Origin of the sequence: Luteibacter pinisoli, from assembly GCF_006385595.1 — a bacterium.
In the GTDB taxonomy this organism is placed as follows: Bacteria; Pseudomonadota; Gammaproteobacteria; order Xanthomonadales; family Rhodanobacteraceae; genus Luteibacter; species Luteibacter pinisoli.
Genome location: NZ_CP041046.1, coordinates 1,711,160 through 1,768,830, shown reverse-complemented (window position 1 = coordinate 1,768,830; position 57,671 = coordinate 1,711,160). Strand labels below are relative to the sequence as shown.

Genomic DNA, 57,671 nt, shown 5'->3' with positions numbered 1-57,671 from the left:
CCAGGCCGATGATCAGCGAACCGATGACGGTGGCCTTGATGATGTTCCAAAGGTCCGGGAGGCTGGCGAAGCGCCATACGCCCTTGTACAGCCCGGTCCAGTTGAACACCGCGCCCTGCACCAGCAGGACGAGCGGGAATTCCATCGGGAGGTAGGTGACCGGCGCGGACTCCGGCATCAGCGCGTAGCGCAGCGATTTCGCAATCCACCATGCAAAGGCCGCCATCGCCAGGTCGTGCGCAACGACCGCGGTGCGGGGGTGGATGATGCCAATGAACTTACGCAGAAACATGTCGCTCCCTTCGACGCAAGCACGAACGCTTGCCAATACGCCAGACCGCCGCCCCCAGCAGGTAGACCACCCCAAGACAGATCGGAGCAGCCGCCGGATAGCGGAGCGCGATCCATGCGCCAGGTACACAGACGAAGAGGTTCCACACCAGGTAGCCACTGGCCACACGGGTATGGGTCTGCCCCCGCCTTACGAGCCACTGGTAGAGGTGCTCGCGATGTGGAGTGTACCAGCGAGCACCGCGCAGCATTCGCACGAGCAACGTCAAAGTCGCGTCGATGACGAAGGCCGAGGACAGGATCAGTTCAGGCCACAGGAGGTCGCTGCGCCAGGCCCAGAGCATCGCCGTCAGGGCGAACACGATGAAGCCGAGGGTGGCACTGCCCACGTCGCCCATGAAGATGCGGGCCGGGGAGCGGTTGAACCACCAGAACCCGACGGCCGCCGCGCCTAGGGCGCAGGCGGCGATACTGATGCCGGTGGCCCCGGCCGTATCGGCGACGAGGGCCGAAGCCACGCCGAAGAACCCTGCCTGCAAGGCGGCGATGCCGTCGATCCCGTCCATGAAGTTGTGCAGGTTGATGCACCACACCCCGGCCACCAGCAGGGGTGCCGCCCACCACAGGCTGGCGGTCTGGCTGGCCACGGCGACGCAGAACAGCAGCGTGGCGCCCAGCTGGATCAACAGGCGCGGCCGGATCGGCAGCGACCCGTGGTCATCCAGCCAGCCGATGGCGGCGATGGCGACCACCCCCACGGTAAAGGCCGCGACCACCCCCGCCCCGGGCGATGGGGTCATCAGCAGCAGGGCCGCGGGCATGCTGACAAGCACGCCAGCCACGATGCCGATGCCACCTCCGCGCGGGGTGGGCATGCTGTGTGAGCGGCGGTGACCCGGCGCGTCGAGCATACCCTTGCGCTGCGCGTAGGCGATGGCAATCCGCACGCAGGCGAAGGAAACAAGAAGGGCCAGGACGATGCAACCGGCGGCAAAGGATCCGGCGCTGGCGGGCGTAAAGGTCATTCGTTGGCGACGCCATGGATGGGCCGCACGGTGCCCCAGTTCTTGCAGCTCGGGCACTGCCAGTGATGCGCCTTGGCGCCGAAGCCGCATCGGCTGCAGCGATACATGGCCTGCCCTTCGAGCAGCTTGCGGGTCAGGTCGCGCAGGATCAGGTAGTTCTCGCGCGCCTCGCCCGAGACCTTGTCCATCGTGGCGTCGATCAGGGCCATCAGGCCGCGCACGGACGGCCGCTTGCGCAGCTGCCCGGTGAGGAAGTCGATGGCTGTGCGCTCGCCGTCGCGCCCTTCGTACAGCCGGGTGAGCGCGAGCACGGGCGAGATGCCGTGGTAGCGCACCATGATCTCGCGGAGGAACTCCTCGGCCCGGTCCATCTGCTGCGAGCGTGCATAGCAGTGCAGCAGCGGCGGCAGGATCTCGGGAACGAAGGCGATGTCCGCGGCGATGGCGGCCTCGTACGAGGCGATGGCCCCCGGCATGTCATCGTCTTCCGAAGACAGGCGGCCGGCGATCATGTGGGCACGCACGCAGTCCTTCTGGCAGGCGAAGGCCTCGCGGATGTAGTCCCGGGCTTCGGTCCGCGCGCCATGCTGGCGGGACTGCTCGGCGAGCTCGCAGTAGAACTGCGCGATCATCCCCGCCTCGTCCTCGCTGGTCATGGCTTCCAGGCGACGGGCATGGTCGATGGCTTTGTGCCACTCGCGCTCGTGCTGGTAGATGGCGATGAGGTGGCGCAGCGCCGAAGGCGCCAGCGCATCCATCGCCACGAGGTCGGAGAACAGCGTTTCCGCGCGATCGAGCAGGCCGGCGCGCATGTAGTCCTCGCCAAGCTCCAGCAAGGCGACCGTCTTCATTTCATCGGACAGGCCCTGGCGCGAGACCAGGTGCTGGTGCAGGCGGATGGCGCGGTCCACTTCGCCGCGCTTGCGGAACAGGTTGCCCAGGGCCAGGTGGGTCTCCACCGTGTCCCGGTTGTATTCGGCCAGGCGCAGGAACACCTCGAGCGCCTTGTCCTGCTCTTCGTTGAGCAGGTAGTTCAGGCCGCGGAAGTAGTCCGAAGAAAGCTCGTTGACCCGGGCACCCGAGCGCTTGGCATCGGTACGGCGGGCCAGCCACCAGCCACAGGCAAACGCGATGGGCGGGACGAGGGCCAGCAACCAGATCGGGTTCATGCGGTCTTCGCGCTGGCTACCTTGCGATCGCCCAGGGCCCGGCGACGCTTGCGCTGGTGGGCAAACGAGGTGCCCACCCAGGCGGTGAGTCCACCCAGCACCCAGCCGATGAGGAGGAACGCCAGCATGGTGCCGCCCTTGGGCAGGGAACCACGGGCGAACCCGAAATCGAAGGGCACGAGGTCGGCATTGAGCGCGCCGAAGACGATGCCGGCGGCGGCGAATAAGAGCAGGAAAAGTATGGCGATCAGACGCATCCGGCGACTGTACCCGAATCATGAATGGCTGGGGATGGATCGGTTTGGAATTCGTACAGGTAGTGCGGCTTCAAGGGGATCCGGTTGCGGAAAAAAAAAACGCCGCATCAGGATGCGGCGTCTTCCAGGGCGAGGTTTACGCGTTCGCGTAGTTCCTTGCCAGGTTTGAAATGTGGCACGTGCTTGCCCGGCAGTGCTACCGCATCGCCGGTCTTGGGGTTGCGCCCCATGCGCGGCGGGCGGAAGTGCAGCGCGAAGCTGCCGAAGCCGCGAATCTCGATGCGCTCACCCGTAGACAGGGCATGGCTCATCTGTTCGAGCACGCTCTTGACGGCAAGTTCCACATCGCTGAAGGCAAGGTGGGTCTGGCGCCGCGCCAGCGCCTCGATCAGTTCCGACTTGGTCATGGGTCCCCTGGTTCTCGATAAAGCTGACGCAAACAACAGGTTACAACAGCGAGGGGCGGATTTCCCGCCCCTCGCCCGACTAAGTTAGTCGGCCTTGTTCATCTGCTCCTTGAGGAGCGCGCCGAGCTTGGTCGTGCCACCGGCGGCGGAGGCGTAGTCAGCCATGGCGTCAGCCACGTCTTCCTCGTCCTTCGCACGGATCGACAGCTGGAGCTGACGGCCCTTGCGGTCCATGCCGGTGAACTTCGCTTCGATCGCATCGCCCACCTTGAGGTGCAGCGTGGCGTCTTCGACGCGTTCCTTGGCGATGTCGTTGGCACGGATGTAGCCTTCGACGCCTTCGCCCAGGTCAACCACGGCGCCCTTGGCGTCCACTTCCTTGACCGTACCGGTCAGGATCGTGCCGCGCGGGTTCGTGGCCATGAACTGGCCGAACGGGTCCTGCTCCATCTGCTTGATGCCCAGCGAGATGCGCTCACGCTCCGGATCCACGGCGAGCACCACGGCCTCAACTTCGTCACCCTTCTTGAAGTTGCGGACGAGGTCTTCACCCGAGGCCTGCCACGAGATGTCGGACAGGTGGACGAGACCATCGATACCGCCGTCCAGGCCGATAAAGATGCCGAAGTCGGTGATCGACTTGATCTGGCCGGAAACCTTGTCGCCCTTCTTGTGCATGGCGGCGAAAGCTTCCCACGGGTTCGAGCGGGTCTGCTTGATACCCAGCGAGATGCGGCGACGCTCCTCGTCCACGTCCAGGACCATGACTTCCGTCTCGTCGCCGACCTGAACCACCTTGGCCGGGTTGACGTTCTTGTTGGTCCAGTCCATTTCGGAGACGTGCACCAGGCCTTCGACGCCCGGCTCGATCTCAACGAAGCAACCGTAATCGGTCACGTTCGAGACCTTGCCGAACAGACGGCTGCCGACCGGGTAACGGCGGGCAATGGCGACCCACGGGTCGTCGCCGAGCTGCTTCAGGCCGAGCGAAACGCGGTTGCGCTCGCGGTCGTACTTGAGCACGCGGACGTCCAGCTCGTCGCCGACGTTGACGACTTCCGACGGGTGGCGAACACGCTTCCACGCCATGTCGGTGATATGCAGCAGGCCATCGATGCCGCCGAGGTCCACGAATGCGCCGTAATCGGTGAGGTTCTTGACCACACCCTTGACGACCGCACCCTCGGTGAGGCGCTCGAGCAGCTTCTCGCGCTCTTCGGAGAACTCGGTCTCAACGACGGCGCGGCGGCTGACGACCACGTTGTTACGCTTGCGGTCGAGCTTGATGATCTTGAACTCGAGGTCCTTGCCCTCGAGGTAAACCGGGTCACGGACCGGACGCACGTCGACCAGCGAGCCCGGCAGGAATGCGCGGACGTCCTTGATGTCGACGGTGAAGCCGCCCTTGACCTTGCCGGAGATCTTGCCGGTGATGGTCTCTTCCTTGTCGAACGCCTGCTCGAGGTCGTCCCACACCATCGAACGCTTGGCCTTCTCGCGGGAGAGCTTGGTCTCGCCGAAGCCGTCTTCGAGCGCGTCGAGCGCGACCTTGACTTCGTCGCCCACTTCCACTTCGAGAGCGCCGTTCTCGTCCTTGAACTGCTCGATCGGAACAATGCCTTCGCTCTTCAGGCCAGCGTTGATCACCACGACGTCATTGCGGATTTCCACAACGATACCGGTGACGATCGAGCCGGGCTTCAGCTTCGAAATAGCCTGCTGGCTTTGTTCAAACAGTTCGGCAAAACTTTCAGTCATGTTGATTCCAGGGTTATGAAAGGCCGTACCCGACGCAGGCGTTCATCAGTGACGCGAGCGGACGGGGGACCCACCGGTTATGGGTGCTCGGAAGCACCGTTGCCAAAGAACCCACGCACACTGCGTGGATGCTGTGCCGAATGCGCCCTTACGGACGCACCACGGCGAAAACTTTTGCGACCACCACCTCAATGGGCATGCCAGTCGTATCGATGACGACGGCGCCCTCGGCGGGCTTCAACGGAGCTACCGGCCGCGACGCATCACGCGCGTCACGAGCCTCGATTTCCCGTTGCAGGCCTACAAGTGTAACGCTCAGTCCCTTATCCTTCAACTGCTTATAGCGCCTTTTCGCGCGCTCGCCCGCGCTGGCGGTCAGGAAGACCTTGAAGGCGGCGTCCGGGAAAATCACCGTCCCCATGTCCCGGCCATCCGCCACCAGGCCCGGGGCCTTGCGAAAAGCCAGCTGGAGGTCGACCAGGGCCTGGCGCACGGCCGGGATCACGGCGATGGCCGAGGCCGCGGCGCCTGCCGTTTCCGTGCGTAGTTCGTCCGTGGCGTCATGGCCGTTGACCAGGACGTGGGTCTCACCGCCGTCGGGACTGGCCTGGAAGCGGATCTTCACGTGCTGGGCGCAGCGGGTGACCGCCCCCTCGTCCGAGAGGTCGATGCCCTCGGCGCCGGCCGCGTAGCCCACGGCGCGGTACAGGGCGCCGGAGTCGAGCATGCGCCAGCCCAGCTTCTCGGCGACGAGGCGGCTGATGGTGCCCTTGCCGGAGCCCGAGGGGCCGTCGATGGTGAGGACGGGAGCGGGCGCGTGGGCCATGGGATACCTCGGTCGCGAAACCGGCATGATACCGGAGCGGACGCCCGAAGTTTCCCCCATGGACAGCCTTGGGTACGCATGTTACAAGCCCCAAACCTTCCAGCCCCACGCCAGCACGGGACCATGCCAGACGATCTCCTGAGCCAGTTCGAACAGGCGTCGCTGGATATCACCCGGCTCGGCCATCGGCCGGACAACGACACCCTGCTGCGGATCTACGCCCTCTACAAGCAGGGCTCGGAGGGTGACGTCCATGGCGCCCGCCCAGGCTTCTTCGATTTCGTCGGCACGGCCAAGTACGAGGCCTGGTCGAAGCTGCGCGGCACCGGGCGGGACCAGGCCATGCGCGACTACATCAAGCTGGTCCGCGACCTCGGCGGCTAACGGGCGGACAGCCACGCCGCGACGGTGAGGTCGCCGAAGAGCCCGGCGGCCGGCAACTCACCCCCATCGCGCTTGCCGATATCCAGCAGGCTGGTCCACTTCCCCGGCGGCAAGGCCAGCGAAGTGCCCTCCCAGTGCTCGGCGGGGATCGCCGGCGCGGACATCCCGCCGAGCCACGGCGCCAGGTGCCGGCCCACGGCCACCACCAGCTTCTGCCCCCGGTGCTCGCGGACGAACGCAAGGATCTTGTCCGCCGCCGGGCCCGTCGCCTCGAGCGGCCGGTAGGTGCCGCGGGCGAACAGCTCGGGGTGGGTCTTCCGGGCGCAGAGCAGCCGCTGCAGCACGGCCTGCTTCAGCGCGCCGTCCCGCCAGGTGCACAGCAGGTCCACGGGCGAGACATCGCGCTCGAGCGAGGCCGAGCGGGCCAGGAAGTCCACCGGCCGCCGGTTGTCCGGGTCGACCAGGCTGAAATCCCAGTACTCGGTGCCCTGGTACAGGTCCGGCACGCCCGGGGTGGTCAGCCGCAGTACCGACTGTGCCAGGCCGTTCGCCGCGCCCGGCGTGGCGATGTATTCCGCGAAGGCGTGGAACTCGGCGGCGGCATCACCGGACAGCACGGCGCGGAGGAAATCCTCGCAGGCGTCTTCATAGGGTTCATTCGGCGAGGTCCAGCGCGTCCAGCGCTTCGCTTCACGCAGGGCCTTGCGCTGCCACGCGGCAATGCGGGTGGCGAAGCGTTCGATGCCGTCCTCGTCGTCCGGCGCCAGGCCAATCGGCCAGGCACCCACCAGCATCTGGTAGAGCATCACTTCATCGGCCGCCGAGGGCGCCATGCGGCCTTCGGCACGCTGGCGCAGATCCGCGTGGCGGACACGCCAGCGCTCGACGGTGATCACCCAGCGCTCGGCCACTTCGGACAACACCGCCAGTCGCGCGCGCAGGTCTTCGCCACGCTTGTGATCGTGCGTGGCCGTGGCCAGCAGGGTATGGGGGAAGGTGGCAAGGCGTTCGGCGCAGCGGTCGTGGAAGGCCGCCATCGGAATCGCCATGCGCGCGGCATCCACGCCCACCTCGTTGCGCGAGAGCAGACGTCCGTAGCGGTAGCCCGCCGTGTCTTCCACGGCCTTGGCCGCCACCGGCGACGTCGCCTGCTGGAACACCGCCATGGCGCGCTCGCGGGCGCGACGGACGGAACCCGGCGGCAAGGCACGCGGGGCTTCGCCGCCGAGCCAGCGCGAGACCAGGTACAGCAGGTCCGCATCTTCCCCGCGCAGCGTACGCAGGGCGCCTTCGACGGCGCGCGCGAACACGGATTCGTCGAAGGCGTCGCGCCCTGCTCCACCGGCGTACGTGCGGTACACGGGAAAATGCACGAGCAACTCGATCAGCACGCGGCGAATGGCGGCCAGCGAGACGTCACGCGTCGCGACGTCCGCCCGGGCCGCGGCAAACAGCGCGCGTGCCGTGCGGGCGAGTTCGGCTTCGAAGCTGTCCACGAGGATCTGCCGGCGCGCCTTCACCGCCTGGGTGGCGAAGTCCGCGCCGTCGCCGGTCAGGCGTCGCCAGAGTTCGGTCAGCGGGGCCTCGCCCCGTTCGTCGTGCAGCACGGCCGAGACCTGGTCCATGAACTCGTAGCCGGTCGTGCCGTCCGTGCGCCAGTCTAGGCGCAGGCTTTCGTCTTCCGCCAGGATCTTTTCCACGACCAGATACGCCGCATCGCGCGCGGCACCCTCGGGGCGCTGCATGCGAAGACGCTCGAGGCGGTGGCGCAGCTGGCGGCAGTAGCGGCGCGGGTCGGCAAGGCCGTCGACGTGGTCGCAGCGGACGCCATCGATCAGGCCCTCCGCGTAGAGGCGGAAGATGGTGCGGTGGGTGTCTTCAAAGACGGCCGTGCGCTCGATGCGCAGTCCGGCCAGCTCGTTGATGTCGAAGAAGCGACGGTAGTTGACCATGTCGCTGGCCAGCTTCCAGAACGCCAGGCGGTAGTGCTGCTTTTCGATCAGGGCGTGCAGGCGCGCCCTGCCCCGGTCCGTCTTCGGGTCGTGGCTGCGCTCGGCATCGTCGGCGAGCGTGGCCACGCTGGCGGGCGATAGTGGCAGGTAGTCGTCATACAGGCGAAGGACCCACTCGCCGCGCCGCTTGCCGAGGCGCAGGTGTCCCTCGCGCAGCACGCTGTCGTAGCCTGCGCCAAGCACCGGAAGCAGGACACGGCCCTTGACCAGCGGGTCCGGCGCGAGCCAGTCGATGTCGAAATAGCCGGCGTAACGGCTCTCGCGTCCATGCCGCAGCACGTCCATCCACCACGCGTTCTCGCTGCCCACGCCCATGTGGTTGGGCACGATGTCGATGATCAGACCCATGCCATGCGCACGCAGCGCGGCCACCAGGCGGCGCAAGGCGTCTTCGCCACCGATCTCGGGATTGACCTCATGGCAATCGACGACGTCATAGCCGTGGGTGGAGCCCGCCCGTGCGCGCAGGATCGGCGAGGCGTAGAGATGGCTCACGCCCATGCGTGCGTAGTAACCGACCACGCCGACGGCGTCATCCAGGGTGAAACCCGCATGGAACTGCAGGCGCCCCAGGGCGCGCGGTGGGCTCACGTACGGTTCCGGGTCTGGTCAATCGCGGCGCAGACGGCATGCGCAATCGGGCCATCGAACAGCCGGGCCGACGAATCCGGCATGCGCCGCCGCCAGTTTGGGTGAACGGCGTCCGTGGGACCCGGCAGGTTGGGTTGTTCGTGCAGGCCGAGCACATCTTCCGCCGGGAAGATCGCCAGTGGCGCCGGGGCCAGTGACACGTGGCGCGCGGCGGCGACCACCACCGGCGAGATATCGTCCGGCGCGGGCGGTGAGTCTTCGTTCCACGCCGACCCCGAGGCGAACATGGCACGCCACAGGCGGTGGCGGTCGATCTCGCGCTGCGCCACTTCATCGACATCCGGATCATCGAGGCCGGTCTTCTTGCGCCATTCGATGTCGCGCCCGCGCCACCAGCCGGCGACCGTCGGGATGTCATGCGTGCTTGTCGTGGCCATCGCGTTCGCCGACCAGTCCTGCGGCGCGACGAAACCACCGTCCGCTGCCCGCTCGAACCACAGTACGCGGATGCCGAGCACGCCCTTCTCACCGATGGCCTGGCGGAAGTCCGCCGGCACGGTGCCCAGATCCTCGCCAATGATGATGGCGCGGTGCAGGTGGCTCTCCAGCGCGATCAGGCGCAGCAGGTCCTGCATGGGGTAGCGCACGTAGGCGCCTTCGGTAGCGCCCGCACCGTGCGGCACCATCCACAGGCGCTTCAGGCCAAGGATGTGGTCGATGCGCACGCCGCCGGCGTAAGCCAGCGCGGCGCGCAACATGCCGATGAAGCCGCGGAAGCCGGTATCGCGCAGGCCCCGCGGCGAGAAGGTGGTAAGCCCCCAGTCCTGGCCGAGGCGATTGAGCGCGTCCGGCGGTGCGCCCACCGAGAGGCCTTTCAGCATTTCCGCCTGGTGCGCCCAGGCATGGCTGCCGCCGGAATCGGCACCTACCGCGAGGTCGGCGACGAGGCCAATCTTCATGCCCGCATCGCGCGCGGCTTTCTGCGCGCCGGAAAGCCCCCGCGCCGCGAGCCACTGCAGCCACGCATGGAAGCCGACCTCGCGCGAATGCTCGCGCGCGAAGGCGGCCACCTCCGCGCTGGCGGGATCGTGGAAACCCTCGGGCCAGCCCTGCCAGCCGCCGGGCCGGCCATGCGCGGTGAAGTCCGCATGCAAGGCCTCGAAGCGCGCGTGGCGTTCGAGCGGCTCACCCTGGGTCCGGCGGAACTCGGCGAACCGATCGGCGTGGGCAAGATCCACCGAGGCCCATTCGTACACCGAGCGCAGGATGGTCATGCGGGCGCGCGCCGCCCGTGGCCAGTCGATCAGTTCCAGCCATTCCAGTTCGGCCAGTTCCTGGCGCAGGTTGTGCGTGTCGATCACTGCACGCACGGTGGGTTCGCCGCTGGTCTGCGCCGGGTCGACGTACAGGCCGTTGAGGAACAGCCGGCTCGAGGGCGCGTAGGGGCTGTAGCGCTCGGGTGCGGCGGCAAACAACGCATGGACCGGGCTGATGGCGAGCGCGTCCGCGCCCTTCTCCGCCGCCGCACGGGCGCACAGCGACAGCGCCGTAAAGTCACCGATGCCGCCATCACCCGGACGGCGCAGGCCCGACACCTGCACGGCCATGCCCCACGGCCGGTGCAGGCCACTCACGTCACGCACGCCAAACGCGCGCGGGGGTGCCACCGCGACCAGCACTTCGGCATCGTCCAGAAACAGCGTGTAGTAACCCGGCTCAGAGGGCACGGGCAGCTGGCTTTCGCCCGACGGCAGTTCGCCTTCCGACACCAGCGCATCACCCTCCGCGAGCAGCTTCCATACCCTGCCCCGCGGCGCCGGCGGCACCGTGATGGGCGAGCCAGCATCCGTGGTGAGCATGCGCGGGAGGTGCGCGCCGGCACGCTCCTGCGCCAGCCGTTCCAGGCTGTCGTCCACGTCCTGTGCGTTATCCGCGGGCAAGCCGAGCGCGCGGAGCACCGCGCGCAAGGTATCCGCGGGCACGACCTGGGGACGATCCAGCGCGTCGCGCCAGTGCACATCCACACCGGCTTGTTCGGCAAGTTGCGCAAGACGATCGTCGAGGGGGGCGTTCACTGTCAGGACTCCAGGCAGGCAAGAGCGCGACGTGCTGGCAGCAGGCCGCGCGAAAGGGAGGCGATGTCGGCGGCGTCGCCATGGAGCCACGCCGCGGCAGGAGAAGGAGGTTGGGCGACCAGGGCGTCCGCATCGCCCAGGTTGACGAACAGCGTCAGCGTGCCGCCACCGAGGGCCCACGATGCGGTGAAGGCTTTATCGCCCACCGCCCCGGCACCCTTGCTGGCCGCGGTGTCGATGTGCGGCGCCACGTGCTTCGCGCGAAGCGCGATGAGACGGCGGACCAGCGCGATGCGTGCATCGCCCAGGGCGATATCGCGCTCGGGAATCGAATGCAGGAAGGTTTCTTCGGCGCCCGGATCGGGAATGTCGTCACCGCCGAAATGTGTGAACGCGGCGAACTCCCGACGGCGCCCGTCGCGCACCGCCGTGCGCAGCGCTTCATCCGGGAAATCGGTGAAGAACAGGAACGGCGTGCGGCTGCCCCACTCCTCGCCCATGAACAGCATCGGCACGAATGGGGCGAGAAGCAGCAGGACGAGCGCCGCCTCTACCACCTCTGGCGCCACCAACGTGGTCAGGCGGTCGCCATGGGCGCGGTTGCCGACCTGGTCGTGGTTCTGCAGGAAGTTGACGAAGCGCGCGGGCGGCAGGTGCGTGCTCGGCTCGCCACGACGGCGGCCGTCGAAGGTCTCGCCCTGGAAGGCGAAGCCTTCGCGCAGGCTGCGCAGCAGGTGCTCCATCGGCGCCTTGTAGTGCGCGTAGTAGCCCTCGTGCTCGCCGGTGAGCAGTACGTGCAACGCATTGTGGAAATCGTCATTCCACTGCGCGGTGAAGCGGCCATGGCCAAGCAGGTTGGCCTGGTTGGCTTCGTTCTCCAGCACTAGGTGCACCTGCCGCTCCGGCCCCACCGCGGCGTGCACGCGCGCCGCCAGCGCGGAGAGCCAGCCCGGGTTGCCGATGGCATGCACGGCGTCGAAGCGCAGGCCATCCAGCTGGTACTCCTCGATCCAGTACAGGGCGTTGTGGACGAAGAAATCGCCGACCTGCGGCGTCGATACACCGATGGCCGAACCCCAGGGCGTGTCCGCGCCGGCGTCGAAGAAACCGGACGCATAGGCGTGCAGGTAGTTACCCTCGGGGCCGAAGTGGTTGTAGACCACGTCGAGGAACACCATGAGGCCGAGGCCGTGGGCGCTGTCGACCAGCGCCTTGAGTTCCTCGGGCGTGCCGTAGGCCGCGGCCGGCGCAAAGGGAAGCACGCCGTCGTAGCCCCAGTTGCGCGCGCCGGCGAACTCGGCGATGGGCATCAGTTCGATGGCTGTCACCCCGAGCGCCGCGAGGTGCGGCAGGATCTCGGCGACACCGGCGAAGCCGCCCAGCGTGCCGACGTGCAATTCGTACAGGACGGTGTCGTGCCACGGACGCCCTTTCCACTCCGCGTGCTTCCACTCGTAGGCCGCAGCATCGACCACGACGCTGAAGCCATGGACGTCGCCGTCGCGCTGGCGGCGCGAGGCCGGGTCCGGCACGGCCACGTCATCGCTCAGCCGAAAACGGTAGGCGCAGTTTCCGCCACGCGGGCAGATGCATTCGAACCAGCCATCGTCCAGCGCGCGCATCGCCGCCGTGTGGCCGTCCTCGCACTCCAGCGTCACCGCCTCCAGGTCAGGCGCCCACAAGCGGAAGCGCGTGTTGCCATCGGCAAGCAGCCGGGCACCGTAGGGCATGGCGTGGATGAAGCGGCCGTTCACGCCGGGTCCGTCCTTACGGTGGCGGCCAGCAAGACCACGCTGCGCCCCTGCACTTCGATGGTCGGCTCGGTCCACGCCACCTCGGGCGCCGTGGGTTCGGCGCTGTTGCTGCGCCGCCGCCACGCCACCGCCGGCTGCGGAATATGGAACACGTGCATCTCGGGCGTCGCATTGAGCAGGACGAGGGTGACATCCGCGCGCTTCTCGCCATAGGCCTGCGCACGGCGCAGGGCGAGCAGCCGTCCCTCGGTATAGCCCCAGGTATCCAGGGTCATCTCCGAGCCGCTTTCATCGAACCACGCGACTTCGCGGATACCCGGCAGCACGTCGGTGTCACCACGCAGGAAGTGCGCGGCGCGCAGCGTGGGGTGCTGCTCGCGCAGGCGCACGAGGCGGCCGACGAAATCCGTGAGTTCGCGGCCGCGATCCGAGGTCGCCAGCTTCCAGTCGTACCAGGAGATCTCGTTGTCCTGGCAGTAGGCATTATTGTTGCCGTCCTGCGTCCGGCCGAATTCATCGCCGCCCAGCAGCATCGGCGTGCCGTGGGAAAAGAACAGCGTCGAAAGCATGGCCCGCTTTACGCGGTCGCGCGCCAGGCGGATCGCGGGATCGTCGGTCGGCCCTTCCACGCCGTAGTTGTAGCTCTCGTTGTCGTTGCCGCCGTCGTGGTTGTCCTCGCCATTGGCGAGGTTGTGCTTGTCGTTGTAGCTGACCAGGTCTTCCAGCGAGAAGCCGTCATGGGCCGTGAGGAAGTTGACCGAGGCCCAGGGCTTGCGCCGCTGATGGTCGAACAGTTCGCCCGAGCCCTGCAGGCGCCCGGCCAGGATGCCGCGCATGTTCGAGTCGCCCTTCCAGAACTTGCGCAGGTCGTCGCGGTATTTGCCGTTCCATTCGGCAAAGCCGGGCGGATGGTTGCCCAGCTGGTAACCGCCCGGGCCGATGTCCCAGGGCTCGGAAATCAGCTTCACGTTGGCGAGCACCGGATCCTGGCGCATCGCGTCGAACAGGCCACAGTTCGGGTCGAATCCGTTCTCCTCGCGCCCCAGGCTCACGCCCAGGTCGAAGCGGAAGCCATCCACGTGGAAGGTGTTGACCCAGTAGCGCAGCGAATCCATCACCAGCTGGAGCACCCGCGGGTGCGCGGTGTTCACCGTGTTGCCGGTGCCGGTGTCGTTGATGCAATAGCGCGGGTTATCCGCCATGAGGCGGTAGTAGCTCTTGTTGTCGAAGCCGCGGAAGGACATGGTGGTGCCCATCTCGCTGCCCTCGCACGTGTGGTTGTACACCACGTCGAGGATCACCTCGATGCCCGCCGCGTGCAGGGCCTGCACCGCGGCGCGGATTTCGTTGAGCGCGCCCTCCGAGAGGTAGGAGGGCTCCGGGGCGAAGAAGGCCAGCGTGTTGTAGCCCCAGTAGTTGCGCAGCTTCATCTCCGTGAGGCGGCGATCCTGGAGGAACGCGTGCACCGGCAGCAGCTCCACCGCGGTGATCCCCAGCTTCACCAGGTAATCGATGACGTACGGGTCGGCCAGGGCGATGAAGGTGCCCCGCTCGTGCTGGCGGATGCGCTTGAGGTTGCGGGTGAATCCCTTCAGGTGGGTCTCGTACACCACCGTTTCCTTCCACGGCGTGTGCGGCCGGTTGCCCTGCGTCCAGTGCATGGGCTCGTCGACGACGACAGCCTTGGGCATGGCCGCGGCGCTGTCGCGGCGGTCGAACGACAGGTCCGCGCGCGGCGACGAGACACGGTAACCGTGCAACGCATCCGACCAGCGCACCTGGCCGTGGAGGAACCGGGCGTACGGATCCAGCAGGAGCTTGTTCGGATTGAACCGGTGCCCCTCCTCCGGGGCATAGGGGCCATAGGCACGGTAGCCATACAGGGTGCCGCCACGGACGCGCGGCAGGTAGCCGTGCCAGATCTCGTCGGTGCACTCGGGCAGGTCGTAGCGGGCGATCTCGCGTTTGCCGGAGGGATCGAACAGGCACAGCTCGATGCGTTCCGCGTGCGCAGAAAACACCGCGAAGTTCGTGCCCATGCCATCACAGGTGGCGCCTAGCGGATACGGCGATCCGGACTGCATGCGTTCGGGTAATGCGGGCATCGCTTTCCTCGTCAGTCAGCCACGAACATCAGCGTGGCAAGGGGCGGCAGGCTCAGGACCAGGGAGCGATCAAAGCCATGCGCGGGCACATCCTGGGCGTGGCGTTCACCCTCGTTACCCACGCCCGAGCCGCCGTATTCCGTGGCATCCGTGTTCACTGCTTCACGCCAGCGGCCGCCTTCCGGCACGCCGATGCGGAAGCTATGCCGCGGCGTCGGCTGCATGTTGCTGATCACCAGCACGGGGCGGCCGTGCTCGGCGAAGCGCAACCACGCGAACACACTCTGTTCCGCGTCGTCGCCGATCACCCAGCGGAAGCCGCGCGGATCGGTATCCCAGGCATGCATGGCCGGCGTCGCGCCGAAGAAGCGGTTGAGGTCGCGCACCAGCTTCTGCACGCCCAGGTGCAGGGGCGCATCCAGCAGGTCCCAGGCGATCTGCGCGTCATGGTTCCACTCATGCGGCTGGGCAATCTCGCCACCGGTAAACAGCAGCTTCTTGCCGGGATGCCCCCACATGAAGCCGTAATAGGCACGCAGGTTGGCGAAGCGCTGCCATTCGTCGCCAGGCATGCGGCCCAGCAGCGAGCGTTTGCCGTGGACCACTTCGTCATGCGACAGCGGCAACACGTACTTCTCGGAGTACGCATAGATCATGCTGAAGGTCATCTCGCCGTGGTGCCAGCGGCGATAGATCGGGTCGCGCGACACGTACTCCAGCGAGTCGTGCATCCAGCCCATGTTCCACTTGAAGGTGAAACCGAGGCCGCCCTCGCCCACCGGCCGGGTGACGCCGGGCCAGGCCGTCGATTCTTCGGCGATGGTCATGCAATCGGGATGGCGCTCCGCCACCAGCTGGTTCACCCGGCGCAGGAAGGCGATCGACTCCAGGTTTTCGCGGCCGCCATGGATGTTCGGCACCCATTCGCCGTGCTTGCGCGAATAGTCCCGGTACAGCATCGAAGCCACGGCATCCACGCGAAGGCCGTCCACGTGGAAGCGTTCCAGCCAGGCGAGCGCGCTTGCGACCAGGAAGCCCGACACCTCGTTGCGGCCGAGGTTGAAGATCAGCGTGTTCCAGTCCTGGTGGTAGCCCTCGTGCGGGTCGGCATGCTCGTACAGCGGCGTGCCGTCGAAATGCGCCAGGCCATGGATATCCGTTGGGAAATGCGCCGGCACCCAGTCGACGATGACGCCGACGCCGGCCTCGTGGCAGCGATCCACGAAGCGCGCGAAGGCCTCGGGCGTGCCGAAACGCGAGGTGGGCGCGAACTGGCCCAGCGGCTGGTAGCCCCACGAACCACCGAACGGATGTTCCGAGATCGGCAGCAGCTCAATGTGCGAGAAGCCCATGCCGGCCACATAGGGAATCAGGCGTTCGCCGATATCGTCCCAGTGCAGCTCTTCGCCGTCCTTGCCGCGCAGCCACGAGCCCGGATGCAGCTCGTAGATCGACACCGGTGAACCCGCGTGATGCAGGGCGCCGCGCTTGCGCAGCCACTCGCCGTCCGTCCAGCGGAAGGCTTCCGGGTCGGCCACGATGGACGCCGTGGCCGGCGGCAGTTCCGCGGCGAGGGCCACCGGATCGGCGCGCTGGGTGAGCGAGCCATCGGCACCCCAGATTTCGTACTTGTAGCGGGCACCGGCCAGCAGGCCGGGCACGAACAGTTCCCACACGCCCGCCGGCACGCGCTTGCGCATGGGGTGGCGGCGGCCGTCCCAGCTGTTGAAATCACCGACCACGCTGACACGCTTGGCATTCGGCGCCCATACGGCGAAACGCACGCCATGCACGCCGTCCACGGTGACCGGATGGGCACCCAGGCAACGGAACAGTTCGATATGGGTACCGTCGGAGAGACGACCGAGGTCGTCGTCGCCGAGCAGCATCCCGAACGCGTACGGATCGTGCGTGTCGTGCGCCGCCGATGGCCAGCGCACCCGCAGGCGATACGCGGCGTTCCCTTCGACGAAGCCGGCGAACAGGCCGCCGTCATGCACCCTGGTGAGGGTGGCGAGCACACGGCCTTCCGGATCAATCGCATCGACACCCAGGGCTCCCGGCTGCAACGTGCGTACGCTGCGCCGGCCGTCGACCTGGTGGGGCCCCAACAGTGCAAAGGGGTCGCCATGCCGGCCGTCGACAAGGGCGTCGATGGCGGCGTGGTCGGTCAGGCCATGGGGTCGCGGATCAGTCACGTGTCCTCCTCAAGTTCCGTGGCGGTGTCGCCCTGGGCAGCGTGCAGGAGGCCGCGCAGCGGCACGTCCAGCCAACCCGGGCGGTTGGCCGCCTCGTAAGTCACTTCGTAAGCCGCCTTCTCGATCACGAACAGTTCGAGCAGCGGCGCCAGTGCATCGGCACTGACCCAGCGCACCGGCGCGGCGTCGAGCACGGCACGGTAGGCCTGCAGGAACACCAGCGTGGCGCGTTCGCGGAAGCGCGCCAGGTAATCGGCGAAGCCCGGATCCTCGATCGGGGCCAGGCCGTCTTCACCGCGGCGGGCCATGGCCGCCGCGTAATCCAGCGAGCGCAGGAAGCCGGCGACATCGCGCAATGGCGTGCCCTTGGCCCGGCGCTCATCCAGCGTGCGCGCAGGCTCGCCTTCGAAGTCGATGATGTACGCATCGTCCTGCACTACCAGGATCTGGCCCAGGTGGAAATCGCCGTGCATGCGGGTAAGCACCGCCCCCTGGGCGGCCTTGGCCACGCGACCGATGCGATCGTCCAGCGCACCGGCGAGGCCGCGCAGCGCTTCCACATCGGACCGCAGCTCGTCACCCAGCTCACCGACGTTGTCGACGGCGAGCAGCGCCCGGCCTACCTGGGCACGTACGCTGTCGCGCCACGCCTCCGAGCTGGCCGCCTTGGCGGTCTCCGGCTCGAAGGCCGGGAGGCCCGACGGCTTCGCCAGCAGGGCATGCAGCTCGCCAAGGCGCGTGCCGACGGCGGCGGCGAAGGCGTCGTAACCGCCCTCGATTTCCGCCCGGCGGTCTTCGTCCGCGGAGTGGCTGTACTCGTCGTAGCTGCGGCGCAGGAAATCCAGCGTCCAGCGCCAGGCATCGCCCTGGTTGCGCAGGAAGCCCTGCAACACCGCGATGGTGGTGCGCTCGCCGTGCTCGCCCACGCGGACCACTTCACCCAGCAACGGCGAGGTGTTGGCGTAGCCGTGCTCGGTGAGGAAGCGGCCCATTTCCACTTCGGGGTTGATGCCCGCCGAGGTACGGCGGAACAGCTTCAGCACACCGGCATCGTGCAGGATCATCGAGCTGTTCGACTGCTCGCCCGCGAGCCAGCGGCTCTCGATGCTCGAATCAAAGGTGATGGTGTCGAACACCTCGGTTTTCTCGAAGCGCACCGTGCCGTCGCGCACCGGGATCTCGGTGCCGTTGCGCAGGCCGATCAGCAGGCCTGAGGCGAATTCCGGCAACGCGAAGCCGTCGGTGAGCAGGCCAATCCGGCGGCCACGGCGGACGCGGGCCAGCGCCAGCTGCTGCACGCGCGAATGCGGCGCATCGTCTTCCCACGCGATGCCCACGGGCAGGCTGTAACGCTCCTTGCCGCCGTCCGCCAGGGTGGCCTCCACCTCGGTAAGGATCAGGTCGTCGCCACGGTCGGGCCACGGCGCGGCGTACAGCACGTGCACCGACTCGATGCCGCGGTCTTTCGAGGCAAACCAGCGGCGCACGGCGAGATAGCCCGGCAACACCTGGCGCTCGATGACCCCGCGGTGATGCTCCATCACCGGGCCTTCGACCAGCGCGCCGCGGACCACCAGGGTCTCGTAATCCGGCAACGGCTCGGCCGGCACCTCGTGCCATTCCGGCATCTGTGCGTTCGGGCACAGCTGGAACGCGTAGAAACCGTACGGTGGCACGGTCAGCAGGTACGGCAACTGGCCGACCGGCGGGAACGAGGTGCCGCCGACGATATCGACGGGTACCTGGCCATCAAACGCCGCCAGGTCGAGTTCCACGGCCTGCAGCGTGCGCGACATGTTGGCCACGCAAAGCACGTGTTCGCCACCAAACTCACGCAGGTACGCCAGCATCTTGCGGTTACCGGGATAAAGGAATTTGAGCGTGCCGCGACCGAAGGCCTTGTAGCGGTTGCGTACGGAGAGCATGCGCCGCGTCCAGTTCAGCAGCGAATGCGGATCGCGCTGCTGTGCCTCCACGTTGATGGCCTGGAAGCCGTACAGCGGATCCATGATCGGTGGCAGCACGAGGCTGGCCGGATCGGCGCGCGAGAAGCCACCGTTACGATCCACCGACCACTGCATCGGCGTGCGGACGCCGTCACGGTCACCCAGGTGGATGTTGTCGCCCATGCCGATTTCATCGCCGTAATACAGCACCGGCGTGCCCGGCATCGTCAGCAACAGCGAGTTCATCAGTTCGATGCGGCGGCGGTCGCGCTCCAGCAACGGGGCCAGGCGGCGGCGAATGCCCAGGTTGATGCGCGCGCGGCGGTCGGCGGCGTAGGTCTGCCACAGGTAATCGCGCTCGTTGTCCGTCACCATCTCGAGGGTGAGCTCGTCGTGGTTACGCAGGAAGATCGCCCACTGGCAATTCTCCGGGATCGCCGGGGTCTGCCGCATGATGTCGGTGATCGGGAAGCGATCCTCGCGCGCGATGGCCATGTACATGCGCGGCATCAGCGGAAAGTGGAACGCCATGTGGCATTCGTCGCCCTTGCCGAAGTAATCCTGCGTGTCTTCCGGCCACTGGTTCGCCTCGGCAAGCAGCATGCGGTCCGGGTAATGCAGGTCGATCTCCGCACGCATCAGCTTCAGGATGTTGTGCGTTTCGGGCAGGTTTTCGTTGTTCGTGCCTTCGCGCTCGATCAGGTACGGCACGGCGTCGAGGCGCAGGCCATCCACGCCCATGTCCAGCCAGAAGCGCATCACCTCGAGGACCGCCTTCAGCACGGCGGGGTTATCGAAGTTGAGGTCGGGCTGGTGGGAGAAGAAGCGGTGCCAGAAGTACTGGCCGGCCACCGCGTCCCACGTCCAGTTCGACTTTTCGGTATCCAGGAAGATGATGCGGGTGCCGTCGTACGCCTGGTCCGTATCGGACCACACGTAGAAATTGCGCGCGGCCGAGCCCTTCTTCGCATGGCGGGCGCGCTGGAACCACGGATGCTGGTCGCTGGTGTGGTTGATGACCAGCTCGGTGATGACGCGCAAGCCGCGCTTGTGCGCTTCGGTGATGAAGCGCTTTGCATCGGCGAGCTTGCCGTAATCCTCGTGCACCGCCTTGTACTCGGCGATGTCGTAGCCGTCGTCCCGGCGCGGGCTGGGATAGAACGGGAGCAGCCACAGCGTATTCACGCCGAGGTCCGCGATGTAGTCGAGCTTGTCGATCAGGCCCTGGAAATCACCGACGCCGTCGTCGTTCGCATCGAAGTACGACTTCAGGTGGACCTGGTAAATGATCGCGTCCTTGTACCAGAGCGGATCTTTCGAGAACTCGGGTGCCTTGGAGGCCTTTTGCGCCTTGCCACGTGTTGCCATGGATCAGACTCCGGGTAGCCGCACATGCCAGATCGCATAGGGCTGGCCGAGGCCAAGCCACACATGCTGATCCGGACCGCGCCAGGCGATGGGTTGGGTGAGGAGAAGGTCGTGGATATCGAGGGTGTCGCCAGGGCCGTAGCCCCAGTCACCCAGCGGCAGCGTGAGGTCGGCTGCCTGGGCGTTGTGCGGATCCATGCTGATGGCCACCAGGACCACGTCGTCGCCCGAGCGCTTTTCGAAGAACAGCACCTGGTCGTTGTTCGCGGGGAGGAAGCGCACGCCGAGATGCGACTGCAGCGCCGGATGGGCACGGCGGATGTGGTTGAGCGCGGTGATCTCGGCAACGATGTTGCCCGGCGCGTTGAAGTCGCGGACGCGAATCTCGTACTTCTCCGAATCCAGGTACTCCTCCTTGCCCGGCATCGGCGCGGCTTCGCATATCTCGAAGCCGGAATACATGCCCCACAGGCCCGACAGCGTGGTGGCCAGCGCGGCACGGATCAGGAAGCCGGGGCGGCCGGAGGTCTGCAGGAAGTAGGGATCGATATCCGGCGTGTTGACGAAGAAGTTGGGCCGGAAGAAATCCTTCGGCGCTGTCGTGGTCAGTTCGGTCAGGTAGTCGATGAACTCCTGCTTCGAGTTACGCCAGGTGAAATACGTGTACGACTGGCTGAAGCCCACCTTGGCCAGCCGGTACATCGGCTTGGGCCGAGTAAAGGCCTCGGAGAGGAACAACGCGTCCGGGTACTTGCCACGGACCCGCGCGATCATCCACTCCCAGAACGGAAACGGCTTGGTATGCGGGTTATCGACGCGGAAGGTGCGCACGCCCTCCCCCGCCCAGAACAGCACCACGTCGCACAGCGCCGTCCACAGCGAAGGAATGGCACCGTCGGCATAGAAGTCGACGTTGACGATGTCCTGGTATTTCTTCGGCGGGTTTTCGGCGTACTTGATGCTGCCGTCCGGGCGCCAGTCGAACCATTCCGGATGCTCTTTCAGCCACGGATGGTCCTGCGAGCACTGGATGGCGAAGTCGAGCGCGAGCTCCAGGCCATGCTCATGCGCGGCATCGCGCAGCGCGCGGAAGTCCTCCAGCGTGCCAAGCTGCGGGTGGATCGCGTCGTGGCCACCGTCGGGGGAGCCGATGGCGTACGGACTACCCGGATCACCGGGGCCCGGCGTCAGCGTGTTGTTGGGGCCCTTGCGGAACGACGTGCCGATGGGATGGATCGGCGGGAAATACAGCACGTCGAAACCCATGTCGCGCACCGCGGGCAAACGGGCGATGGTGTTGCGGAAGGTGCCGTGCTTTGCCTTGTCGTCCGTCATCGAGCGCGGGAACAGCTCGTACCAGCTGGCGAACATGGCCTCGCGGCGATCCACTTCCACGGTAAACGCGTCGCTCAGCGTGGCGCGCACGCGCGGATCGGTCGCGCTCATCAGTTCCACGGTGCTGTCCGCGAGCAGCAGCTCGACGCGCTCCGCGCCTTCGGCCTTCGCCACCGCGGCCGCCAGGCTGCGCAGGGCCTTGGCCTTCGGGCCCGCGGCCTCTTTCGCCCGTGCTTCCACGAGCAGGCGGCCCTCTTCCAGCTCCAGCGTCACCGACACGCCCGCAGCGTGCTTCACTTCCAGTTCGTGGTGATAGCTGCCATAGGGATCGCGCCACGCTTCGACGACGAACTCGTGCCGGCCCATGCGCGTCGGCGTGAACGTGGCGGTGTGGATGTCGTTGTTGACGGGCGTCATCACCACTTCGCGCCAGGCCTTTTCATCCTGGGCGCGATAGCGCAGGCGCGCGGCGAGCACGTCGTGGCCATCGGCATAGATGTCGGCCGTCACCGTTACCGGCTGGCCGACCACGCGCTTCACCGGGAATTCGCCGGCGTCGACCGTGGGCTGCACGCTTTCGATCACGACGCGCGGCGCCTTCGTGGCCGCGCCGAGCGCTTCCTTTTGCAGCGCTGCACCGAGTTTGCGTCGCACCGGGCTACCCGGCGTCCCACTAAGGGTAAGAACCGCACCTGGATCAAGAACCACGCTATCTCCCTGGTCGAATACCTTGCGCCCGTCGGGTGTTGTCCAGGGCATGAAGTGACTGGCGGCGCCCGCGAGCGCTTCGCCTGCGGACACGCACACCTCGCGATCGAGCGAGGCGTTCACCAGCGTCAGCGTCGCGTGCGCGGCCGTGCGCGGATCCGCGCCGTCCACGGTAAGGAAGGTGGATACACCGCCGTGCGAGGTGATCAGCGGCGCGCCAGGCACGTCTTCGCCGACCGCCTTGTTCGCCGCCTTGACGGCGTCGCTAAGATTGGCCGCCGCGTGGCTCGCAAGATCCTTCGGCGTGAGCGGTGTACCGCGGCGCGGATCGAGCGCGTCGTGCGCGGCGTATTCGAAGCCCATGGGCATCAACCAGCCGGCGGGCGCCGTGGCCGCGAAGGCGATGGCACGACGGTACGCGTGGTCGAGCTGGTTTTCTTCGCCCAGTTCGTCACCCAGGCGCGTGGCAAAGGGTTCTTCCGTGCAGGCCAGTGCCGGCGCCACGGCCTGCAGGCGTGCGGCCTCCTCGGCGAACCAGGGCGCGCGAAAATCCCACCACGCCGACGAGTTCACGACCGCATCGAAGCCCGCGCCGGCAAGCGCGGCGATCTCGTCGGGCGAGCTGCCCGGCGTCCATGCGACAAAGCCCACGCCCGGTGCATCCACGTGCACGGCATCGATCAGCGTCTTCCAGAGCGAGGCGCCGAGGCGCTGTGGATGCATCACGCGGAAGCCGAGCACGCCCGCCTTCGCCCAACGGCGCAGGCGATCCACCCACCACTGCGTGGCGGCCTCGGCAACGTCAGGATCGTTGAGGCGCCAGCGCGCGCTATCGCTTTCGCTGGGCGTCCAGCGTGGATCCGGCGTGCCGTGCTCGGTCGCCACGGCACGGAACCACGTCGGGTTCTGCGCGCGCACCGGCGCGTCCGAGGCAAGTTCATCCAGCGGCAGGTCGAGCCACAGTTCGAGATTGCGTGCGCGGCACGCCTTGGCGATCTGGTCCAGCCGCGTCGCCGCATCGCCATCCGCAGCGAGCGCCGGGTTGAGACGATCGAAATCCCGCGTGACGAAAACATCACCCGCGGGTGATGTTTCAAAAGGCGGCGCGATCAGCAATTGGCGGAAGCCGAGTTCCGCAGCGTGGTCAATCCATGCATTCCAGCCCGTCAGCGGACCGGCTAGCAGTGGATGCAGGTAATAGATGCAGAAAGGCGCACGCATGCTTGCCGACATTGCCTCGTGTTCCCAAGGGGATTAGACACAAGCATGCCGGGCCGGATGTATGCATCGTGCCAATGAACCCGGACACGCGAAGCACTGACATTGGCGCAGATGGGTGTTGCGGTTGTGTGAATTCCCCGCGGCAACGGGGAATCCAGCGGGGATGCGTTACTGGCCGAACTTGATCTCTTCGCCTTCGTGCCCGCGATCCCAGCCACGCAATTCATCGCGGATATGGGCGATGCGCTGGCGGCCAAGCGCATTGCGCTCCTCGTCCAGGACCAGGCCATCCAGCAGCTCGGCAAGGCGCTGCGCGGTCGGCAGCATCGTGTCCCACGCATCCAGCGCGTTCACCGGGCCCGGCAGGGCCATGAAGAACGACAGGCCGGGGGTCTGCGTGGTGGCGATGCGGGCCATGTCGAAATTACCCGGCTTCACCAGGTTGGCCACGCTGAAGATCGGGCCCTTTTCCGGATGGCCGTCCACCAGGCGGTGGTAGATGCCCATGTCACCGAATTCGAGGCCGGCCTTCTCGGCGGCGACCACCAGGTCCGAACCCTGGAAGCGCTGGCCTTCGCGCGAGACGACGTAAAGGCTGACGATGCGTTCCACCGGCAGGTTGCCCGGGCGGCGGCCGAGGTCCGAGCGCGGCGGGGCTTTCGGCGGCGGTGCCGGCGTGGGCGCAGGGGCCGGAGCCGGTGCGGGCGCCGGAGCAGCTGCGCGCGCGACGGGTTCCGGCGCAGGCGCCGGGGTGGCCTGGCGGGTGTGCACGGGCTCGCCCAGGTCGAACGGCAGGTCCAGGTCGAGCTTCGGCTCGGTGCGCTGGCCCGGGCGCTGCACCGGCTCGGCCGGTTCCGCGGGGGCGGCGGCCTGGTGGCGCTCGCCCGCCAGCGATGCACCGAGGCGCTCGAGTTCGGCGCGCAGGTCCACGTCCAGCTCGCCCTGCTTCGTCGCCGGACGGAACAGCGGGTCGTTGGCGTCGTCGTCGCGCGGGTCGATCACCTCGTCACGCGGCTCGAAGCGCTCGTCGCGGGCGCTGAACGAGAGGCCATCGTCCTCCGCCGGCGGGTTATCGCCGAACACCGGCTCGCGGCGCTCACGGGCGCGCTCGGGCTGTTCGGGCATCGGTTTGCGGCGGCCCTGCTCCTTGCGCGGCTGGCCGAAAAGCCAGAGCAGCACGAGCACGACGACGCCGACAAAGAGCATCGGGATGCCGACGGCGGGGTTCCAGGCGAGGCCGATGGCGGGATTCATGGGATCGATCATTCCTCAGGTAATGCTCAGGCAACGCCGGCGAGCTTGGATGCCTCGGCCAGGTCCACCTGGACGAGACGCGACACGCCCGGTTCGCGCATGGTAACGCCACACAGCTGGTGCGCGGCCTCCATCGTCGCCTTGTTATGGCTGACGAAGATGAATTGCACCTTTTCGCTCATCTCGCGGACCATCGCCGAGAAGCGGCCCACGTTGGCCTCGTCCAGCGGTGCGTCCACCTCGTCGAGCAGGCAGAACGGCGCGGGATTCAGGCCGAAGATAGCGAAAACGAGTGATACGGCAGTGAGCGCCTTCTCGCCGCCGGACAACAGGTTGATGTTGGACACGCGTTTGCCCGGCGGGCGCGCCATGATGGCCACGCCGGTGTCGAGCAGGTCTTCGCCGGTGAGCTCCAGGTACGCATGGCCACCGCCAAACAGGCGCGGGAACAGCTCCTGCACGCCGGCGTTCACGCGGTCGAAGGTTTCCTTGAAGCGCTGGCGGGTCTCGCGGTCGATCTTCTTGATCGCGCCTTCCAGTGTTTCCAGCGCGCTGGCCAGGTCGGTGAGCTGGGCGTCGAGGTATTCCTTGCGCTGCGACTGCTCGGCGTGTTCCTGGATGGCGGCAAGGTTCACCGGCTCCAGGCGCGCGATCTTCTGCGCGAGATCCACGAGCTGGGTCTGCCACATGGAGGGCTCGGCATCTTCGGCCAGCTCGGCCAGCAGCGCTTCGAGCTCAAGGCCGGAGGCGGCGATGGCCTGGGCGAGCTGTTCCGCACGCAGCTGCAGGGCCTGCGCGGCGAGGCGCTTCTCGGCCACGCTCTCGCGCACCTTGCCCAGCAGTTGTTCGATGCGCTGGCGTTCCTGCTCGAGGCGGCGGAACTCCGCATCGCAGTCTTCCACCGCGCGGCGTGCCTCCACCAGCTGCTTGTCCACCAGCAGGCGCTGGTCGAGATAGGTCTGGCGTTCGGATTCGAGCTCGACGATCGGATCGGAACCCGCGGCGAGCTGCTCTTCGATTTCTTCCAGGCGCATGGTCACCTGGCGCAGCTGGTTATCCAGTCGCGACAGCGCCTGCTCCAGCGAACTCAGCGCGGCGCGCTTGGATTCCATGCTCAGTGCCAGCTGGTGCGCCTGGTCGGCGGCGTCGCGGGCGTTCATGCGGGCTTCTTCGCGCGCTTCGAGCAGGTCGCGGCGCTCGTTTTCCAGGCCGCGGCGCTCGTCTTCGCGATCGCCCATGTGGCCCACCGCTTCATCGAGTCGGGCACGGGCTTCGCGGGTCTGGCCCTCGAGTTCGTCGAGCTGCTCCACCAGCGTGCTGATTTCGCCACCGACTTTCTCGGCACGGGCGCGCGCGGTTTCCATCTTGCCGCGGTGGCTCTGCAACTGGCCGGCGAGTTCGGAAAGACGGCGATGCGCGGCGTAAAGATCGCGCTGGGCATCGTCACGCAGGCGCTCGGTTTCGAACTTGCGGGTGCGCAGTTCCTCGAGCTGCTCGGTGCGCTCTTCGATCAGCGCCTCGAGGCTTTCGATCTGTTCGGCCAGCTGGCGGATGTCCCGCTCGCGGGCGAGCACGCCCACCTGGTTGCCTTGCGCACGCAGGATGCGGGCCCAGCCCGGGCCCATCCATGCGCCATCACGGGTAATGACGGACTGGCCGGCCGAAAGCGTCTTTGCCCGTGCCGCGGCGTCTTCCACCGAGTCGGCGACGAAGACGCTGGCGAGCAAGGCGACAGCGGCCGCGGGGCCGCGCACGACGGCCGCCAGCGTGCCGGCGGCACCGGGGCCGCCCTTCTCGCTGGCGAACAAGGCAACATCGGCTTCGCCGAGACCATCGAACTCGGGCACGAGGGCGGCGGGTGCCTCGACGAGCACGCCATCGAGCACGCCGGCGAGCACCGTTTCCACGGCGGATTCGTAGCCGGCATCCACCTGCAGCGATTCGCCGAGGCGGCGCGCATCGGCCAGGCCCAGGCGCTTCAGCCAGCCGGTGGCGGCGGATTCTTCCTGGCCCAGCGCGGCGGTCTGCAGGGCTTCCAGCGAGGCCTGGCGGCCGCGGGCGGTCTGCAGCTGCTGGCGGGCATCGTTCAGCGCCGACTGCACCTGGCGCTCGTCGTCGAGCACGCGCTCGTAGGCCACCTTGTGCTGGTCCAGCACGCCGCCGAGCTGCTCAACGCGCTCGCGCTGCGTGTCATGTTCGATATCGAGCTGTTCGGACGCCGCGTCGAGCGCGGCGACGTCGGTGGCCCGCTGCTCGGTTTCCAGCGCTTCGCGACGACGGGCCAGGTCGACGGCCTGGCGGTCGAGGTAGGCCAGCTTGGTGCGCTCCACTTCCGCGGCGCGCGTGGATTCGGAGGCGCCACGGGTATGGGTATCCCAGCGCTGCTGCCAGTCGGCCAGGCGCGTTTCGGTGGCGCGCTGCGCTTCACCGGTCTCGTCCTGGATCTGCTGCAGCGATTCGAGCTTCGGCTCGCCTTCGGCCAGGGCCATGCGCAGGGTTTCCACCTGCTCGCGGTCCGTGCCGATATGGCCCTGCAGCTCGGCCAGCTCGCGCTCGGTATCCGTGCGCGAGCGGGTGAGCCGTTCGGCCAGGTCGCGGTTGTGGCGCACCTGCTGCTCGACGCGGGCAATCTCGGCGCCGACCTTGTACACCTCGGCCTGCACCTGGTTCAGGTGTTCGTTGGCGCCATGGTGGCGCTCGCGCACCGTCTCCAGCTGCGCTTCCACCTGGCGCTGCGAGGCGGTGTGCTTTTCGATCTCGAGTTCGTACTCGCCCAAGCCGGAGCTTTCGCCCTGGCGCTGGCGGTCCAGCGTGCGGTATTCGAGGGCGCGCAGCTCGGCCTCGCGGCGGGTCTGTTCTTCCTTGAAGCCCTTCCAGCGTTCGGCGGCGCGGGCCTGGCGGTTCAGGTGGTCCAGCTGCTTTTCCACCTCGTCGCGCACGTCGCGGACACGGTCGAGGTTTTCGCGGGTGGACTTGATCCGGCTCTCGGTTTCCTTGCGGCGCTCCTTGTACTTGGAGATGCCGGCGGCTTCCTCCAGGTGGGTGCGCAGTTCTTCCGGGGCCGCCTCGATGATCTGGCTGATCATGCCCTGCTCGATGATCGAGTAGGAACGCGGGCCCAGGCCGGTGCCGAGGAACAGGTCGGTAATGTCGCGGCGGCGGCAGCGCGCGCCGTTGAGGTGGTACGAGGACTGGCCGTCGCGGCTGACGATGCGCTTGACCGAGATCTCGGCGAAGCTGGCGTACTCGCCCTGGATCGTGCCGTCGCCGTTATCGAAGATGAGCTCCACCGTCGCCTGGCCCACCGGCTTGCGGGCGCTGGAGCCAGAGAAGATCACGTCGGTGAGGGAGTCGCCACGCAGGCGGCTGGCCGCGGATTCGCCCATCACCCAGCGGATGGCGTCGATGATGTTCGACTTGCCACAGCCGTTGGGGCCAACGACGCCGGTCATGTTGGTGGGCAGGTGCAGCGTGGTCGGGTCCACGAAAGACTTGAAACCCGCCAGCTTGATCGTGGTCAGACGCATGTTTGGTTCCGTTGGGACGCGGCCGTGGGCTCCGGTCGGGAGCCACCCCCTGGCTGATCGATCACTTTGCCAAAGGGGGGTTCCGGGCGCAATACGCGAAACCACACAAAGATAATACTGTAACCCACTGATTTTTGGGGCGCGGATTATTCGCCGGGCGCTTTCGCATCAATCGACAGGGCGTGGATGCCGTCAGGCATCATGTCGCCGAGCGCCTCGTAGACCATCCGGTGGCGCTGGATCGGGTTTTTCCCGGCAAAGGCCGGGCTGACGATCCGGGCGAAGAAGTGGCCCTTGCCCTCGCCCGCGTGCCCGGCGTGCTTGTGGCCTTCGTCGATCACCTCCAGCAGCACCGGGGCCAGGGCCGCGGTCAGCCGCTGGCGGATCCGCTCGACTTTCTCGACGGTCACGGCAGGACGACGCGCAGCGGGCGGACCGACACTTCCTTATAGACCCCGGCGGCGATGTACGGATCCGCGTCGGCCCAGGCCTGGGCGGCCTCCAGGCTTTCGAACTCGGCGACGATGAGGCTGCCGGTGAAGCCGGCGGCGCCCGGATCTTCCGCGTCGATGGCCGGGAACGGGCCGGCCAGCTTCAGGCGGCCCTCTTCCTTCAGCGCCGACAGGCGGGCGACGTGCGCCGGGCGCACCGCGAGGCGGTTGTCCAGCGAGTTCGGGTGATCGATACCGGTGATGGCGTAATACATGGGGATCAGGCCTCGGGGCGCATGGTCGGGAACAGGAGCACGTCGCGGATGGACGACGAGCCGGTCAGCAGCATCACCAGGCGGTCAATGCCGACACCGAGGCCGCCGGTGGGCGGCAGGCCCACTTCCAGCGCGCGGATGTAATCGGCGTCGTAGTGCATGGCTTCGTCGTCGCCGGCGTCCTTGGCGTTCACCTGGGCCTGGAAGCGCGCCGCCTGGTCCTCGGAGTCATTGAGCTCGGAGAAGCCATTGGCCAGCTCCTTGCCATTGATGAATAGCTCGAAGCGGTCCGTGATGCCCTTGTCGGTGTCGCTCTCGCGAGCCAGCGGCGACACTTCCACCGGGTGGTCGGTGATGAAGGTGGGCTGCACCAGGGTGTGCTCCACCGTGGCCTCGAAGATCTCGAGCAGCAGCTTGCCCCAGCCGTAGCCCGGCTTCACCTGGATGCCCAGGCGCGCGGCATGCGCGGCCATGGCCTCGCGGTTGCGCAGCTCGTCCGGCTTGATCTCCGGATTCAGCTCCAGCACCGCGTCTTCCATGCGCCAGCGGCGGAACGCCGGGCCCAGGTCCACCAGGGCGCCGTCCCACTCGATCTGCGTGCTACCGACCACGTCGGCCGCGGCCGAGCGGATCATGCCTTCGGTGATGTCCATGATCTCGTGGTACGTGGCGTACGCCTGGTACAGCTCGAGCATGGTGAACTCGGGGTTGTGCCGCGTGGACACGCCCTCGTTGCGGAAATTGCGGTTGATTTCGTACACGCGGTCGAAGCCGCCGACCACCAGGCGCTTGAGGTAGAGCTCCGGCGCCACGCGCAGGAACAGCGGGATATCCAGCGCGTTGTGGTGCGTGGTGAACGGACGCGCCGTGGCGCCGCCCGGAATCACGTGCATCATGGGCGTTTCCACTTCCATGAAGCGGCGCGGCTCGGCTTCGAGCCAGCGGCGCACGTGGCTGACGATCTTCGAGCGCAGCGCAAACGTGCGGCGTGCTTCCTCGGTGACGATCAGGTCCACGTACCGCTGGCGATAGCGCTGTTCCACGTCGGCCATGCCGTGGTGCTTGTCCGGCAGGCCACGCAGCGACTTGGTCAGCAGGCGGATGCCCTCGACCTTGACCGAAAGCTCGCCGGTCTTGGTGCGCATGAGCGTGCCGGTGGCGCCGACGATGTCGCCCAGGTCCCAGCGCTTGAACGCGTTATAGGCGTCTTCGCCCACGGTGCCCTGGTGGACGAACAGCTGGATGCGGCCGGTGCCGTCCTGCATGGTGACGAAGCTGACCTTGCCCTGCCCGCGCATCAGCAGGATGCGGCCGGCCACGGCCACCTGGCGCGGCGCGGTTTCGATGGCCTCGGCGGTCCAGGTGTCCTTGTCCTCGAACTCGGCCTGCAGGTCGCCGGCAAAGCTGTCGACCTTGAAATCGTTCGGGTAGGCGATGCCCTGCGCGTGCAGCGCCTTGAGTTTCTCGCGTCGCTCGGCAATCAGTCGGTTTTCGTCAGAAGTGCCGGGGAGGTCGTCGCGGGTTTCGTCAGTCATGGCTTCGCTTGGGTGTGTTCGAAAGACGGGGGCGCCCATGCGCCCCCGGGAGTCACATTACGCGTCGATGCGCTTGGAGCCGGCTTCCAGGCCGGCCTTCAGGCTGGCTTCGACGAATTCGTCGAGGTCGCCGTCGAGCACCTTCTGGGTGTCGGAACGTTCCACGCCGGTACGCAGATCCTTGATGCGCGACTGGTCGAGCACGTAGTTGCGGATCTGGCTGCCCCAGCCGATGTCGGACTTGGTCGCTTCCAGCGCGTCCTTTTCGGCGTTGCGCTTCTGCACTTCCAGCTCGTACAGCTTCGCTTTCAGCATCTTCATCGCGCGGTCGCGGTTGGCATGCTGGCTGCGTTCGGTCTGGCAGGCCACCACCGTATTGGTGGGGATATGCGTGATACGCACGGCCGATTCGGTTTTATTGACGTGCTGGCCACCGGCGCCCGACGAGCGGTACACGTCCGTGCGCAGGTCAGCCGGGTTAATGTCGATCTCGATGTTGTCATCGACTTCCGGCGACACGAACACCGAGGTAAAGCTGGTGTGGCGGCGGTTGTCCGAATCGAACGGGCTCTTGCGCACGAGGCGGTGCACGCCGATCTCGGTCTTCAGCCAGCCGTAGGCGTAGTCGCCTTCCACGCGGAAGGTGGCGGACTTGATGCCCGCGACTTCGCCGCCGGACACTTCCATCAGCTCGGCCTTCCAGCCGCGCGACTCGGCCCAGCGCAGGTACATGCGCAGCAGGATTTCCGCCCAGTCCTGGGCTTCGGTACCGCCGGCGCCGGCCTGGATATCGACGAAGGCCGCGGCGCTGTCGAGCTCGCCGGAGAACATCCGCTGGAATTCGAGCTTGCTGACCCGGGCGTCGACCTTGTTCAGGTCGTCGACGATGGACTGCACGGTGGCTTCGTCGCCGTCGGCGGCGGCCATCTCGAGCAGCTCGCCGGCGTCGTTGAGCGAGGCGGTCATCTCATCGACGCCGGTGACGACGTTATCGAGGTGGGCGCGCTCGCGGCCCAGCTCCTGCGCGCGCTTGGGGTCGTCCCACACGGTGGGGCTCTCCAGCTCGCGATTGACTTCTTCTAGGCGTTCTTTCTTGACGGCGTAGTCAAAGGTACCCCCTAAGCGACTCGACGCGGCCCTTGAGGTCCGCGATCTGCGCAAGGATCGGATTGGTCTCGATCATGTTGGTTGCCTGCTGGGGCGGCGCGGGGGTGCGCCGCCGAAACGTCCAATGCTACCAAATTGCCGCCCTCCCTTGTTGGCCCCTCAGGCCGGGAGGGACTCGCGATGGACGCCACGCACGGCACGGCCAGAGGGGTCGGCCGCCGCCGCGAAGGCCGGATCCCAGGCCAGGGCCGCCGGCGAGGAGCAGGCGATGGACTTGCCGCCCGGCACCGTCGCCGCGCAGGCCTCGCCCGGGAAGTGCTTCTCGAAGAGGGTGCGGTAGAAGAAGGCTTCCTTGGTGGCCGGGGTGTTGACCGGGAACCGCGCGGCGGCCGCGGCGAACTCGCGGTCGCTCACCACCGCCTCGGCGTGGGCCTTCAGCCCGTCAATCCAGCCGTAGCCGACGCCGTCGCTGAACTGTTCCTTCTGCCGCCACAGGATCGACTCCGGCAGCGCGCCCTCGAAGGCCTCGCGGAGGATCCCCTTCTCGATGCCCTTGCGGGCCACCATCTTCGCCTCGGCGTCGAAGGCCATGGCGGTTTCCAGGAACTCGGTGTCGAGGAAGGGCACGCGTGCTTCGACGCCCCACGCCGCCATGGATTTGTTGGCGCGCAGGCAGTCGTAGTAGTGCAGCGAGTCAAGCTTGCGCACGGTTTCCTCGTGGAATTCGCGGGCGTTGGGCGCCTTGTGGAAATAAAGGTAACCGCCGAACACTTCGTCCGAGCCTTCGCCCGAGAGCACCATCTTCACGCCCATCGCCTTGATCCGGCGCGCCAGCAGGAACATCGGCGTGGAGGCGCGGATGGTGGTGACGTCGTAGGTTTCGATATGGCGGATGACTTCCGGCAGCGCGTCCAGGCCTTCGTCGAAGGTGTAGACGAAGCCGTGGTGCACGGTGCCCAGCGCCTCGGCCGCCACCTCGGCCGCCTTCAGGTCGGGCGAGCCATCAAGGCCGATCGCGAACGAATGCAGGCGCGGCCACCAGGCTTCGTCACGATCGTCATCCTCGATGCGCCGGCGGGCAAAGCCCGCCGCCACGGCCGCGACCAGCGAGGAATCCAGGCCACCGGAAAGCAGCACGCCGTAGGGCACGTCGGTCATCATCTGGCGATGCACGGCGGCTTCGAACGCTACCCGCAGGGCCTGCGGCTCGATGGCGCGGCCTTCGGTCACCGCGTAGTCGCGCCACGCCGGCGTCCAGTAGCGCAGCGTTTCACCGGTGGCGCTGTCGTACACATGGCCCGGCGGGAACGGCGCGACATCGGCGCAGATGCCCACCAGCGATTTCATCTCGGAGGCGACGCAGAGGCGGCCCTGGCGGTCATGGCCCCAGTACAGCGGGCACACACCCATCGGGTCGCGGGCCACGAGGACGCGCCGGCGGGCGGCGTCCCACAGCGCAAAGGCGAAGATGCCGTTGAGCTTGCCGAGGAAATCCGTGCCGTGGGCGCGGTACAGCGCGTTGATCACTTCGCAGTCGGAGCCGGTGGTGAACGCGTAGTCGCTGGCGGCGCGCAGTTCGCGGTGGTTGTAGATCTCGCCGTTGACGGCCAGCGCCAGCTCGCCATCCTTCGAGCGCAGCGGCTGGGCGCCGCTGGCGGGATCGACGATGGCCAGGCGCTCGTGGACAAGGATCGCGCCGTCATCGACATACACGCCACTCCAGTCCGGGCCGCGGTGGCGCTGCCGTTGCGATAGCTCCATGGCCTGCGCGCGCAGCGCCTGGAGGTCGTCGCCGGCCGCGAGGCCGAACATCCCGAAGATCGAACACATGGTCTTGCTCCTGGTATCGATGGCTGGAAAACGTGCAAAGAAAAAGGCCCGCCTGGTGAGGGCGGGCCTTTGGTGTATTCGGTGGTTTCACTTGCAACCGCCTACACGCCGACCCTCCCGAGGTTCCGGGCATTATTGGTATTGGCGTTATTGGCGGTGAGGCGAATCATGGTTCGACTAGACCACGATTTTTCGCGATGTGCAAGGGCGTCGATCACGCCGCCGCCAGCTTCTCGACCACGCGCCGATACTCGGCCGCCGCGGCGATTTCCCCGACGTGGGCAAAGTCGCGGACGCGCCATTGGCCACCGACCATCACGTCGCGTACCAGCGGCGTATTGCCGGCAAACAGGAAGGTATCGATCACATCGGCCTCGTCACGCGCGGCCAGCAGCGGCGCGCCATCGTGGAGCACGAGCAGGTCGGCACGGCCCCCCTGCTCCAGCCGGCCGACATCGGTGCCGGCGGCACGCGCACCACCGTCGAGGGCGCGCTGCCACAACGCGACGCCGGAGCTTTCCTCCGGCTTGCGCGACACCACGTTGCGATGACGCGTCACCAGGCGCTGGCCGTATTCCAGCCAGCGCAGTTCTTCCACCGGCGATACCGAGATATGCGAATCCGAACCGATGCCGAAGGTACCGCCACCGTCGACGAAATCCGCCAGCGGGAACAGGCCATCGCCGAGATTGGCTTCGGTGGTCGGGCACAGGCCGGCGACCGCGCCGGAGATCGCGAGCCTCTTGGTTTCATGGCCGGTAAGGTGCGTGGCATGGACAAGGGTCCAGCGTTCGTCGACCTCCGCGTGATCGAACAGCCACTCCACCGGACGCGCGCCACGCACGGCCAGGCAATCCTGCACTTCGCCAATCTGTTCGGCGATATGGATATGGATGGGCAAGCCCTTCGCCACCTCGGTCGCCAGCACGGCGCGCATCGCGCCTTCCGGCACCGCACGCAGTGAATGCAGGGCGATGCCCACCTTCAGCATGTCGTGCTGCATCGGCACCAGGCGTTCCAGCAACGACACGTATTGCCCGATGTCGTGGCGGAAGCGCTGCTGGCGTTCGCTCAGCGGGCGGCCGTCGAAGCCGCCGGTCATGTACAGCACCGGCAACAGGGTGAGGCCGATGCCGGCGTCTTTCGCCGCTTCGATCAGCGCCAGCGACATCGCCGCCGGATCCGCGTACGGCACACCGCGCGGGCCGTGGTGCAGGTAATGGAATTCGCAGACCTGGGTGTAACCGGCCTTCACCATCTCGACGTAGAGCTGGGTGGCGATGGCCTTCATGTCATCGGGATTGATCGCCTCGGCGAAGGCGTACATCGTTTCGCGCCACGTCCAGAAGCTGTCTTCGCCGGGCCCGCGGCGCTCGGCCAGGCCGGCCATGGCGCGCTGGAACGCATGCGAATGCAGGTTGGGCATGCCCGGCAGGACGAAGCGGCCGATGCGCTCACCCGCGCCACCGTTGGGCGCGGCGAAGCGCCCGTCCCGGATCGCGAGGCCGGATTCGGCCCAGGCGCCATCGGTCCAGAGAAAGTCGGCGGTGAAATGGGACTGCGTCATCGAATAGGCCTTCAGGCGGGTTCGGTATCGAAAGCGTGCCCGCACAGGATAGCGTGCCCTTGTGAATGGCTTCACGCTACCGGGGCATAATACGCACATGACCGAGACCGCCCCCGCCCAGAGCCCCAAGCTCCACTTGCGCCAGGCGCGCCCCGCCGATGTCCCCGAACTGGTGGCCCTCACCGCCCGCGTGTACACCGCCGAATGGGGCCATTCCGCCGAAATGCTGCAGGGCCAGCAGAACAACTTCCCCGAAGGCCAGTTCGTCGTCGAATACGAAGGCCATATCGTGGGATTCTGCGCCACGTTCCGCATCAACGAGGCCGTGGCCCTGGCGCCGCATACCTGGATGCAGATCACCGGCGGCGGCTTTGCCTCGCGCCATGATCCGAAGGGCGACTGGCTCTACGGCATGGAAGTGGTGGTGCACCCGGACTACCGCGGCATGCGCATCGGCCAGCGCCTGTACCAGGCACGCAAGCGCCTGTGCACGGACCTGAAGCTGCGCGGCATCGTGTTTGGCGGCCGCGTGCCGGGGCTGTCACGGACCATCGGCCGCTACGGTAGCGCGGAAGCCTACGTGCAGGCCGTGGTCGACGGCAGCCGCCGCGACCCCACCCTGAGTTTCCAGCTGCGCAATGGCTTCGAGGTGATTGGCCTGCTGCGCGAGTACGTGCCGTCCGACCACGAGTCGCTCGGCTACGCGGCGCACCTGGTGTGGCGCAACCCACAGCTGCTCAATCATCCGGATACGCCGCGCATTTCGCACAGCCATCGCCTGCCGGATTCGGTGCGCGTGGCCTCGGTGCAGTACCAGCAGCGACGGATCACCTCGTTTGCCGAGTTCGCCACGCAGGTGGAGTACTTCGTCGACATCGCCGCGGACTACGACGCCGACTTCGTCGCGTTCCCCGAGCTGCTGACCCTGCAGCTGCTCTCCATCGAGAATGCCGAGCTGTCACCGGTGGACTCGATTCGCCGGCTCTCCGAGTACACGGACGAAGTGAAGGCGCTGTTCCACCGCCTGGCCGTGCACTACAACATCAACATCATCGGCGGCTCGCACCCGACGCGGCAGCCGAATGGTGATATCCACAACGTCTGCTACGTCTGCCTGCGCGACGGCTCGATCCACGAGCGCGAGAAGCTGCATCCCACGCCGAGCGAACGCAACGTGTGGAACATCACCGGCGGCGATTCGGCGGCGACGATCCAGACCGACTGCGGGCCGATCGGCGTGATGATCTGTTACGACTCGGAGTTCCCCGAGGTGGCGCGGCATCTCACCGACCAGGGTGCGCTGATCCTGTTCGTGCCGTTCTGCACGGACGTGCGCGAGGGTTACCTGCGCGTGCGTTACTGCTCGCAGGCGCGCGCCATCGAAAACCAGTGCTACGTGGTGCTTTCCGGCAATGTCGGCAACCTGCCCGGCGTGAATAATTTCGATATCCAGTACGGGCAGAGCTGCATCCTCACCCCGAGTGACTTTCCGTTTGCCCGTGACGGCATCGCCGCCGACTCCACGCCGAACATCGAGACGGTGCTGTTCGCCGACCTCCGCCTGGAGAACCTCGCGAAGGCACGCAACTCCGGCGCGGTGCAGAACCTGAAAGACCGTCGCTACGACCTCTACCAGGTACGCTGGGCGCGTACCCCGGAGACCCGATGAGCGCGGTGCCCGGCGACGGACCGCCGCTTTCGCGCATGGAGCAGTTGCGCCGGCATGGCTGGCTGTCGCCGGAGGAATGGCGCCGGCGCATCGTGTTCTGGGCAGGTGCCGTGGCCGTGGGCCTGGCCGCGGTGTTCTTCGCCAAGGCCGCCGATTACGCCTTCGAGCTGTTCCACGCCGTGGCCTCGCACGGCTGGTGGGTGCCCTTGCTGATCACCCCCGCGACCTTCGCCCTGCTCTGCTGGTTGACCCAGGGCGCATTGAAGGCCACGCGTGGGTCCGGCATCCCGCAGGCCATCGCGGCCCTGAAGGTGGAAGACGAGGATTTCCGTGCGCGCCTGCTGTCGCTGAAGGTGGCCGTGGGCAAGATGGCACTGACGCTGGCCGCGCTGCTCGGTGGCGCTTCCGTCGGCCGCGAAGGCCCCACGGTGCACGTCGGCGCGGGCCTGCTGTACTCGCTGGGCCGCCGCTTCGGCTTCGCTGATCCCACCGCGGCGGGCCGCTTCATCCTCGCGGGCTCGGCGGCGGGACTCTCCGCCGCCTTCAACACGCCGCTCGCAGGCGTGGTGTTTGCCATCGAGGAGATGTCCGGCACGTTCGAGCACCGGATGAGCGGCACGCTGCTTACCGCGGTGATCGTGGCCGGCATCGTCTCGCTCGGCATCGTCGGCAACTACGCGTATTTCGGCGCGATCAGCGCCATGCTGCCGCTGGGCAAGGCGTGGCTCGCCGTGCTGCTTACCGGCGTGGTCGGCGGCCTGGCCGGCGGCCTGTTCGCCCGCCTGATCATTCCGGCGGCAACGGGCTTCCGTGGCGGCATGGCACGGCTGCGCGCGCGCCAGCCCATCGTGTTTGCCGCGGCCTGCGGCCTTGCCCTGGTGCTGCTCAGCCTGCTGAGCGCCAATGGCCTGTATGGCACCGGCTACGCGCAGGCACGAGCCATCCTCGAAGGGCATAGCGATACCGGGCCGTTCTTCGGCCTGCTCAAGTTCCTTGGCAATATCGCCTCGTCGTGGGCCGGCATTCCTGGCGGCATCTTCTCGCCCGCGCTTGCCGTCGGCGCGGGGCTGGGCGGGAACATCGCCCACCTGCTGCCGGGCGCGGACGTGTCGGCCGTGGTGCTGCTGGGCATGGCTTCGTATCTCGCCGGCGTCACCCAGGCGCCGCTCACCGCCACGCTGATCTCGCTCGAGCTCACCGCCAACAACTTCATGGCGCTGCCGATCATGGCCGCCTGCCTGCTGGCGCGCGCCGTCTCCAGCCTGGTCTGCCGCGTGCCCGTGTACAAAGCGCTGGCCGATACACTGGTCGCCCAATACGAACTCGAACACGCGCGCCGCGAGGCGCCGCCTGCCCCGGACACCGCCACGCCATGACCGCCGATACCCGCTGGGATCACCTCCTTCTCGATGCCGGCCTGGCCACGCTCACCGACACCGGCGTGGCGTATGGCGCCATCGCCGATGGCGCCCTCGGGATCAAGGACGGCCGCATCGCCTTCGTGGGCGCGCGGGCCGACCTGCCGGGCGAGCCGCACGCGCTGTCGCATCGCGTGGCTTCGCTGGGTGGTGCGTGGATCACCCCTGGCCTGGTGGATTGCCACACGCACCTCGTGTTCGGTGGCGATCGCGCGCAGGAATTCGAGATGCGCCTGGAAGGCGCCAGCTATGAAGACATCGCGCGCGCCGGCGGCGGCATCGTGTCGAGCGTTCGCGCCACGCGCAGCGCCAGCGAGGACGAGCTGTTCCACCAGTCGCTGCCGCGTGCCCGTGCCCTGCTCGCCGATGGCGTGACCACGCTGGAGATCAAATCCGGCTACGGGCTGGAACCGGATGCCGAACGACGCATGCTGAGAGTGGCCCGGCGCATCGGCATCGAGCTTGGCATCGACGTGCGCACCAGCTTTCTTGGCTTGCATGCCCTGCCGCCGGAGTACGCGGGGCGTCGCGATGATTACGTGGCGCTGGTCTGCGACACGATGCTGCCCTCACTGGCCGATGACGAACTGGTGGACGCGGTCGACGCGTTTTGCGAAGGCATTGGCTTCACCCACGCGGAAACCGATCGCCTGTTCCAGAAAGCGACCGAGCTGGGCCTGCCGGTGAAGCTGCACGCCGAACAGCTCTCCGACCTTGGCGGAGCGGCGCTGGTCGCGCGGTACAACGGCCTCTCCGCGGACCACCTCGAGTGGACGAGCGAGGAAGGCGTCGCCGCCATGGCGGCGGCCGGTACCGTCGCCGTGCTGTTGCCCGGCGCCTACTACGCGTTGCGCGATACCCGCCCGCCGCCGATCGCCGCCTTTCGCGACCACGGCGTCGCCATGGCCGTGGCGACCGACCTCAACCCGGGCACCTCGCCCCTGCTCTCGCTGCGCCTGGCAATGGGCATGGCCTGCACGCTATTCCGGCTCACGCCGGAAGAAGCCCTGCGCGGCGCCACGGTGCATGCCGCCAGGGCGCTGGGCCTCGACGATCGCGGCACGCTCGCCGTGGGCCAGCGCGCCGACCTGGCCGTGTGGAACATCCGGCACCTGCCGGAACTGTGCTACTGGATCGGCGGCAACCTCCTGCGCGAGACCTGGGTCGCGGGCGAACGGACCCCGTAATCCGCCGCATTTTTCAGAATCCTTCCATCGATCCGCGCGCGGTGACTGCCTAACATCCCCAACCTTCGGCCGCGTCGCCAGGAAGGTTGTTGAACGTCGCACTGCCACCCCGCTGGGCCTTGCCCCGCGCATGCCATGTCGTGTTCGTGCTTTGCGCGGGCGCGCTGGCCGGTGGCTGCGCGGAGGATCGTGACTTCAAGGCCGAGGCGGCGGACCGCAGCCGGCAGATGCGTGATGTCTCGCGCATGCTCGACGCGATGGAATCGCCGCCCGATCCGGCGCTCACCGTCGTGCCAGCACCTGCGCGCACGGCCTCGATCGGCGTGCCGCCACCCACAAAGGCACGGCCCACGATGCACGGCGTGTGGCCTGGCGGCGTCGCCGCCGCCGCGGTCATCGCCTTCCTGGCCCTCGTGCTTGGCATGGCATGGCGTCGCCGCAAGCGCCGGACGAGTAGCGCCGCCCCACCTGCGCTTTCCATCGCCGAATCGTTCGAACCCGTCACACCGCCCGCCCCACCCGAGGACGCCGCCATGGCCCCGCCGCCTACGCCCGACTGGACCTACAAGCGCACGGCGTACGAGGCCCCTACGCTCCAGCTCGCCCTCGAACCGGTCGACCTGCTCGCCCGCCCGCGTGCGCCGGGCGCGTCGGTTGATCGCCTGCACGCGCCCGGCATGCCCGCGTGCCTGTACCTCAGTGGCGAGCGCGAACACCCCACGCTGCGGCACGTCGGCGACCACGCCGATGATGTCGTTGCGTGGGAAGCGATCGTGCGCGACTACCTCAACGCCGATGGCGAGGAGGGTTACCTCGCGCGGTGGCTGCTGCCCGCCCTGCACCGCGCGGCCGCGCCCCTGCTCGACAGGCAGGCAGCGGAAGCCCGTCTCGATGAAGCACTGGCCCTATGCCAGGCCGCGCTCGACACCGTGCCACCCGCGCGGCGGCCGTGGTGGCGCGCCCACCAGTTGCGCACCGGGCTCGCCCGGCTGACCCGCTCCTCCGGCGCCACCCGCCTGCTTGCCCTGCGCGAACTGGGCAGCGACGAACACGACCACGACGCCCCGGCGCTGGACGCCTGGGTGGACGTGCACCTCGCATGGGCCGGCTGGCTCGTGGGACACGCGGCACAGGCACGCCTTGGCGTGGCGGACGGCGTATGCGAGCGGCTTGGCACCGTCGCACCCGTACTCGCCTCGAAGCGTCGCGCGGACGTCTTCCTGCAACGCGCCAGCCTGGCGAAGGGTGACGCGCGTCTCGTGCACCTGGATGCCGCCCATGCACTGCTGCTCAGCGTCGCCAACGACAGTGGCGACCCGGCGGTGCGATGGACGCTCGCGCACTGCATCCATCAGCGCGCCACCCTCCTTCCGCCGGACGCGGCCGCCGAGGCCTGCTCCGATGCGCTCGGCCACGCCTTCGCCATCGGCCAGCACCCCGCATGGCATATCGCCTCGCTGGAACTGCGCCTCGCCATCCAGCTCACCCACGACACCCTCCCCGGCCACGGAACACCGAACGACGTGGCCGGGTCGCTCCGCCGCGAACTCGCCAGCGCCCGTTCGCGTCTCCGCACAGGAACCGCATGACCCGCACCAAGACCTCCCCGCTGCTCACCACCCGTTACGGCCTGTGCGCACCCTCGCCCAGTGACGCACCCGCCGCGCGCGCCCTGCAGTTCTACGGCGAATGGGCCGAACAGGAAACCGACCTGCTCAGTGGCCTCGTCACCGATGGCCACCACGTCGTCGAGATCGGCGGTGATTTCGGCGCGCACACCTTGTGGCTTGCACGCGCCGTCGGCGACACCGGCGCGGTGCATGTCATCGAGCCACGACGCCTGCCGTTCCAGCAGCTCTGCGCAAACGTGGCGCTGAACCAGCTGCCCAATGTCTTCACGCATCATGCGTGGCTGGGCGACGCGGATGGCATGCACGAGCTCGACGGCGAAGCGGTACGCAAGGCCACGCTTGACGGCCTTGCGCTGCCGGCCCTGCACCTGCTCAAGATAAACCTCGCCCACGCCTTGCCCGATGCACTCGCCGGAGCGGCACGGACACTGCGCGACCATCGGCCCGTGCTGTATGCGCGGCTGAGCGGGCTTGAAGCAGCGGAACACGAGGTGGACGCCATCAAGGCCCTCGGCTACCGGGCGTGGTCGCATACGCCGCCGCTGTTCAACCCAGAGAACCACGCAGGCGCCGTGCGCAACATCTTCCCGGGCATCGTCACCTGCAACGTCATCGCCGCCCATGGCGAGAGCGGTATCGAGTTCGAAACCGGCATCGAACTTTAGGCCTATATCGTTTGGCCAGGCCGATACCTGCATCCATGGCGCCACCCGCCACGTAAGTAAGGGGGTCCGTCGCGGGAAAGGTGGACCGATCAGGGGGGTCGAGACGACATACCGGAAGTACGTCCGTACCGACGAACCGTGGCTCCCGAGGGGGCCGCGGCCTCTCCGATCGACGTGAGGTAACCACCGTGAAAATGACCTTGACCTGCATCGCCGTGGCGATGGCCCTGATACCAGGGTTAGCTGCCGCATCCAGCCATCGCGAAGCCCCCTTCATCGCCACGCAGCCCCAGGTGGATGCCAGCGATTTCTATATGTTCATGAGCTACGAGGCGAACCGTGCCGGTTACGTCACGCTCATCGCCAACTACGATCCCCTGCAGGATGCGTACAGCGGGCCCAACTTCCACTTCCTCGACGAAAACGCCGTCTACGACTTCCACATCGACAGCAGTGGCAAGGCACGATCGGACCTTACGTTTCGCTTCCACTTCAACAACCACGACAAGAACCTGACCGTACCGGCCGGTGGCGTGAACCAATCGCAGCCGCTGCTGAATATCGGGCCGGTGACGGCGACGGACCAAAGCAACCTCAACCGCCTTGAGACCTACTCGGTTGAAGTGATGAAGGGCGATAACGCGCTCTGGCGCGGCCAGCCGCTTACCAACGCCACGAGCGGCTCAAGCGTCTTCACCAAACCCGTCGACAATATCGGCAACAAGTCGATTGCCAACTACGAGGCCTACGCGAGCAACTACGTCTACACCGTGAAAATCCCTGGCTGCCCCGCGCCGGGCCGCGTTTTCGCCGGCCAGCGCAAGGACGGCTTCGTCGCTGACCTCGGCGCGATTTTCGATCTCGTGAACCTGAATCCGCTGGGTCCGCGCGACGGCACGCCCAACGCGCTTACCCACAAGAACGTCACCACCCTTGCCCTGGAAGTGCCCGCATCCTGCCTCGGGGCGACGGCGCGGCAACCGATCCTTGGCGGCTGGACGACCGCGAGCCAGCCTCGTTACCGCGTGCTCAACAATAATGACGTGCCCTTCAGCTTCGCCGACTTCGTCCAGGTGTCGCGCCTTGGCTCACCGCTGGTCAACGAGCTGGTCATCGGATTGAAGGACAAGGACCGCTTCAATGGAAGCGTGCCCGCACGGGATAAACAGTTCCTCAGTTACGTGACCAACCCGACCGTCCCGGTGCTGCTCAACGCGCTTTTCGGCGTTGCCGTGCCGCACAGTCCACGCAACGACCTGGTCAGCGTGTTCCTCACGGGTGTGGCGGGCCTGAACCAGCCAGCCAACGTCGTGCCCGCGGAAGAGCTGCGCCTGAACACGTCGATCGTCGCGACGCCGCCCGCCGGGCAGAACGACCTGGGCGTGCTCGGTAACGATCTGGCCGGCTTCCCCAATGGCCGCCGCCCGGTGGACGACGTGGTGGATATCGCCCTGCGCGCTGAGGAAGGGGCCCTGTGCAGTACCGCCATCGGTGCGTGCGGCGACCAGACGGCCGATCCCAATAACGGCGCGCCATTCACCGATGGGGCGCGAGCCGCGGGCCCGACCACTGCCACCTCTCAGGTCACGGGCAGCGTCTCCGCGGCCGATACGTACCTGGATCACTTCCCGTACCTCAACACGCCGGTGCCGGGGTCGGTGAACGCCGCGATGGCCGCCCAGTAGGACGCCGGGCGGACACGGGCCCTGCCGATGCCCTGGACGGGCCTGGCACGACGGTGCGCGGCAGCCTCGGGTTCGAGACTGCCGCGCTCGCTTCTTTTCTGCGCGTGCTGCCTTGTCGGCAGCGCGGCGTTCGCACAACACACCACGCCCTACGTGCCGGTGAGCGACAGCGTGGTGTTACAGCGCGTGCCACCGCACACGGATCCCCGCGTGCGCGCGTTCGATACGCTGCGAGCACGCCTGGCAGCCCAGCCCGGCGATGCCTCGCGCGCCGTCGCCCTGGCGCATGCCTACATCGACTACGGACGCAGCACGGGTGATGCGCGCTACCTCGGCCGGGCCATGGCGGTGCTTGAACCCTTCATGCGCACGCCCGCGCCCCCGGTTCCGGTCTCCCTTGCCCACGCCACCATCCTGCAAAGCCGGCACGATTTCCTGGGTGCGCGCACGGAGCTCGAAGCGACCCTTCGCCACGACCCGGACAGCGCGCAGGGCTGGCTTACCCTGGCCAGCGTCGCCATGGTCCAGGGCGACTACGCGACGGCTAACCACGCCTGCGTGCAACTGGCGAATGCTGGCGGCAGTTTCATGGGCATGGCGTGCACGTCATCCCTGCGGTCGCTCGACGGGCATGCAAAGCAGGCGTATGCCTTGCTCGGCCTGATCCAGGACCCTGGCCCCGATGCACCGCCCGACATCCACGCGTGGATCGAAGGCCTGATGGCCGACACGGCGCTGCGCATGGGCCAGCCCGACATCGCCGACGCGCATTTCCGCAACGCGCTTCGCTGGACACCGGGTGACAACTTCCTGCTCGCTGACTACGGCGAGTCCCTGCTTGACCAGGGCCGCGCGGCGGATGCGCTCGCGCTCGTCATCGGCGATACCCAGTCCGACACGTCCTTTCTCGTGCGCGTACGCGCGGAAGTCGCGCTGGGCGATGCGCGGGCTCCCGCGGACATGCGCGCCATGGACGGCCGTTTTGCGGCGATGGAGCAACGCGGCGATCACCTGTTCCTGCGCGAGCAGGCCGCCTATCTGCTGCACGTCCACCACGATGCGGCAGCCGCCCTCCGCCTGGCGACGCTCAACTGGAAGACGCAGCGCTCACCCAAGGATGCGCGCATCTTCCTTGAGGCGGCGATAGCCGCCGGGCAGCCGCAGGCCGCCACGCCCGTGGTCGAGTTCGCACGGAGCAGCGGCATGACGGATCCCTCGGTCGACCCGCTCGTCGCCGCGGTACACCCATGAGGGCCTGGCAACGCGTCGCGCTTGCGCTCATCGCCGTCCTCGTGGCACCGCTTGCATCGGCGCACAAGGAAAGCGATGCGTACCTCACCCTGCGCACCGATAGCTCCGACGCCCATCGCATGCGGGGCCAGTGGGACATCGCCCTACGCGACCTCGACTACGCCATCGGTATCGACGGCAACCACGATGGGGCGATCACATGGGGTGAGGTCAAGGCGCGGCGCGCGGCGATCGAGACGTACGCGCTCAGCCACCTTGTCGTCAAAGGGGACGGCCTCACCTGCGCCCTGGCGCCCACCGGCCAGGCGATCGACGAACACACCGATGGTGCCTATGCCGTGGTCCTCTTCGATGCCGTCTGCGACAAGAACATCCCCAGCCGCATGACGGTGGTCTACACCCTGATGTATGACATCGACCCCTACCACCGCGGCATCGTGACGCTCCATGCCGGCGGACACACGGCAGGCGCCGCGCTCGGCCCGTCGCACCCTGAAGCCAGCCTCGACCTGCGTGAACCGGACCGCTGGGGCGAGTTCACCAGCTTTCTTGTCGACGGTATCTGGCACATCTGGACCGGGATCGATCACATCCTGTTCCTGCTCTCGCTGCTGTTTCCCGCCGTGCTGCTGCGCCGAGGGGGCTGGCAACCCGTGGAGCGTTTCTGGGCGGCCTGCCTCGACGTCGTGAAGATCGTGACGGCATTCAGCGTGTCGCACTCCATCACGCTCACGCTGGCCGTCCTCGGCCTGGTCCATGTGCCCTCGCGACTGGTGGAATCCGGTATCGCCCTGTCCGTGCTGATCGCGGCGCTGAATAACATTTTTCCCCTGGTCCACCGCCGGATCTGGCTCGTCGCGTTTGCCTTCGGCCTGATCCATGGCCTCGGGTTCGCCAGCGCGCTTACCGGCCTGCAACTCCCACCCGGGGCGATGGCGGCGTCGCTGGGCGGCTTCAGCGTGGGCGTGGAGATAGGCCAGGAAGCGATCGTGCTGGCGTTCCTTCCCGTGGCATTTCTCGTCCGTCGCACCGCGTTTTATCGTATCGGTGTCCTGCGCTGGGGCTCGTGGGCCATCGTCGTCATCGCCACGGGCTGGCTTATCGAGCGCGCCTTCGACGTGGCGATTCCCGGCTTTGACCTGCTTCTGCCGAACTGAAGTGGTACGCGGCTCCGGCCCCCTAGTCGACATCCGCGCCACGGCGGCTCAAGCTGCGGCAAAGCCCTCGCCGCGGACATACCCATGGCAAAGCTCGTCTTCGCGATAAACCAGTCACTCGATGGCTACGTCGACCACCAGGCGTTTGCACCGGGCCCGTTGCTCTTTCGCCACTTCATCGAAGATGTCCGGCACCTGACGGGCATGGTGTATGGCCGCGGCCTGTACGACGTGATGCGCTACTGGGATGACGACGATGCCGGGTGGGATGCCGCGGAACGCGAGTATGCGGCGGTGTGGCGGGCCCGGCCGAAATGGGTGGTGTCGCGCACGCTGACGTCGGTTGGCCCGAACGCCACCCTGATCAGCGACCCCGTCGAACCCGAACTGCGCCGCCTCACGATGGAGCATGAGGGCGTGATTGAAGTCGGTGCCCCCGGCCTGGTGCGGCACCTGGCCGCCCTGGGCCTCATCGATGAGTACCGACTTTACGTGCATCCGGTGGTCGTGGGCGGCGCCAAGCCCTGTTTCACGGCGCCCTTGCCGCCCCTGCGCCTGTTGGCCAGCGACGTGATCGGCGAGGACGTGATCCGGCTCACCTATGTGCCCGCCTGACCGGCCCAACAAAAAACCCCGCCGAGGCGGGGTTTTTCGTGTCACGCAAAGGAGGCTCAGGCCTTCTTGCGTGGCGCAGCCTTCTTGGCCGCGGCCGGCTTGGCAGCTGCCGGCTTCGCCACGGCAGCGCCGGTGACGATGTCGGTGTGCGGACGGGCAATGCCGTAGCTGGAACGGTAGATCTTGCCGCGACGGGTGCGGCGGTCGCCCTTGCCCATGGGAAACTCCTTAATTCTGAGGTGAAGAGGAACGGCCGGACATCGTATCAGCGGCCGCGTAAAGCGCAAGGGTGGCCGTTCAGTGAACGTGCCGGTTCTCCTGCCCGCAGCCTTCCAGCTCGTCCGGACAATGCCCCGGATCAAATTGCACGGTGGCGTGGCCGACCTTCCAGCGCTCGCTGAGCGTGGTCTTGATGGCGGTGAGAACGCGGGCCTGGTCGGCCCCTTCCGCCAGTTCGGCATGCAGGGTGGCCATCCGCGAGCCCGCGGTCACCTGCCAGACGTGCACGTGGTGGATGTCCAGGATGGCCGGATCGCACTGGGCCAGGGTGGCCTCCACCTCTTCCAGGTGAACGCCCTCGGGCGTGCCCTCAAGCAGGATGTGCCCCGAACGGCGGACGAGCGACCAGGCGCTGCGCAGGATCAGCAGCGACACCAGGATCGACAGGGCCGGATCCGCCCAGAGCCAGCCCATCCAGCGCACGGCCAGCGCGGCCAGCACGGCCGCGACCGAACCAAGCAGGTCGCCCAGCACGTGCAGGCTCGCGCCAGCGATGTTCACGTCATCCGGGTCGTGGCCATGCAGGCTGCGCAGCACCACCACGTTGGCGGCCAGGCCGACCAGGGCGACGATCAGCATCACCCCGGAAAGAATCGGCTGCGGGTCGAACAGGCGCTGCACGGCCTCGATGATGATGAAGGCGACCAGCGCGAACTGGGTCAGTGCATTGACGAAGCCCGCCAGCACCTCGATGCGGCCGTAGCCGTAGGTGCGTCGCGCATCCGCCGGACGCGCCGCGAAACGGGCGCCAAGGAAGGCCAGCAGCAGCGCGAGGGCATCGACGAGCATGTGCCCGGCGTCGGCCAGCAGCGCCAGCGAGCCGGAAACGAGGCCACCGGCCGCCTCGACGACCAGCATGACGGTGGTAAGGACGAACGCGAACAACAGCTTCCGCTCGCTACTTCCGGCGAAGTGCGAGTGGTCATGGTCGTGGTCGTGCGAGTGGCCATGGGAATGGCCATCAGCGTGGGCGTGGTCGTGTGCCATGGGGCGAAGCCTAGGTGCGGCGTACGCGGTTACACAATCACGGGTGGGCGCAGGTGGGGCCGTGGATGTGCCCGGCATGGCCGCTGCGGTCGACCTTGAGGTTGACGAAATGCGCCGCCGCCAGCAGCAGGCCGCCGCACGTCACGAGCACGCTGTGCACCACCAGCGAGCCGCCATGCAGGAAGGTCACGCCGAGGATCAGCAGGATCAGGCCAGGCGTAGCCAGCACCAGCGGGGTGCGGCGGTGGTGCCGACGATACCCGGAGACCAGGGCTGCCGTGGCCAGCACGCAGGCGAAGGCGACAAAACCTTCCTCGAACCGATGGCTGGCCAGGAAGGAGAGCCCGAGCAGGGGCAGCAGCGCGATGACGAAGGGCATGGCGGCGCAGTGGATCGCGCAAAGGAAGGACGCGGTCGCGCCCAGCCGGTCAGCGGCATGCCACCAGCGGCGGCGGATAACGGGCTCGGGGTTCGTCATATCGGTCATGAAGTGCATAGCGTGACTTTTTGCACGGGTCGAGGCAAGCGATGATACTTTATAACATTGCAAAGTCCAACCGATGGAGCTCCACCCGATGCGTAGAACCCTTTTCGCCCTGACCCTTGCCGCGACCTTCGGCAGCAGCCTCCCCGCCATGGCCGAGGACGCCCCGCCGGATGCCACGACCCCGGAGATGGGCTCGAAGGATGGCGAGGGCAAGTCCCGCAAGCACGTGGACAAGCTCGAAGGCATCGTGGTGAACGCGGTTCCCGGCGGCCGCAACGCCGACCAGATCGTCGCCCCCGTGGCCGTCCTGGCCGGGTCGGCCCTGGATGACGCCAAGGGCGTCTCCCTGGGCGAAACCGTCTCCTCCATCCCCGGCGTGCAGACCTCGGCCCTGGGCACGGCCGTGGGCCGCCCGGTCATCCGTGGCCTGGACGGCCCGCGCGTGGCCGTCCTCGAAAACGGCCTCTCCTCCCAGGACGTCTCCAACGTCAGCCAGGACCACGCGGTTACCCTGGAGCCCTTCCTCGCCGACCAGATCGAAGTGCTCAAGGGCCCGGCCACCCTGCTCTACGGCTCCGGTGCGATCGGCGGCGTGGTCAACGTGGTCGACGGCCGCGTGCCGGAGAAGGCGCCCGAGAACGGCTTCGCCGGCCGCGCCGAAGTGCGCAGCGATTCCGTCTCGGACGGCAAGACCGGCCTGCTGCGCATGGACGCCGGCAACGACCAGTTCGCCATCCATGTTGACGGCATGCACCGCGACAACAAGGATTACGACATCCCTGGCGGCACCCTCGCCAACAGCGCGGTGAAGACCACCTCGGGCGCCGTCGGCGCCTCGCTGCTCGGATCGTGGGGCTACCTGGGCCTCTCCATCTCGCGTTTCATGGATCTGTACGGCAGCCCCGCCGAGCCCGGTGACGCCGCCGAAGGCGAAGACCCGGTGCACATCAAGATGGCGCAGACCAACTACACCTTGAAGGGCGGCCTCGTGCAGCCGTTCGACGGCATCAGCAAGATCGACTTCAGCCTCGGCCATGGCGCCTACCAGCACGTGGAATTCGAAGGCGACACGCCAGGCACCACGTTCACCACGCAGAGCAACCAGGGCCGCCTCGTCGTCACCCATGATGAACTCGCGGGCTGGATCGGCTCCTTTGGCGTGCAGACCCAGCATCGCCAGTTCGCCGCCGTGGGCGAGGAAACCTTCGTACCGGCGACCACGACGAAGGGCGTGGGCGTTTTCCTAACCGAAGTGCGCGACTTCGGGCCGGTGAAAGTGGAACTCGGCGCACGCCACGACACCCAAAGCGTGCAGCCGGTGGACGGTGCGAAGCGGGACTACTCGCCGAATAGTCTTTCCGCAGGGTTTGCCTGGCGCTTCGCCGATCAGTGGCACCTGTCGCTGAACCTCGACCATGCCGAGCGCGCGCCGTCCGAAGAAGAACTGTTCGCCAACGGCCCGCACGAAGCCTCGAACACCTTTGAAATCGGCAGCGACCTCGGCAAGGAAAAATCCAACCAGGCCGAACTGGGCCTGCATTTCCATGGCGACATCGTGGAAGGCAAGGTGGCCGTGTACTACAACAAGTACAAGAACTTCATTTACCTTGCCGACACCGGCGAGGTCGAAGACGACCTGCCGGTGCGCACGTGGTCGCAGAATGATGCGGCGTTCCGCGGCGCGGAAGCCGAAGCCACGTTCCATCTTTCCGAAAGCCCGTCCGGCCACTGGGACCTGCGCGTCTTCGGCGACACCGTGCGCGCCACGCTCGATAACGGCGGCGGCAACGTGCCGCGCATTCCTGCGGGCCGCGTGGGTTCAACGCTGAGCTGGAGCGCCGACAGCCTGCGCGCCAGCGTGGGCGCGGTGCGCTACATGAAGCAGGACAAGATCGCCGCGTTCGAGACCGATACGGCCGGCTACACGCTGGTCACCGCGCACGTCGCCTGGACGTTCGTTAATGACGAGCGCAGCCAATGGGAGGCCTTCGTCGATGGCAACAACCTGACGAACCAGACGGCACGGCCCGCGACGTCGCTGTTCAAGGATGTCGCGCCGATGCCAGGTCGAAACGTGTCCGTGGGTGTGCGCGCCTACTTCTGATCCACCAGGTTCCCGGCTCCCGACGCCCTCCCTCCCCCCCGGCGGGGGCCGGAAACAAACGGGGCACCGCAGTGATGCGGCGCCCCGTTTTTTTTCCGCGAATAACGACTCAGGATTCGCGGCAGTTCTTGCAGATACCGTGCACTTCGAGCGTCTGTGCCTGCGGACGGAAGCCGAACGCTTTGGCCTGCGCTTCGATCAGCTCGGCGACGCGCTCATCGCACACTTCCTGCGCGCACTGGCACTTGTCACAGATGAGGAACGGCACCTGGTGCGACTCCGCCGGGTGATGGCAGGAGACGTAGGCGTTGATCGATTCCAGCTTGTGGATGAAGCCGTTTTCCAGCAGGAAATCGAGTGCACGATAGACCGTGGGCGGCGCGGCGTTGCCGTGCTTTTCGCGCAGGCGATCCAACAGGTCGTAAGCCTTCACCGGCTTGCCGGCGGCCGCCACCAGCTCCAGCACTTCGCGACGCAACGGCGTGAGGCGGAGGCCGCGCTCGTTGGACGCAAGTTCCACCGCCGCGACGAAGCCGCGGGCGTCGTCGTGGTGATCGTGGGAGTGGTCGTGGCTGGCGTGTGAACTCATGGGCGTCATTCTAACATGAGGACTCGTCAGGGATTTTTCGAGCCCGGTCCGGTGCGTGGCAACGGCGGCGGGCCGACCGGCCTGCGCGGCAGGAAGGGCACGACCCAGCCGAACGGACCGAAGACCAGCGAGGCGACCAGGGTGGCCGTGAACCGGCCCCGCCACCAGCCCAGCAGCGCCCCGACCACGATAAACACCACCTGCCACAGGATGAGCTCGCCCCACGGGACGAGCCGCATCAGGTTCATGAAGATGGCCAGGAACGCACCGGGGGCCTGGGGATCGACCCCGGCGGTGGCCTTGGCCAGCAGCTCATCCATGGCCGGTCACGCCATCACGCGGCGGTGCGGGCGATGGCGTCGTCGATGCGGGCCAGGGCGACGTCACGGCCGCACAGGTAGATGGTGTGCTCGATGGACGGCGAGACCTGGGTGCCGGTCATGGACACGCGCAGCGGCGCGGCGACCTTGCCCATGCCCAGCTCCAGCGCGGCGGCCGTACGCTCGACCGCGGCGTGCACGGCTTCCGGGGTCCACTCCGGCAGCGCGGCGAGCTCTTCCTTCGCCTTCGCCAGCACCGTCGGTGCCGTTTCCGTGCGCAGGTGCTTCTCCACGGCCTTCGGGTCCCACTCGGTGATCGGGCCGTACCAGAGCGTGGCGCGCTGGGCCATTTCCACGAAGGTCTGCACGCGGTCACGCAGGGCGACGACGACGTCGGCCGGGTTCGGGCCCGTGGCCGGGTCAATGCCGATGCGCTGCAGGTGGTAGGCCAGCTCGGGGCCCAGTGCCGCCGGGTCGTCGGTCTTCAGGTAATGCTGGTTCAGCCACGACAGCTTGGTGACGTCGAAGCGCGAGGCCGCCTTGTTCACGTCCGACACGTCGAACAGCTCGACCATCTGTTCCACCGAGAAGATCTCCTGGTCGCCATGCGACCAGCCCAGGCGGACGAGGTAGTTCAGCAGCGCATGCGGCAGGAAGCCGTCTTCGCGGTACTGCATGACGCTGACCGCACCGTGGCGCTTGGAAAGCTTCTGGCCATCCGGGCCAAGGATCATCGGCAGGTGCGCAAACTCCGGCACCGGCGCGCCCAGCGCCTTGTAGATGTTGATCTGGCGCGGGGTGTTGTTCACGTGGTCGTCGCCGCGGATGACCTCCGTGATACCCATGTCGATATCGTCGACCACCACGGCGAAGTTGTACGTCGGGAATCCATCCGAACGGAAGATCACCAGGTCGTCGAGCTCGGTGTTCGCCCACTCGATGCGGCCCTTCACCTTGTCGTCGAACACCACCGATCCCGTCGTCGGGTTCTTGAAGCGGATGACGCGGTTCGGGTCGTCGCGCAGCGGCTCGTTGCGCTCGCGGTAGTAACCGTTGTAACGCGGCTTCTCACCGGCCGCCATGGCGGCGTTGCGCATGGCCTCGATCTCTTCCTTCGTCTCGTAGGCGTAGTACGCCTTGCCCTCGCGCAGCAGCTGCTCGGCCACTTCGCGGTAACGGTCCATGCGCAGGGTCTGGTAGTACGGGCCTTCGTCGTGCGACATCCCGAGCCAGTTCATGCCATCGAGGATCGCCTGCACGGCTTCCTGGGTAGAACGCTCGCGGTCGGTGTCCTCGATGCGCAGGATGAACTCGCCACCGCGACGGCGCGATTCCAGCCAGCAGTACAGCGCGGTGCGCGCACCGCCAATGTGCAGGTAACCGGTGGGGCTGGGGGCGAAACGGGTGCGGACGGTCATCGTAAGGGTCATTCAGACGGGCAAGACCACGATTTTAGCCGCATCCCGCTGTCACCGGGCAGTCATATGCCCATAACCGCCCGGACACGGCGGCGGGGCAGCATAGGTTAAACAGGCCAGAAGGGGCACCACCATGCGAGTGGGCATCGTCACCGAGACCTACGCACCGGACGTGAACGGCGTCGCCCTCACCGTCCAGGCGCTCGCACGCGGCCTTGTCCGCCGCGGCCACTCCGTCGACCTCATCCGTCCGATCCACGCCGCGACGCCACCCCTGGCCGACGCCGGGATGGATGTCCTCGAAGTGGAAGGCGCCGCTGTCCCCCGCTACGCAGGCCTGCGCTTTGGCCTGCCCGCCCGTTTCCGCATCGAGCGCCGCTGGCGCGCCGAACGGCCGGATGCCATCTACGTGGCCACGGAAGGCCCCCTGGGCTGGAGCGCGGTAAGCGCCGCCCGCCGCCTCGGCATCCCGGTCGCCACCGGCTTCCACACCCGCTTCGACTTCTACGTGGGCCACTACGGCTTCGCCGCGCTCACCCCGGTGGTGCGCAGCTACCTCGCCCGCTTCCACCGCCGCGCGCAGACGACCCTGGTCCCCACCGGCCAGCTGGCCGACGAACTGAACGATCTCGGCGTCCACGACGTTCGCGTGCTCCGCCGCGCGGTCGACACCCTGCGCTTCCATCCCGAGCGCCGCAACGACGAACTGCGCGCCTCGTGGGGTGCTGGCCCAGATACGCCGGTGATGCTCTGCGTCGGCCGCGTGGCCCCGGAAAAGAACCTGCACGTCGCGATCGACGCCTGGCGCGCCCTGTGCCGCCGCGTCCCCGACGCCCGCTGCGTCATCGTCGGTGACGGCCCCGGCCGCGCGGCCCTGCAAGCCGCCCACCCGGACGTCATCTTCGCCGGCACGCGCCGCGGGGACGACCTGGCCGCGTTCTACGCCAGCGCCGATCTCTTCGTGTTCCCCAGCCTCACGGAAACCTTCGGCAACGTCGTCCTCGAGGCCATGGCCTCCGGCGTGCCGGTGGTGGCCTACGCCGAAGCGGCAGCAAGGGAATACATCCGCAACGGCCAGAACGGGATCCGCGTCGCGCCTGGCAACGAAGGCGGCTTCATAGAACGCGCCGCCACGCTCGGCGCGGATGCCACCGTCCGCGCAGCGATGGGACGCGCTGCGCGGACCTCGGTGGCAGCCCTGTCGCCAGAGTCGGTGGTCGCCGAATTCGAATCCATCATGCACTCGCTCGCCGAGGAGAACCTCCATGAACGCAGCACCGCCGTCGCCGCGTAGGGCCAACCTCGACCGTCGCATGTGTGTCGCCGCCAACCGCTGGGGCGCACGCCGGGCGATAGGCATCTTCTTTGGCCTCGTCAGCCGCCTCGGTGACGGGGTGTTCTGGTATGCGCTGATGACGGTGATGGCACTCGTCGGCGGGCTGCACGGCCTCGCCGTCGCGGTGCAAATGGCCCTGACCGGCCTCACCGCGCTGCTGATGTACCGCGTACTGAAGCGCTGGACCAAACGCCCCCGCCCCTTCCGCGCCTGCCCTGGCGTGATCGCCCACGTACCGCCGCTGGATGAATTCAGCTTCCCGTCGGGGCATACGCTCCAGGCGGTGGCCTTCACCGTGGTTGCCGTCGCCCATTACCCGGTGCTCGCCCCGTTCCTCATCGGCTTCGCGGCACTGATCGGCGCATCACGCGTGATCCTCGGCCTGCACTACCCGAGCGACGTGCTTGCGGCAACGGCGATTGGTGGGGCGCTTGGCACGTTATCGCTCTGGATCGAACGCCTGGTGTTTTGAACGCGTTACCACGCTACTGAATCGGATCATTCGCGGACGCGAATGCATGTAACCAGCGGCTGACGCCACCTCGCCCTTGGCGGGCGCGGTGCAAGAGCCCTCGGTGCCCACCCTCGCTGCTCAGACATGTCCTCGTCGTCCGAAAGGGAGTGCCCCTGACGGGGCATGTTCATCTATTTGGCCTACGGCCGCTCCCTCCTGCGGAACTCGCCTCGAGGGTGGGCACCGAGGACTCTTTCCAGTACTGAGGCCGAGTGTTTGGACGGCCAAAGCTGACAACACGTACATCCCTTCCCTGTCCGCACGTGGACACGTACGTCCGGACATCCGTGCGTCCGCGGACACTCATCGCACAGGACGATAGCTCATCGAAATGGCTTAAGAGTGCCATTTCAAAGCCTTTCCTAGCGTTGGCACGCACAATGCAACGTCTATTGCGAAGGGCCACCAGGCTCACCTGCCAAACCCGGAGAGACGCCATGAAAGTCGAAACGATCCTGCTCAAGACCTTCTTCGCCGTTGCCGTCCTCACCTGCATCCTGACGATGGGTGCGATGGTTACTACTAGCTCGCCGATCGCGTCCGCCAACGCCATCGCGTCGGCGCGCTAAGGCGCATCACGGGCCTTTGCGTTTTCGCGAAAGATGTCGCGCACAAGGTGCGCTCCTTATTTGTCCCGATCGGTCCAAAGTAGGTGTCGAGAGCCGGCGTGGCCGACCGTTGCGCTCCTGGATCGACCGATCGCCCTGTAGCCAGGTCGCCACGCCGGATCTTCCCGCCAAACGCCCGAACAGTTGCCCGAGTAGGCGCTCGGAAATAAGGCTGGGCCCGGCGGGAAGGGCTCTCGACATCCCTAGGCTAGCGGAGATCGAGATGAACGGCATCGGCGCGGGCGTGGACGTGAGCAAGGCCTATCTGGACGTGGCGGTGTTCCAGCGGAACGAGGTGAAGCGATTCGATAACGGTGCTGCTGGCTGGCGGGCGCTGGTGAGGTGGCTGAAGCCGTACGGGCCCGGCCAGGTCGTTCTGGAGGCCACCGGTGGTTATGAGCAGCGTGCCCTGGGCGCGCTACATGATGCAGGCCTTCCCATGCGGCGGATCAACCCGCGGCAGGCCCGCTTTTTGCCCGGGCCACGGGGCAATTGGCCAAGACCGACCGGATCGATGCCAAAACGCTAGCCCACGTGGCCAGCGTGATCGATCTCGTGCCGTTCCAGCCGCTTGATGCGGACGCCGCCAAACTGCGGCAATACAAGTCGCGACGCGACCACCTGGTGCAGAACATCGCCACGGAAAAGCAACGTCGGCGGCAGCTCATCGATCCGATGCTTCGCGCCGATCTGGACGCACACATCGAATACATGGAACGAGCCCTGCACCGCGTCGAGCAGGTCATTTCCGACCTCATCAAGGACACCCCGCAGGCCCGGATCGCCCAGACCATCAAGGGCGTAGGTCCCGTCATGATCGCGACGATGATCTGCGAACTGCCCGAACTGGGCCATCTCAACCGCAAGGCCATCGCCAAGCTGGTCGGCGTGGCGCCACTTAACCGCGATAGTGGGCTCTTCGCCGGCCGGCGCACCACGTGGGGTGGTCGGGCCGGGCCGCGCTCGGCGCTGTACATGTCGGCCGTCACGGCAGCCCGCTACGACCACCTGCTGAAGCCGTTTTACGAAAGCCTCATCGGTCGTGGCAAACCAAAGAAGCTCGCCTTGGTCGCCGTCATGCGCAAACTGATCGTCATCCTCAACGCGCGGATGCGAGAGGCGATGGCCATGTCGGCCACCGCCTGATCGCGAACACAGTTGCTACAAGGTGGCGGTAGGTTTGTGCCGCACGTAACCGTATCGGTTGGTGCGGGGGCGGCAAAGCCCCTGGGGCCGACGTAAGCAGAGGGCCGCCCGGTGATCGGGTTTCGCGGAAGCGGCGCTACGGCCCGCTCCGCAAGGACTGCGTCCGGCGGCCCCAGGGGCTTTGCCGCCCCCGCTCCGCGAAACCCACCAAAAACGTTTGAGCAAAAAAAACCCCGCCGAGGCGGGGTTCTTGAGATCAGGCAGCGTCTACGCGAGGCATCTTCTCCAGAATGCCCAGCATCGCCCCCAACTTCTCACGCATCTCACGACGATCCACGATCATATCCACCGCACCGTGCTCCACCAGGAACTCCGGACGCTGGAAACCCTCAGGCAATGTCTCGCGCACCGTCTGCTCGATCACGCGCGGGCCCGCAAAGCCAATCAGCGCCTTCGGCTCCGCCACGTTCAGATCGCCCAGCATGCCCAGCGACGCCGACACGCCACCCGTCGTCGGATGCGTCAGCACCGAAATGTACGGCACACCCGCGTCGTGCATGCGCGCGATCGCGGCCGACGTCTTCGCCATCTGCATCAGCGAGAACAGGCCTTCCTGCATGCGCGCGCCACCGGTCGCCGAGAAGCACACCAACGCGCTCTTCTCCGCCAGGGCCTTCTCCGCCGCGCGGGCGAACTTCTCGCCCACCACCGAGCCCATCGAGCCGCCCATGAAGGCGAACTCAAACGCCACCGAGACCAGCGGACGGCCGAGCAGCTTGCCCGACATCGCGATCAGCGCGTCCTTCTCGCCCGTGTTCTTCTGGGCGGCGACGACGCGGTCCTTGTACTTCTTCTGATCCTTGAACTTCAGCGCGTCGACGGCTTCCATCTTCGCCCACAGTTCCGTCGTGGTGCCTTCATCGAAGAACGCATCCAGGCGCACGCGAGCCGAGATGGCGTGGTGGTGGCCGCACTTCGGGCACACCATCAGCGACTTCTCCAGCTCCGGCTTGTACAGCACGGTGCCGCAGCCAGCGCACTTTTCCCACACGCCCTCGGGCACCTTGCCCTTGCCGCCCGGACCCGCGGGTCCGCGGGTCTTCGGCGTCATGATTTTTTGCAGCCAGTTCATGGTGTCTCCCAAAAGCCTGTGTTCGATCAGCGCGCGTCGAGCGCGGCGCGGATCGGTGCGAGGAATGCCGTTGCCTTGCCCGTGGCATCGTCGGCCGAGGTGGCGTCGGCGAGGCGCTCCACCAGGGCACTGCCGATGACCACGGCGTCGGCAAATTCGCCAATCGCCTTCGCCGATGCGGCGTCGCGGACGCCGAAGCCCACCGCGACCGGCGCCTTCGATCGGGCGCGGATCCCGGCGACGCGCCCGGCGATATCGCCGGTGCTCAGCTGGGCCGCGCCGGTGATGCCAGCGAACGACACATAATACAGGAAGCCCGACGCGGCCTCGCACAGCTGGGCCAGGCGGCCCTCGGCGGTGGTCGGCGAGGCCAGCAGGATCTGGTCCAGGCCCGCCTCGCGAAGCGGCGCCAGCACGTGCGACTCCTCCAGCGGGCAGTCCACCATCAGGACGCCATCCACGCCGGAATCGACGGCATCTTCGGCGAACGCCGGGTAACCGTACATTTCCACCGGGT

General features: G+C 67.2%; 46 protein-coding genes (2 of these 46 running past the window's edge). 16 read left to right on the top strand and 30 right to left on the bottom strand.

The window, feature by feature from the left end; translation table 11 throughout:
- From FIV34_RS08055 to cmk, 7 genes are all read right to left on the bottom strand, one after another.
- On the bottom strand, positions 1-292 hold the beginning of the coding sequence (locus FIV34_RS08055) for a polysaccharide biosynthesis protein (RefSeq protein WP_139981390.1). It extends 1,607 nt beyond the left edge of the window; only the first 292 of its 1,899 coding nucleotides appear in the window; the start codon lies at positions 290-292; the stop codon falls past the left edge of the window.
- Entirely contained in the window at positions 279-1,316 is a 1,038-nt protein-coding gene (locus FIV34_RS08050; RefSeq protein ID WP_139981388.1) for an MraY family glycosyltransferase, read from the bottom strand. Before FIV34_RS08050 ends, FIV34_RS08055 begins: the two co-directional genes overlap by 14 nt.
- A complete protein-coding gene (gene lapB / locus FIV34_RS08045) occupies positions 1,313-2,485 on the bottom strand; it encodes a lipopolysaccharide assembly protein LapB (RefSeq protein WP_139981386.1) in 1,173 nt (390 codons plus the stop codon). Before lapB ends, FIV34_RS08050 begins: the two co-directional genes overlap by 4 nt.
- Positions 2,482-2,742, bottom strand: a complete 261-nt coding sequence (locus FIV34_RS08040; RefSeq protein WP_139981384.1) for a LapA family protein — start codon at positions 2,740-2,742, stop codon at positions 2,482-2,484. Before FIV34_RS08040 ends, lapB begins: the two co-directional genes overlap by 4 nt.
- Before the next feature lie 107 nt (positions 2,743-2,849).
- The gene (locus tag FIV34_RS08035; RefSeq protein ID WP_139981382.1) at positions 2,850-3,149 is read right to left on the bottom strand and encodes an integration host factor subunit beta; all 300 of its coding nucleotides are present in this window, start codon (positions 3,147-3,149) and stop codon (positions 2,850-2,852) included.
- 84 nt (positions 3,150-3,233) lie between these two features.
- Positions 3,234-4,907 (bottom strand): 30S ribosomal protein S1, encoded by a 1,674-nt coding sequence (gene rpsA, locus FIV34_RS08030; RefSeq protein WP_139981380.1) that lies wholly within the window; start codon positions 4,905-4,907, stop codon positions 3,234-3,236.
- Between the two features lie 148 nt (positions 4,908-5,055).
- On the bottom strand, positions 5,056-5,733 hold the full coding sequence (gene cmk, locus FIV34_RS08025; RefSeq protein WP_139981378.1) for a (d)CMP kinase: 678 nt from the start codon (positions 5,731-5,733) through the stop codon (positions 5,056-5,058).
- 123 nt (positions 5,734-5,856) lie between these two features.
- Between cmk and FIV34_RS08020 the strand changes: the two genes are divergently transcribed.
- On the top strand, positions 5,857-6,117 hold the full coding sequence (locus FIV34_RS08020; protein ID WP_139981376.1) for an acyl-CoA-binding protein: 261 nt from the start codon (positions 5,857-5,859) through the stop codon (positions 6,115-6,117).
- Here the strand turns inward: FIV34_RS08020 and treY are convergent.
- The 15 genes from treY to FIV34_RS07945 all read right to left on the bottom strand — a co-directional run bounded on the left by treY (position 6,114) and on the right by FIV34_RS07945 (position 34,956).
- On the bottom strand, positions 6,114-8,720 hold the full coding sequence (gene treY / locus FIV34_RS08015) for a malto-oligosyltrehalose synthase (protein ID WP_139981375.1): 2,607 nt from the start codon (positions 8,718-8,720) through the stop codon (positions 6,114-6,116). The genes FIV34_RS08020 and treY overlap by 4 nt on opposite strands.
- A complete protein-coding gene (gene malQ / locus FIV34_RS08010) occupies positions 8,717-10,795 on the bottom strand; it encodes a 4-alpha-glucanotransferase (protein ID WP_139981373.1) in 2,079 nt (692 codons plus the stop codon). Before malQ ends, treY begins: the two co-directional genes overlap by 4 nt.
- A 2-nt stretch (positions 10,796-10,797) precedes the next feature.
- On the bottom strand, positions 10,798-12,549 hold the full coding sequence (gene treZ / locus FIV34_RS08005) for a malto-oligosyltrehalose trehalohydrolase (RefSeq protein WP_211352725.1): 1,752 nt from the start codon (positions 12,547-12,549) through the stop codon (positions 10,798-10,800).
- A complete protein-coding gene (gene glgX, locus FIV34_RS08000; protein ID WP_139981371.1) occupies positions 12,546-14,654 on the bottom strand; it encodes a glycogen debranching protein GlgX in 2,109 nt (702 codons plus the stop codon). Before glgX ends, treZ begins: the two co-directional genes overlap by 4 nt.
- A gap of 11 nt (positions 14,655-14,665) precedes the next feature.
- Entirely contained in the window at positions 14,666-16,852 is a 2,187-nt protein-coding gene (gene glgB / locus FIV34_RS07995) for a 1,4-alpha-glucan branching protein GlgB (RefSeq protein ID WP_246058780.1), read from the bottom strand.
- On the bottom strand, positions 16,849-20,166 hold the full coding sequence (treS, locus tag FIV34_RS07990) for a maltose alpha-D-glucosyltransferase (RefSeq protein ID WP_139981369.1): 3,318 nt from the start codon (positions 20,164-20,166) through the stop codon (positions 16,849-16,851). The genes glgB and treS overlap by 4 nt, the downstream gene beginning before the upstream one ends.
- A 3-nt stretch (positions 20,167-20,169) precedes the next feature.
- Positions 20,170-23,430: a maltotransferase domain-containing protein gene (locus FIV34_RS07985; RefSeq protein ID WP_246058779.1), complete on the bottom strand. Its 3,261-nt coding sequence runs from the start codon at positions 23,428-23,430 to the stop codon at positions 20,170-20,172.
- Between the two features lie 168 nt (positions 23,431-23,598).
- Positions 23,599-24,684 carry a cell division protein ZipA gene (zipA, locus tag FIV34_RS07980; RefSeq protein WP_139981364.1) on the bottom strand — a complete coding sequence of 362 codons (1,086 nt, stop codon included), beginning with the start codon at positions 24,682-24,684 and terminating at the stop codon, positions 23,599-23,601.
- Between the two features lie 26 nt (positions 24,685-24,710).
- The gene (gene smc / locus FIV34_RS07975) at positions 24,711-28,211 is read right to left on the bottom strand and encodes a chromosome segregation protein SMC (RefSeq protein ID WP_139981362.1); all 3,501 of its coding nucleotides are present in this window, start codon (positions 28,209-28,211) and stop codon (positions 24,711-24,713) included.
- A 146-nt stretch (positions 28,212-28,357) separates the two neighbouring features.
- Positions 28,358-28,621, bottom strand: coding sequence for a BolA family protein (locus FIV34_RS07970; protein WP_139981359.1), 264 nt, complete (start codon positions 28,619-28,621; stop codon positions 28,358-28,360).
- Positions 28,618-28,917: a YciI family protein gene (locus FIV34_RS07965; protein ID WP_139981356.1), complete on the bottom strand. Its 300-nt coding sequence runs from the start codon at positions 28,915-28,917 to the stop codon at positions 28,618-28,620. The genes FIV34_RS07970 and FIV34_RS07965 overlap by 4 nt, the downstream gene beginning before the upstream one ends.
- A 5-nt stretch (positions 28,918-28,922) precedes the next feature.
- The gene (gene lysS / locus FIV34_RS07960) at positions 28,923-30,452 is read right to left on the bottom strand and encodes a lysine--tRNA ligase (RefSeq protein ID WP_139981354.1); all 1,530 of its coding nucleotides are present in this window, start codon (positions 30,450-30,452) and stop codon (positions 28,923-28,925) included.
- 57 nt (positions 30,453-30,509) lie between these two features.
- A protein-coding gene (gene prfB / locus FIV34_RS07955; RefSeq protein ID WP_139981351.1) for a peptide chain release factor 2 occupies positions 30,510-31,635 on the bottom strand; the annotation gives its coding sequence in 2 pieces (ribosomal slippage) (positions 30,510-31,559 and positions 31,561-31,635; 1,125 coding nt in all).
- Positions 31,636-31,718: 83 nt separating this feature from the next.
- Positions 31,719-33,389 carry an asparagine synthase B gene (gene asnB / locus FIV34_RS07950; protein WP_139981348.1) on the bottom strand — a complete coding sequence of 557 codons (1,671 nt, stop codon included), beginning with the start codon at positions 33,387-33,389 and terminating at the stop codon, positions 31,719-31,721.
- A gap of 214 nt (positions 33,390-33,603) precedes the next feature.
- Positions 33,604-34,956 (bottom strand): formimidoylglutamate deiminase, encoded by a 1,353-nt coding sequence (locus tag FIV34_RS07945; protein ID WP_139981345.1) that lies wholly within the window; start codon positions 34,954-34,956, stop codon positions 33,604-33,606.
- Positions 34,957-35,053: 97 nt separating this feature from the next.
- Here FIV34_RS07945 and FIV34_RS07940 point away from each other — a divergent pair, with 97 nt between their 5' ends.
- From FIV34_RS07940 to FIV34_RS07905, 9 genes are all read left to right on the top strand, one after another.
- Complete coding sequence (locus FIV34_RS07940; protein ID WP_139981343.1) at positions 35,054-36,625, top strand: bifunctional GNAT family N-acetyltransferase/carbon-nitrogen hydrolase family protein; 1,572 nt, start codon at positions 35,054-35,056, stop codon at positions 36,623-36,625.
- Positions 36,622-38,001 (top strand): chloride channel protein, encoded by a 1,380-nt coding sequence (locus FIV34_RS07935; protein WP_211352724.1) that lies wholly within the window; start codon positions 36,622-36,624, stop codon positions 37,999-38,001. The genes FIV34_RS07940 and FIV34_RS07935 overlap by 4 nt, the downstream gene beginning before the upstream one ends.
- On the top strand, positions 37,998-39,230 hold the full coding sequence (hutI, locus tag FIV34_RS07930) for an imidazolonepropionase (RefSeq protein WP_139981341.1): 1,233 nt from the start codon (positions 37,998-38,000) through the stop codon (positions 39,228-39,230). The genes FIV34_RS07935 and hutI overlap by 4 nt, the downstream gene beginning before the upstream one ends.
- Before the next feature lie 89 nt (positions 39,231-39,319).
- Positions 39,320-40,819: a hypothetical protein gene (locus FIV34_RS20915; protein ID WP_170207540.1), complete on the top strand. Its 1,500-nt coding sequence runs from the start codon at positions 39,320-39,322 to the stop codon at positions 40,817-40,819.
- Positions 40,816-41,526, top strand: a complete 711-nt coding sequence (locus FIV34_RS07925; RefSeq protein ID WP_170207539.1) for an FkbM family methyltransferase — start codon at positions 40,816-40,818, stop codon at positions 41,524-41,526. The genes FIV34_RS20915 and FIV34_RS07925 overlap by 4 nt, the downstream gene beginning before the upstream one ends.
- Positions 41,527-41,720: 194 nt before the next feature.
- On the top strand, positions 41,721-43,211 hold the full coding sequence (locus FIV34_RS07920) for a DUF4331 domain-containing protein (RefSeq protein ID WP_139985781.1): 1,491 nt from the start codon (positions 41,721-41,723) through the stop codon (positions 43,209-43,211).
- Between the two features lie 210 nt (positions 43,212-43,421).
- The gene (locus tag FIV34_RS07915) at positions 43,422-44,462 is read left to right on the top strand and encodes a tetratricopeptide repeat protein (protein WP_139981336.1); all 1,041 of its coding nucleotides are present in this window, start codon (positions 43,422-43,424) and stop codon (positions 44,460-44,462) included.
- On the top strand, positions 44,459-45,619 hold the full coding sequence (locus tag FIV34_RS07910) for a HupE/UreJ family protein (RefSeq protein ID WP_139981334.1): 1,161 nt from the start codon (positions 44,459-44,461) through the stop codon (positions 45,617-45,619). The genes FIV34_RS07915 and FIV34_RS07910 overlap by 4 nt, the downstream gene beginning before the upstream one ends.
- Before the next feature lie 84 nt (positions 45,620-45,703).
- Positions 45,704-46,234 (top strand): dihydrofolate reductase family protein, encoded by a 531-nt coding sequence (locus tag FIV34_RS07905; RefSeq protein WP_139981332.1) that lies wholly within the window; start codon positions 45,704-45,706, stop codon positions 46,232-46,234.
- A 56-nt stretch (positions 46,235-46,290) separates the two neighbouring features.
- On the opposite strand, the gene FIV34_RS07900 is transcribed toward FIV34_RS07905, so the two are convergent.
- From FIV34_RS07900 to FIV34_RS07890, 3 genes are all read right to left on the bottom strand, one after another.
- A complete protein-coding gene (locus tag FIV34_RS07900; protein WP_139981330.1) occupies positions 46,291-46,452 on the bottom strand; it encodes a 30S ribosomal protein THX in 162 nt (53 codons plus the stop codon).
- A 79-nt stretch (positions 46,453-46,531) separates the two neighbouring features.
- The gene (locus FIV34_RS07895) at positions 46,532-47,500 is read right to left on the bottom strand and encodes a cation diffusion facilitator family transporter (RefSeq protein WP_139981328.1); all 969 of its coding nucleotides are present in this window, start codon (positions 47,498-47,500) and stop codon (positions 46,532-46,534) included.
- Between the two features lie 37 nt (positions 47,501-47,537).
- On the bottom strand, positions 47,538-47,987 hold the full coding sequence (locus tag FIV34_RS07890) for a MerC domain-containing protein (protein WP_246058778.1): 450 nt from the start codon (positions 47,985-47,987) through the stop codon (positions 47,538-47,540).
- A gap of 88 nt (positions 47,988-48,075) precedes the next feature.
- On the opposite strand from FIV34_RS07890, the gene FIV34_RS07885 reads away from it, so the two are divergent.
- Positions 48,076-50,091 carry a TonB-dependent receptor gene (locus FIV34_RS07885; RefSeq protein WP_139981326.1) on the top strand — a complete coding sequence of 672 codons (2,016 nt, stop codon included), beginning with the start codon at positions 48,076-48,078 and terminating at the stop codon, positions 50,089-50,091.
- A 109-nt stretch (positions 50,092-50,200) separates the two neighbouring features.
- Here FIV34_RS07885 and FIV34_RS07880 read toward each other — a convergent pair whose 3' ends face one another.
- The 3 genes from FIV34_RS07880 to gltX are packed head-to-tail and all read right to left on the bottom strand — an operon-like array spanning position 50,201 to position 52,418.
- Positions 50,201-50,689, bottom strand: coding sequence for a transcriptional repressor (locus FIV34_RS07880; protein ID WP_425462910.1), 489 nt, complete (start codon positions 50,687-50,689; stop codon positions 50,201-50,203).
- Positions 50,690-50,706: 17 nt separating this feature from the next.
- Positions 50,707-51,000, bottom strand: a complete 294-nt coding sequence (locus FIV34_RS07875; RefSeq protein ID WP_139981322.1) for a hypothetical protein — start codon at positions 50,998-51,000, stop codon at positions 50,707-50,709.
- Between the two features lie 14 nt (positions 51,001-51,014).
- Positions 51,015-52,418, bottom strand: coding sequence for a glutamate--tRNA ligase (gene gltX / locus FIV34_RS07870; protein ID WP_139981320.1), 1,404 nt, complete (start codon positions 52,416-52,418; stop codon positions 51,015-51,017).
- Positions 52,419-52,551: 133 nt separating this feature from the next.
- Here gltX and FIV34_RS07865 point away from each other — a divergent pair, with 133 nt between their 5' ends.
- The 5 genes from FIV34_RS07865 (at position 52,552) to FIV34_RS21345 (ending at position 56,022) form a co-directional block, all read left to right on the top strand.
- Complete coding sequence (locus tag FIV34_RS07865) at positions 52,552-53,712, top strand: glycosyltransferase family 4 protein (protein WP_139981318.1); 1,161 nt, start codon at positions 52,552-52,554, stop codon at positions 53,710-53,712.
- Positions 53,684-54,226 (top strand): phosphatase PAP2 family protein, encoded by a 543-nt coding sequence (locus FIV34_RS07860; RefSeq protein WP_139981315.1) that lies wholly within the window; start codon positions 53,684-53,686, stop codon positions 54,224-54,226. The genes FIV34_RS07865 and FIV34_RS07860 overlap by 29 nt, the downstream gene beginning before the upstream one ends.
- A 479-nt stretch (positions 54,227-54,705) precedes the next feature.
- Complete coding sequence (locus FIV34_RS21350; RefSeq protein WP_281286841.1) at positions 54,706-54,837, top strand: hypothetical protein; 132 nt, start codon at positions 54,706-54,708, stop codon at positions 54,835-54,837.
- A 262-nt stretch (positions 54,838-55,099) separates the two neighbouring features.
- Positions 55,100-55,405: an IS110 family transposase gene (locus tag FIV34_RS21195; protein ID WP_281286840.1), complete on the top strand. Its 306-nt coding sequence runs from the start codon at positions 55,100-55,102 to the stop codon at positions 55,403-55,405.
- Positions 55,369-56,022 carry a transposase gene (locus FIV34_RS21345; protein ID WP_281286839.1) on the top strand — a complete coding sequence of 218 codons (654 nt, stop codon included), beginning with the start codon at positions 55,369-55,371 and terminating at the stop codon, positions 56,020-56,022. Before FIV34_RS21195 ends, FIV34_RS21345 begins: the two co-directional genes overlap by 37 nt.
- A gap of 256 nt (positions 56,023-56,278) precedes the next feature.
- Here the strand turns inward: FIV34_RS21345 and accD are convergent, their stop codons facing one another.
- Positions 56,279-57,154, bottom strand: coding sequence for an acetyl-CoA carboxylase, carboxyltransferase subunit beta (gene accD / locus FIV34_RS07850; protein WP_139981313.1), 876 nt, complete (start codon positions 57,152-57,154; stop codon positions 56,279-56,281).
- 26 nt (positions 57,155-57,180) lie between these two features.
- Positions 57,181-57,671 carry the 3' portion of a tryptophan synthase subunit alpha gene (trpA, locus tag FIV34_RS07845; protein WP_139981311.1) on the bottom strand. Its footprint extends 310 nt past the window's final position, so 491 of the gene's 801 nt are visible here — the last part of the coding sequence; its start codon lies off the right edge, out of view; the stop codon is at positions 57,181-57,183.

Coding starts and splice junctions, on each gene's coding strand:
- gltX (WP_139981320.1), bottom strand. CDS start 52,418: ATGACCGTCCGCACCCGTTTCGCCCCCAGCCCCACCGGTTACCTGCAC.
- hutI (WP_139981341.1), top strand. CDS start 37,998: ATGACCGCCGATACCCGCTGGGATCACCTCCTTCTCGATGCCGGCCTG.
- FIV34_RS21195 (WP_281286840.1), top strand. CDS start 55,100: ATGAACGGCATCGGCGCGGGCGTGGACGTGAGCAAGGCCTATCTGGAC.
- FIV34_RS07905 (WP_139981332.1), top strand. CDS start 45,704: ATGGCAAAGCTCGTCTTCGCGATAAACCAGTCACTCGATGGCTACGTC.
- FIV34_RS08040 (WP_139981384.1), bottom strand. CDS start 2,742: ATGCGTCTGATCGCCATACTTTTCCTGCTCTTATTCGCCGCCGCCGGC.
- FIV34_RS07880 (WP_425462910.1), bottom strand. CDS start 50,689: ATGACGCCCATGAGTTCACACGCCAGCCACGACCACTCCCACGATCAC.
- smc (WP_139981362.1), bottom strand. CDS start 28,211: ATGCGTCTGACCACGATCAAGCTGGCGGGTTTCAAGTCTTTCGTGGAC.
- treS (WP_139981369.1), bottom strand. CDS start 20,166: ATGGCAACACGTGGCAAGGCGCAAAAGGCCTCCAAGGCACCCGAGTTC.
- FIV34_RS08035 (WP_139981382.1), bottom strand. CDS start 3,149: ATGACCAAGTCGGAACTGATCGAGGCGCTGGCGCGGCGCCAGACCCAC.
- FIV34_RS07865 (WP_139981318.1), top strand. CDS start 52,552: ATGCGAGTGGGCATCGTCACCGAGACCTACGCACCGGACGTGAACGGC.
- FIV34_RS07940 (WP_139981343.1), top strand. CDS start 35,054: ATGACCGAGACCGCCCCCGCCCAGAGCCCCAAGCTCCACTTGCGCCAG.
- FIV34_RS07935 (WP_211352724.1), top strand. CDS start 36,622: ATGAGCGCGGTGCCCGGCGACGGACCGCCGCTTTCGCGCATGGAGCAG.
- rpsA (WP_139981380.1), bottom strand. CDS start 4,907: ATGACTGAAAGTTTTGCCGAACTGTTTGAACAAAGCCAGCAGGCTATT.
- FIV34_RS07895 (WP_139981328.1), bottom strand. CDS start 47,500: ATGGCACACGACCACGCCCACGCTGATGGCCATTCCCATGGCCACTCG.
- FIV34_RS21350 (WP_281286841.1), top strand. CDS start 54,706: ATGAAAGTCGAAACGATCCTGCTCAAGACCTTCTTCGCCGTTGCCGTC.
- glgX (WP_139981371.1), bottom strand. CDS start 14,654: ATGCCCGCATTACCCGAACGCATGCAGTCCGGATCGCCGTATCCGCTA.
- lysS (WP_139981354.1), bottom strand. CDS start 30,452: ATGACTGACGAAACCCGCGACGACCTCCCCGGCACTTCTGACGAAAAC.
- FIV34_RS07900 (WP_139981330.1), bottom strand. CDS start 46,452: ATGGGCAAGGGCGACCGCCGCACCCGTCGCGGCAAGATCTACCGTTCC.
- zipA (WP_139981364.1), bottom strand. CDS start 24,684: ATGAATCCCGCCATCGGCCTCGCCTGGAACCCCGCCGTCGGCATCCCG.
- FIV34_RS08020 (WP_139981376.1), top strand. CDS start 5,857: ATGCCAGACGATCTCCTGAGCCAGTTCGAACAGGCGTCGCTGGATATC.
- FIV34_RS07875 (WP_139981322.1), bottom strand. CDS start 51,000: ATGGATGAGCTGCTGGCCAAGGCCACCGCCGGGGTCGATCCCCAGGCC.
- FIV34_RS07985 (WP_246058779.1), bottom strand. CDS start 23,430: ATGCGTGCGCCTTTCTGCATCTATTACCTGCATCCACTGCTAGCCGGT.
- FIV34_RS07860 (WP_139981315.1), top strand. CDS start 53,684: ATGAACGCAGCACCGCCGTCGCCGCGTAGGGCCAACCTCGACCGTCGC.
- FIV34_RS07890 (WP_246058778.1), bottom strand. CDS start 47,987: ATGACCGATATGACGAACCCCGAGCCCGTTATCCGCCGCCGCTGGTGG.
- cmk (WP_139981378.1), bottom strand. CDS start 5,733: ATGGCCCACGCGCCCGCTCCCGTCCTCACCATCGACGGCCCCTCGGGC.
- lapB (WP_139981386.1), bottom strand. CDS start 2,485: ATGAACCCGATCTGGTTGCTGGCCCTCGTCCCGCCCATCGCGTTTGCC.
- FIV34_RS08050 (WP_139981388.1), bottom strand. CDS start 1,316: ATGACCTTTACGCCCGCCAGCGCCGGATCCTTTGCCGCCGGTTGCATC.
- FIV34_RS07920 (WP_139985781.1), top strand. CDS start 41,721: ATGACCTTGACCTGCATCGCCGTGGCGATGGCCCTGATACCAGGGTTA.
- accD (WP_139981313.1), bottom strand. CDS start 57,154: ATGAACTGGCTGCAAAAAATCATGACGCCGAAGACCCGCGGACCCGCG.
- asnB (WP_139981348.1), bottom strand. CDS start 33,389: ATGTGTTCGATCTTCGGGATGTTCGGCCTCGCGGCCGGCGACGACCTC.
- FIV34_RS07925 (WP_170207539.1), top strand. CDS start 40,816: ATGACCCGCACCAAGACCTCCCCGCTGCTCACCACCCGTTACGGCCTG.
- FIV34_RS07910 (WP_139981334.1), top strand. CDS start 44,459: ATGAGGGCCTGGCAACGCGTCGCGCTTGCGCTCATCGCCGTCCTCGTG.
- FIV34_RS07945 (WP_139981345.1), bottom strand. CDS start 34,956: ATGACGCAGTCCCATTTCACCGCCGACTTTCTCTGGACCGATGGCGCC.
- FIV34_RS07965 (WP_139981356.1), bottom strand. CDS start 28,917: ATGTATTACGCCATCACCGGTATCGATCACCCGAACTCGCTGGACAAC.
- FIV34_RS07885 (WP_139981326.1), top strand. CDS start 48,076: ATGCGTAGAACCCTTTTCGCCCTGACCCTTGCCGCGACCTTCGGCAGC.